The following is a 57494-nucleotide window of genomic DNA, read 5'->3' on the forward strand; positions in this document are numbered from 1 at the left end:
CCCCTCCACGTATCTCTTCCAGGGAATAACTCGGAAGGCCGACATCTTCTCCCGTTAAAGTGAGTGAAGTAATTTGCCCTCCATCCAGCAAAACGAGATGATTTTCTCCTGCTAATGAGGCTTCATCCATGTAATCAGCCCCATTAAGCACAATCGCCCGTTTTCTGCCCAGTGCATGTAAAACATTTGCCATCGTTTCTAATTTATCTCTTCTATATACCCCAAGGAGCTGAGTCTCCAGATGAACCGGATTCGTTAATGGTCCTATGAGATTAAAGATGGTAGGAATCTTTAATTCTTTCCTAACCTTCATTACCTTTTTTAAGCCTGAGTGAATATGTGGTGCAAATAGAAAAGCAATATTGGCTTCATCCAGTAAACTTTCTACCTCATGAGATTGAAAATCGAGTGCCACCCCCAAATGTTCTAACACATCTGCACTACCTGTTTTACTGGAAATACTTCTGTTACCGTGCTTCGCAACCTTCACCCCGGCCCCGGCAAGAACAAATGCACTCGTTGTACTGATATTAAAGCTCTGGGATCCGTCTCCACCTGTTCCACAGTTATCCAAGATTCCTGTTAATGTGCTTCTAATAGGCATCGCTTTCTCCCTTAAAATTTCAACAAGAGCGGTAATTTCATCTACAGTTTCCCCCTTCATTTTTAACAGGGTCAGGAAACAGGCGATTTGACTATCCTTTGTTTCTTCAATGAACAATTTTTCTACTGCCTCTCTCATCTCTTCTCTCTCTAATGAATGACCGTTAGATAACTTCTGTAGATAGGGTTTCACGGTTATTCTCCTTTCTCATCTGAACTAAAAAGTTTTGAATGATTTTCTTTCCTGTTTTCGTACCGATGGATTCTGGATGAAATTGAAGCCCGTACATCGGATACTTCATATGCTTTATCGCCATGATCTCTCTATCATCCATGGACAAAGCGACAGTCTCTAATTGTGTCGGCAGGGTCCCATTCTTAATCACCAGGGAATGGTATCTCATCACCTCTAATGGTTGCGGCAGATATTCGAATACTCCGCTGCCATCGTGTTGAATGAGGGATGTTTTTCCGTGCATGACTTTCTCAGCCACTTCAATGGTTGCCCCGAATGCTGCCCCGATTGCCTGATGCCCTAAACAAACCCCTAAAATCGGCACACTAGCGTGAAGATTCTGTATTATCGAGATACAAATGCCCGCATCTTCCGGTTTCCCTGGACCAGGGGATAAAATGATTCCCGAAGGATTCAATTCCTTGATTTCCTCTAATGAAATAGCATCATTCCGTTTCACGGTTACTTCTTCACCGAGCTCTTCTATATATTGATACAGGTTATACGTAAAAGAATCATAGTTATCAATAAGAAGGATCATCCTGTCACCTCCAATAATGATTTAGCCTTATTCATGGTTTCTTCATATTCACTGGCTGGGTCTGAATCATAAACAATACCGGCACCGGCTTGAACATATGCCGTTTGATCTTTAAGAACCATCGTCCGGATGGCAAGGGCAAAATCCAAATTCCCGTTCACCCCGATATACCCGACGGCACCTGAGTACACTCCGCGCTTTCTGGTTTCAAGTTCATTGATGATTTGCATCGCCCTGATTTTCGGTGCTCCGCTGACCGTACCTGCCGGTAAGCAGGTTGTTAATGCTTCCAGTGGTGTTATTTCTTCTTTTAATTCACCCTTTACTTCCGAAACGATGTGCATGACATATTTATATCTTTCAATCGTTAAGTACTTTGAAAGGTAAATCGAGCCGACCTCACAGACTCTCCCTAAATCATTTCTGCCTAAGTCAACCAGCATTTGATGTTCAGCGATTTCTTTTTCATCTGAGAGTAATTCCTTCTCTAGCTCCCTGTCCAGATCATGTGTTTCTCCCCTTCTTCGCGTTCCTGCAATCGGGTTGGTGGTGATTTCCCTCCCTTGCACTTTCAGCAAGCTTTCTGGTGATGCCCCCATTACGACATAATCCTCGAAATCAATGAAGAACATGTAAGGGGACGGGTTGGATTTCCTCAAGCTTCTATAGAATGAAAATGGATCCCCGGTAAAGGACGCCTTTAGTCTTTGAGAGAGCACGACTTGAAATATCTCACCTTCTCCTATGGATTGCTTTGCCCTCTCCACCTTTTCCATGAATTCGTCTTTTGAGGTTTGAGCATGGAAGGACAGGCGATCCAGTTTCTTTTTATCAGTTTTCAAATACACATTGTTCAACTCAGCCTCGACTTCCTTCACCTTTTTATCCAGATCCCCTTTTTGATCCTCTGTCCATTCATTCATGACGACAATAAACACTTTGTGTTCCAGATGATCAAACACAATGACTTTTTCATAAAACATGAGATGAATATCCGGCATTTCCAATTCATCTTGAGGAGTAATACCGATGTCTTCGTAAAGTCGAATAACGTCATATCCCAGATATCCAATCCCCCCACCTGTAAAAGGAAAAGGCGCAGCTTTTAGTTCGTGGGTAGGAATAAGGCTTTGTATGATTTGGATGGGATTCCCCACAATTTCATTCATTTCATTTGCAGATGATTTTTTTAACTGTACGGTATTTCCGTATGCTTTACATTCTAAAAATGGATCACTCCCCACAAATGAATACCTACCGGATTGTTCATGCTTCAATGAGCTCTCCAATAAAAATTTCTTCTTACCTTTTAACGATTGAAAAAGTGAGATGGGTGTAAATATGTCTCCGTTTAATTCTTTCACCACATAATCCAATGCTTGCTGTTTCATCATTTCATGCCTCCAATTTATGTTCCATCCTGAAAATCCATAAAAAAAGTCCCCTATGAACAGAAAAATCCGTTCATAGAGGACGATGCTGACCGCGGTGCCACCTCTGATTGGGATACAATGTATCCCCTCTTGCTTCAAGTACGGGGTCTATCACCCGATACTCTATCCTGTTAACGGTGGAATTCCGTACGACCCTACTTCCATTCAGATCATCTCTCATAAGTCCATTCCATACAAGCTATCATGCCAAGGTCTCACCATCCTCAGCTCTCTGTCATGCATCACTTGAATGTACTCCTCTTACTCAACGATTTATCATTATTCAGTTATAAAAAAAGGGCATCTCGATCCATTTACATCATGTAAAGGACGAGATACCCGTGGTGCCACCTTTGTTGACTGCCTGAACAGTCCACTCAATCGTATCGAAGCGGTTTGCTTGAATACGCGTCTTTTGTAACGATAAGACATTCGCCAAAGCCTACTCCCTAAGGTTTCGGTTTGGAGGCTCGGAAGTCCATTCCCAAAGATCGTTCACACTGGTTCTCACCAACCACCAGCTCTCTTCAGTGTCGATCAGAGGTACTCCTCTTCGTCAAAGCCATTCGCTCATTTAATTAATTGTTTATTATACTAATCGCTTTCCTTCACAATGTCAACTATTTATATAAAATAATATTCTGATATTGATCAAAAGGTTCACAGAATGGAGATCATCATGGAATCACAAACGGGATTATAGCCGATTTCCATATAAATCTTGTTGGAGGTGGGATTATCCAGGTCCGTATAAAGGGAAAGAAAGGAGTGGTCCTTCAACAATAGATGGCTCAGCTCTGCTACAACAGAAGATGCGTATCCTTTTTTCCTGTATTCTGTAGGGGTGTATACAAAATTTACGGTAATGCCGTTTTCCGTTCTTCTTGCCCCCCGTGCCATGGAAACAGGCTTTCCGTCCACTTCCCAAAAAAACACATATGGTTCATTTTCAATCATATCCGTCGCTCTTTCAAGAGCCTCTTCACCCGACATGGGTATCACTTCTGTATCCTCGATAAACCCAAGTAGCCACCGGGCTAAAAGCCCTTCCTGGCCCTTCCGTACCGGAACCATTTTCCCATCGCTTAACGGAATATCATTCACCTTATTCAATTGGTAAATACGTTGCCTCATACGGACGTTGAAACTCTCTCCTGTAACGTGACACCATGCATGAGTCAATTGAAGTGCGGTTTCCTTTTCAGCAACAAAACCGGGAATTGTGATATTGGTATTCTTGCAAAACGTTATGAGCTGTTCAGCTATTCCTTGAATCTCTCCCCTTCCTACTTTCAGTGTACTGACAAGGTAATGAGGGGGAGTCATGATGAATGATCCCGCTACCATGCCATCCCCATTTTCCACTAAAAGAAGAAGCGGATCTTTATACTTGTCACTCGTTTTCATCGTGTTCAACAAACCCAAAGGCAGGTTATTCGCTGCTTCATCTTCCATTAAAAGCGAATTGACCTTATCATGGAAGGCTGTCGGGTCCTTATACTGTGTCAGCTTATACATATTATCACCCCATTCCCAGAATTCTACATCATCATTTAACTTTCCTCCTTACTTCTGAAGTTTTCTGCCTGTTATGGAGTGAAATACATGGTAAGCACTTACAGATACACCGATGGTCCCTGCACCTGGAAAGACTGAGTCACCACATACCCACACGTTTTCCAATGTGGTCCTGTGGGAAAGACTTTTGAAGAGAGCATGGTCATTAGATTGAGGAAATCCACCTACAATGCCCTCAGGCCTACCCGTATACCGTTCCCACGCTTTAGGTGCTCCAGGGTAAATGTCTACAACGCCATCTCTTATAGTGGGAATGACCGACTCTATGGAATCGAGCATCTTCTCCATAAGATTCTCCTTGTATGAATCATATCTTTCTTTTGTTTGCCATTTTTCCAATTTAGTATGGGTTGATACCGTTAAGGTACGGAATCCTTCCGGTGCACGTTGACGGTCATTTGGATGGGATAGCGATAAGAAGAGATGATCCCCTTCTGTCATATTTCCATTTGGACTTGTACAAATTTGGGAATACAAGGGGTAGGAATCTGGGAGTGATTCATCTTTCAGCAACATATAAAGGGACATGGTTCCCCAAATAGCTTCATTTTCTTTTACACTTAAATACTTATCAAGATTTGTTTTGTAGCGGAGGGGAAAAAGATTTTTTAAAGACTGCACCGGGAAGTTGCATATTACATGATTTGCACGATATTCATTACCCCTATGATCAAGTATGATCCATTCTTGTTCATGATCATCACGCTCGATGCGAACCGCCTTTCTGCCTAACGTGGCTTTAACCCCTATAGACTCTGAAAATCCGACCAGGCTTTGGGCTATTTGGAATAATCCACCTTCCAGATAGAATGCACCTTCATGATAAACATCCATAGCCAGGCATCCCATCAATAATGAACACTGCTCGCTGGTCACCTGCATACTATCAATCAGTTGTCCATCGATAAAATGCTTAAATGAAGAGTGTTCGCTGAGTCCATGTTTCTTTAATAAATCTAGCATTGTTTTCTGAAAGGTAGGGAGTAGTGTCAGAGATCCGGGTTTTAAACTTAACGTGAGCTCCAGCCAGTCTTTCACCGTTTTAGGTGGGAGTATGGGCAACGCGACCATCAGCTTTCGTATTTCTGCAGCTATCCTGTACACTTCTTCATAAAAATCGCTCAGCTTTTCCGGTATTTCTGGATACGCTTTCTTCAACTCATTCACATGTGTTTCCCTATCTCGGTAGAATATCAGGGTCTTATCAGGAAGGTGAATATCCATAACCTGATCAAGCATAAGAGACTTAGGTGGTTCTATCCCTAAATAGTCAAAAATACGCTGATGGATGCCTCCTTTTTCAAACCCCATGGCAAGAGTTGCCCCAACAGGAAATAAGGCTTTTCCTCTCTGGAATTTACCAGCACACCCTCCCCATTCCCTTGAAGCCTCAAGAATCTGTACATTGTAATCAACACTTCCAAGGAGGGCAGCTGCGGTCAGACCACCAATTCCTCCGCCTATTATGACAACAGAATTTTTCAAGTTAATCACCCAATTCATTGATTCTTTCTAAAATGTAACCTTTTCCGTCGGGTAAATACAAAGATGGATGGGTTAAACCCATCCATCTTGTCGATATTGTGCTTGAGTAAACAGGGAAACGAGTACATACATGAAAAAAGAAATGACAATTGGAAAGATGACCGTGTGCATATCCAGATAATTAGGTGCGAAACTGTGGAATAAGATGTACGCTACCAGTCCTGAAATCATTGAAGCAATGGCACCATGGGCATTCCCCTTTTTCCAATATAATCCTAAAACGATCGGCCAAATAAAAACAGCTTCAAGGCCTCCAAATGAAAATAAGTTAAGCCAGATAATTAATTCAGGAGGACTCAACGCCATAAGAAAAACGAGAATTCCCGTTATACTTGTCACCCAAAAGCTAATTCTTTTTACTTGTTTTTCCTTTGCATCCTTATTGATGAAATTCATATACACATCTTTCACAATAGCCGAGGATACAATCAATAATAATGAATCCACTGTCGACATGATCGCTGCCATCGGAGCTGCCAGGACAATCCCTGCAAGCCATGGTGGAAGAACTTCTAAAGCGAGAAGGGGCATGACTTTATCAGCGACTTCTATTCCCGGGACCACGACCCTTGCAAGCACACCGATTAAGTGCATACCGAGCATAATGGAACCGACGACAATGGTTCCGATTATAAGCGCTCTGTGTAAAGAACGGGAATTCTTATAGCTCATGGCCCTGACTGCCACTTGAGGCAACCCGACAACACCCACACCCACCAAAATCCAGAAAGACGAAATGTAGCGGGCACTTAATTCTCCATCATGACCATGAGGACTTAATAAGTCAGGATTTTCCGCTTTCAATCCCGTCATGATGTTCTCCATTCCACCTCCGGCTATGATGGTGGCAATCAATAGAATAATGGTTCCCCCAAGCATGACCACCCCTTGGATCGCATCCGTGATGGCAACCGCACGAAAGCCCCCGATAATGACGTAAACAAGAACCGATACGGCAAACAGGAAAAGAGCACTCTCGTAGGTTAACCCGGTCAATGATTCAATGAGCCGTGCTCCACCTACCCATTGAGCAATCATGGCTGAGAATAAAAAGATGATGATACTTATGGCAGATAGGATGGTAATCTTATTGCTGCCATATCTTCCTTGTAAATAATCGATCAAAGTAACAGCCCTGTACTTGCGGGCCATAATCGCAAACTTTTTCCCGAGTATAAGGAGGACAAAGTAGCCTGTTGCCACTTGTGACATGGCTAAAAGAACCCACGATAAACCATATGTATAGGCTGCGCCGGGTCCCCCGATGAAACTGCTGGCACTTCCATAGGTCGCAATCATGGTCATCGCCAAAATAAATCCACCAAGCTGACGGCTCCCCAAGAAGTATTCCTGGACGAAGGAATCTGCTCTACTTACATTTCGGGCCGCATATATTCCCACAACAAAAATCAAGATTAAAAAAGCAAATAAGGGAACTAATGCCACACTATTCATGATCATCCCCCTCCTCGTCAAAAGGTATATCAGTAAGCAGATACTTTACGACGATAATCACTAAAAATACCATAAGGAAAAAGCCAACGATGCAGCTGTAAAAAAACCACTCAGGCATCCCGAGGATCCAATCGTAATCTGAAACCGGTTGACCACCTAATCCGAACGCAAAACCATACCACCATAAGAAATTTATGAGAACAAGTGCTACTCCTATCAGTGCCTCGTGACGTGCAACCCTGAACCGTTTATCTTCTTTATGATCCACGTACATTCCCCCTCCTTAAATTACACATTCTTTAACAATTTACGACAGGAAGAAATGAAATGCAATATAAAAAGACAGACCCGAAGCAAATGCTTCGGGTCTGTCTTTTTATATCTAATAAAGGGGGTTTTTCATGAACCATTCTCTCTATTGAAAGAGGGGGAAACTCTTTTGTTCAAATGAGAATGATTTTCAATATCATTGTAATCCCTCTTTTATTAAATGTCAACATAATACTCTTATTTACCGAAGGAAATATTTGGTGCCTCCAAATGTGAATTGTGGTAAAATTCTAAATTGAGCTCATATTATAGAGATAGAGAATAGAGGGGGATACGTTTGAAAGAGAAATTCAAATCATTTGGAATACCTTTAGTGTTAATCGTTCTGTTTATAGGAGCATTATTTCTCCACCAGCTGTTACAAGTAAAACAACAACCGGAGCCTGACTGGAGCAGATCCATCCCGTTAAACTACACTTCTGAAGAACGTCCTGTCATCTTTAATGGAGAGGAAGGACTCTTCTTGGCCAGCAAAGGGAAAATAACAGGGCTTGAGGGATCATTGGGTTCTATCAAAGAAACAACTCTAAACACCAGCGTTACCCGTGGCCATCCTTTTTGGACAGACGGTAAAAAGGTCATTCAGATAAAGGATGACAAGTTAACTTCTACAGAGAGTAATGAAGTAACGACGATTACTGAAGAAGCAACAGGGATCAGCACGGCAATGAACTCTGTGTATTTCTGGAATAAAGAAAACCTTTTTTCTCTTAATCCCATTGAGTTATCAATGGAGGAGGTTTTCAGCTTTTCTAATGAAATCCAGGACGTCTATATTGGAAATAATGGCAGTGCCGTAGTACAGGTAAGACAGGATGACGGTCACTCTCACCTGTACTACATGGATGATACGTTACAAGTAGTGAAAGATCCCTTTGCCATCGTAAACACAGCAACGAATCATCATATTAATGGATTGACCTTTACCACAGAAAATAATCAATTAACTCTTCTTTACAATGAAGAGATGCGAGCCCAGGGAACATTGTCATATAAAATTTTCAAGCTGCAAACAACGATAGATGAAATAGGATCTTCTATTTTGAAACCCACAAAAATTGATTTTACGAACGAAATGTCAGGGGGTAAACTTCAAAGTCCAAGAACCGCACAACTTCTTTCTATTAATGGAGAAAAATCCATCCTCTTCACAGCTGAAGGTCATCGGGTCGGGGATGATAATGCGATTAGTCTATATGTAGCACCTTTCAGTGACTCTGATCAATTAACAGCGGCTCCAGTCAGTACAACCAAACATTTTTCTTATTCCCCACTTCAGCTTACCAAGTATAGCATTGCCTGGTTGGATTATGATGGGGATTCTTATGAATTATTTGGTGCTTCACAGGAAGGACAGGTTATCACCAAAAGCACTGAATGGTCGAAACGAAGTGTGAAAGAAGCCGTTAACAATTCAATACTTATGATATTCAGCAGCTTCATCACAATCATGGTTTCATTCTATTGGGTACTACCTTCTCTATTTCTGTTAATTCTGCTTTATGTTTTTAAACCCAATATATTTGAGAAGGAAGAAATCAACTGGGTTGAATATGTCTCCATCATTATGTTTCTAGTAATGCCGCTAACCTTTATCACTAAAGCGATGGGCGATTACTTCCACTTTGTTGCACCCGGATACCTGATGTTTTCAGGAAGTGAGTATGTACTATTACTCGTGATCAGCGTCATTACTACATTTCTATGGAAATTTGGAAGAGACCCTGACTGGGGTACTTTTGGTGGAGTGTTCTATTTCATGGGTATTTACATTCTTCTTTATGCCACTTCCATTGGACCCTATATTTTTAATTTGTTTTAATGTTATTAAACAAAGCGCCCAGAAGAATTTCAGGGCGCTTTGTTTACATTTAATTCTTATTTTCTTTCCAATGTTTTCGTTTATGAAAGTAAGCATAAATGACAATACAAAGCGTCAACCATGCACCTCCCGCAGTAAACCCTCCAAGAATGTCACTAGGATAATGGACTCCTAAATATACCCGGCTGAGCCCAATCAGTAATACAAGAAAGCTGACCGCAATGACACTTGCCCACTTATACCGTTTATAATCCAATGCCCGAAACAATATAAATGCAAGGGTCCCGTAGAAAATAAAGGAACTCATGGAATGACCACTTGGAAAGCTATAACCGCCTTGCTCGATCAGTGCTTCAATATCTGGTCGCTCACGTTTAAAAATCCATTTAAGCAGCCAATTAAATCCTGCCCCTGTAGTGATGGTTATTGCTACAAATAGAGCAAGTGGATACTTCTTGAGATACAAAAGTATGACCACCACACTGATTGTAAAAATCGTGATCCCTTTCACGCCGCCCAAAAATGTAATCGACGTCATAAAGGTTGTTAATTTCGGGGAGATGAACCCTCTTACAATCTCAAAAACACCATTGTCAAACTGTGCGATTTCATTCTCTTTCCACTCCTCGACAATAGTGACGAATCCCCATGTAAATGCAATCAAACAAATGAGTGATACCGCAATGAATACTCCTTGTTTTATATGTTTCTCCTCCAAAACTTGTCCCTCTCTTTATTAACGACTATTGAGCTTTTTTCTTTGACGTCGTTTTCTTTTTGGTTTGTTTCTTCGCCTTTTTCGGCTTGGATGAATCAATAGAGGCCTGAAGTGCGGCCATTAAATCTGTAACATTTTCCCTAGGCTCTTTTTCTTTCGCTGTTACAACCTTTTCCCCTGTCTGCTTCGATTCAATCAATTGACTTAAGCGTTCACGGTATTGATCCTTATAGTTTTCCGGTTGAAATCCAGTGGTTAATTGATCGATCAGCATCGTCGCCGTTTCTAATTCTTTGTTCGTTATTTCATCTTCTTCTGGAACGTTCGGAACATCACCGGTGCCCCTTACTTCATCTGGGTAATGAATGGTTTCCATTACGAGAGTATTTTCATACACCCGAACAATCGAGAGTTGTTCTTTCGACCTCATCGTGATTTTGGCGATACCTACTTTCCCTGATTCCTGAAGGGCTTTTCGTAATAATGAATAAGCTTTTTTCCCTCCATCATTAGGTGAAACGAAATAACTTCGATCAAAGAATATCGGGTCGATTTCCTCCATTTTGATAAAGTCTACTATTTCCACAGCTTTATCCCCGTTCGCTTCCTTTAATTCCTTCAATTCCTCCTCTTCAAGAACGACAAATTTTCCCTTCGTTACTTCATAACCTTTTACAATGTCATCATGGTCAATTTCTTTTTCACAAGCTGGACAAACCTTTTCATATTTAATCGGTGTATGACACTCTTTATGAAGTGAACGCAGCTTTATATCTCGATCTTCTGTAGCAGAATGAAGTTTAATGGGGATGTTCACAAGTCCAAAACTGATAGAGCCTTTCCAAATCGTATGCATATATCAATACCCTCCTTCACATAAACTAATCCCTTATCTTTATCATTTAGTTGTCATACTTTCTTCATCCCTTTAAACATTTGGAAATAAAACAGCATCCATTGGTCACACTAATACTAAAAATCTTAGGTGAATAGATATGAAACCGATGCTTCCTACCTTATATGACGAGTTCCCTGCAGAAGGGGATTGGGTTTATGAAGTGAAATATGATGGATTTCGCGCCATTCTCTCCATCCATTCTCAGGATAAGATAAGCTTACTAAGTCGAAACGGGAAGGAATTGCTTCCACACTTCCCGGAAATTGAAGAACAGATTAACGCATTATTCAATGAAAAAAACGTTCCCACCCCTCTCGTATTGGATGGGGAGGTTGTGCTATTACGCTCCTCCTGCAGCAGTGAATTCTTTGAGCTGCAGGTAAGAGGCAGAATGCGAAACAAGCAAAAGATCCATCTTGCAGCGACCCGGAGGCCTGTTAAATTTGTGGCATTTGACTTACTTCAATATGAGAAAAAATCATTTATCCAACAACCTTATATTTCAAGGAAAGAAAAATTGAAAGAAGCATTTACTCTTTTTCAATTACCGTTAGAACCTACCCCTTCTCACCCATCTACCCTGCAAATGGTTCCCTATTTCAAGGATCGCCGGGAGATATGGGAGGTAGTAGAGAAGGAAGAGGCTGAGGGGGTCATCGCCAAGAGGAAACATAGTAAATGGGAATCGGGCAAACGAAGTACAAGCTGGATAAAAATCAAGAATTGGAAGAACTGTCAGTGTTTCATTACTGCCCTGGATGAAACGAACGATTATTTTCATATTGGGGTATTCGAAAATGAACAGATAATGCCTGTTGGCTTATTTCAGTTTGGTCTCTCTCAAGAAGAGAAAAAAACACTAAAAGCAATGATTAAAAAGAATAGTACGAAGAAAGAGCACACCCTTTATTACATAGACCCGGCTATAACTGTGGGAATTTCATATTTAAACTGGTATGAGGGGCAATTGAGAGAACCACATTTTCATCGATTTCTATTCTCCACTTCTCCAGAATCCTGCACATTGGAGCAATTCAAGCTGGACGAAGCATCCCTTCCAAGTGGGGTTGAAATCACTCATCCAGATAAGGAATTGTTTCAGAAAGTCTCAATGACTAAGCTTGATTACGTTCGGTACCTTCGGAAAATGTCCGTCGCTATTTTGCCTTTCTTGAAAGATAGGCCATTGACATGTATTCGTTTTCCTCACGGGATCTTTGGTGAATCATTTTATCAAAAGAACACGCCTGATTATGCCCCTTCATTTATTGAAACCTACAAGGAAGACAACATCGACTATACGATATGCAATAACCTTGAGACATTGATTTGGCTTGGAAATCAGCTTGCATTAGAATTTCACGTTCCTTTCCAAAGGACAAAGGATACATCTGTCAATGAAGTGGTCTTTGACTTAGATCCACCAGGCAGGGATCAATTCTCCCTGGCGGTTAAAGCGGCTGTCATTATGAAGGAACTATTCGACCGACTCAACCTGCATAGTTTTGTTAAAACGTCGGGGAATAAGGGACTGCAAGTGTATATTCCCTTACCACCGGGATACACATGGAAGGACACCGGTTTGTTTACTGAATTCATCGCTCACTACCTTGTGACCAATTATCCAGATGATTTTACGATCGAGCGTTTAAAAAAGAACCGAAAAGGCAGATTATACGTGGACTACATTCAGCACGGAGAAGGAAAAACCATCATTGCGCCATATTCCTTAAGAGGGAATGAAGATGCTTTGGTCGCTACTCCCCTTTGGTGGAATGAAGTAAATGAGGACCTTCATCCAGAACATTTTACAATAGATGTTGTTTTGCAGAGATTCAAGCAGATGGGTTGTCCCTTTGCAAAATTCGAATGGGTAAAAGAACTCCAGCCCTTTGATAACGTGATTGATTTTTTGAAACAGCAATCCAAAGAAAAAAAGGGTGTCCCAAAAGCTTAGCTTTTGGGACACCCTGGCCTGCGCTTACACAAGCTCAGGCTTTTGCTTATTTAGGCACTCATAAACACTTTACTATCAACAATTGATTTCGCATGATTTTGGAGTAATTCGTATGTTCCTTCTTCAGTGAAGTCCTGTCTGGATAATTCACGAAAGCTTTCCGGATGTGAGATAGACAATTCGATTTGAGATTGATACAGATACGTTGCATTTCCGATCAACTCCATATTGTATTGCCCATCACTTAATCGGTTCACCACCACACGTACTTTTCCGCCATTATTATAGACATCAATTTCCTTACCAAACTCATTCTGGTTGAGTAAGCACGTTACAAGACTGGAGGCAGACATAGCCGTTCCACAAGCATTTGTAAAGCCCACTCCTCTTTCGAAGGTCCTGACATAGATGGCACCTTCCTCCAATGGATGAACAAAGCTCACGTTCACACCATCAGGAAAGAAATTATTGGGGCCATTCACCGTTTCAGCAATCGTCTTCTGCTCATTTGAAAGAATGTGTTCTGTGTTAACGACACTGATCAAATGAGGGTTGGGAACCGCTAAGGCAGTGAACGTTAATCGATCTGAAATTTCAGGAATACTCTCATCCACTAATGTTTCACGATCCATATTCATCGGTAATTTGTCCAATTCAAATAATACAGGCGAGATTTCAACATTATACGTTGGGATATTTTCATAAATAGCCTCTTGAGCTGAAACACGCAGATCCGCTTTCATCGTCTGGATCACAATCGTTGTTTTGTCGAGAAGCTCACATACATATCGTCCCACACACCGAAGGCCATTCCCACACATGGATGCTTCAGAACCATCTGCATTGAATACCCTCATTTGCGCATCGCAACGTTCACTCGAAAGCACAAACAGGATCCCATCCGCTCCAAGACCCGTCTTTCGATCACATAATGAAAGTGCAAGGTTTTGTCTCGCTTCTTCCGTAAATTCGTATCCATTCGTCATTTCATCAATCAGTAAAAAATCATTTCCTGAGCCATGACATTTAATTAGATTCAAGTTCATCGTGAATCCCTCCACGGTAATTTACTAGTAAACTATTCTTAATAGTCTTAGCTTGCCACAAACAAGCTCTTTTCGCAATCATATCACCCTATTTTATTGAAGGTAATCCCCATTGTGTGACTTCAGGCAACTTAAAAGTTGAATTGTTTCGTCCATTTAGAGACAATGAGATGGGTGATGTTCATGAAGGATGAGTATACTTTTCGGTTTCAAGTTCAAAAGGTTGAAGAAGCGTATGACGAATACCAGTCACGGGTCGTGACGGTATTGGGCCTTGTACTGAATGACAAAAAAGACCTTGTACATGAAGGTCTCTTTCGTGTGCGTTTCAATCAGATCGGAATCTATCCATTTCCTGCAGACGTAGCCCGCCAGATATATTCAAAACATCTCCAGCGTTTAATCATCGTTGAATTAAAAAGATATATAAAGCCTCAAAGAAGATATCTGTCTCCAGGGGAATATAAACCTGTGTGGTAACTGACTTTTATTTTTTCTCCTTTTTTATGGTTTAGGGTGACCATTTACAATATCCAATAGAAAAACTCAAGCAGAATTACCATCACATACGATTAAAATCGCGATGATGTACAATTCTACTTGAGTCCTTTTCTGCTTTAATGAATCGAATGAACAAAAAAGTTCATAAGGAACAATGCAGCAATAATATATAGAGGAATGGATACGTCTCTCGCTTTACCCGTAGCCAATTTCAAAACTGGATAAAGAATAAAACCGATGGCAATTCCGTCAGCAATACTGTACGTAAACGGAATCATTGCAATAATGAAGATTGCAGGAAATGCCTCTGTTAAATCACGAAGATCCATATGTCTTATATTTTGAATCATAAGGCCGCCAATGATGATCAGTATTGGCGCGATGGCATGGTCTGGAATCCACTTCAAATAAGGAATAAATAATACGGATCCTAAAAATAATACTCCAGTAGTCAAAGATGTTAATCCTGTTCGACCACCCGCTGTCATGGCTGCAGCACTTTCCACCGTCGAAACTGTCGGACTCGTTCCGAAAAAACCTGATGTAAATGCAGAAAAAGCATTCGCTTGAAACGCCTTAGAGTATTTATGTGGTTGATCGATCATATCCGTATGTCCATGAACGAGACCAATGTTTTCAAATACTAGCACCATCGTGACTGAAAAAACCGCAATCCAAAACGGGATTTCCAAAATGGCACTAAAGGATATTTGACCGAAAACCTGACTGTATTCACTTAATTGGAAAGAGCTCGATTGAATGGATGGCTCGATTCCAAAAATGAATCCCAGCATTGTCCCGAAAGCAATACTCCATAAAAATTGACCTTTCACATTGCGTATGAAAAGAAATATCGTAACCAGGAAAGTCAGCACAGTGGCCAACACCCTTATTTCCCCAAAATCACCAATCATGATAATGGCACTCTCTCCTCTTTGAATGAGACCGCCTTTTTCAAGACCGATAAACATTAAAAACATCCCTAATCCTACAGTAATGGCTTCTTTTAATGTTTTGGGTATGGCTTCTGATAATACTTTTGAAAGCTTTGTAAATGCAATGATCATAAAGAGTATTCCTGAGATCACTACGACAGCAAGAGCTTCCTGCCACGTTAAACCGGATGATTTTACGAGTGTAAACGTAAACATCGCATTAATTCCCATGCCTGGAACCAGAAGGATCGGCGCATTTGCCCAAAAGGCCATCACCAAACACCCTACGAAGGAAGCCAGTATCGTTGCCATGACCGCTCCTTCAAATGGAATTCCAGCTTCAGAAAGAATTAAAGCATTCACAGCGATGATGTACACAATCGTGAAATAACCGATTGCTCCAGCCATCATCTCCTGCTTCATCGTGGTGCCGTGATCCTTTAACTGAAAAATATCTCCACGTGCTTTCATATTATAATCTTCCTATAAAACTGCCCTCTCCCTACCCGCTCCTCCCATATTAAGGGGAGCCACAAAATACTATTTTAGCAAAAGGTCTGACGTTTGCCAATATGTATTTTGATGGGTACAGGCGGCGGAATTTTTGCTAGTTTATCGAGAATACGGCCGAAAAGTTGCATAATCCAGCGGCTTTTGTGAAAAATCCCGCCGTTTTCTGGATTAATCCAGCCGTTTTGGAGAATAATCCAGCCGATTTACAAATTTACCCACACATTCCCCAGGTCCGTCCCTCAAAAAAAGAAGTCTCCCATAATAGGAGACTCGTCAAAATCGTCAAAACGATTTTATTTATCTATCTCACGGATCAAATTGGCCATTTCAATGGCTGAGACCGCTGCTTCCCATCCTTTGTTCCCAGCCTTTGTGCCAGCTCTTTCGATGGCCTGTTCGATTGTATCTGTTGTCAGTACTCCAAAGATGACGGGTACATCTTCCTGCAGGCTTAGATTGGCCACTCCTTTTGCAACTTCTCCGCTTACGTATTCAAAATGAGCGGTTGCTCCGCGGATGACCGTTCCAAGTGTAACAACGGCATCATATTTCCCTGAACGGGCAAGTTTTTTGGCGATCATAGGAATTTCAAACGCACCTGGAACCCAAGTGACAGAAACATTTCCTTCTTCAACACCGTGGCGCTTTAATGCATCTTCCGCCCCACCCAGAAGTTTTGATGTAATGAACTCATTGAAACGGGAAACGACAATTGCAACCCTTAATCCTGATCCGACTAAATTACCTTCATAAATTGTTTTCATTGAATAATCCTCCTAATTAAAATTTAAGTAAATGTCCAAGCTTGGCATGCTTTGTCTTCAAATACTTTTCATTTTCAAATTTGGCCGGCAATTGAATCGGCACACGATCCACAATTTCTAATCCATATCCATTGATGCCGGCAATTTTCCTTGGATTGTTGGTGAGCAGTCTAATTTTTTCTATATTTAGGTCTCTGAGGATTTGTGCACCGATTCCATACTCCCGCAAGTCAGCGCCAAAGCCCAATTTGTGATTGGCCTCAACCGTATCATAGCCCTGTTCCTGAAGCTTATATGCTTTCAATTTGTTGATCAGGCCAATTCCACGGCCTTCCTGCCTCATATAGAGGAGTACACCTTTACCCTCTTCTTCAATCTGTGTCAATGCTGTGGCAAGCTGAGGTCCACAATCACAGCGGTTGGAACCGAATACATCCCCTGTCAGGCATTCGGAATGTACACGCACTAGCACGTCTTCATCCTCATTCCATTGTCCCTTCACAAGTGCGATATGCTCTTTTCCCGTAAGGTCTTCTGTGTAAGCTACCGCTTTGAAATTTCCGTATTCGGTTGGAAGTTCAATTTCAACTTCCCTCGTCACAAGCTTTTCTTTTTTGCGTCTGTATCTGATCAGGTCTTCAATTGAGATGATTTTAAGATTCCATTTATCAGCCAGTTTCATCAATTCAGGGACCCTTGCCATCGTGCCGTCTTCATTCATGATTTCACAAATGACGCCTGATGGCTGTGCCCCTGACAGAACAGCCAAATCGATGGCCGCTTCTGTATGTCCTGCCCGTTTTAGTACTCCTCCTTTTTTAGCGACAAGGGGAAAGACGTGCCCAGGTCTTTTAAAGTCCTCAGGCATGGAGACCGGGTTCAATAATTCCTGTATGGTATTCGATCTCTCAAATGCACTAATTCCAGTAGTAGCTGATTTATGATCGACAGAAATCGTAAAGGCCGTTCCATGAGGATCCGTATTTGACATCGTCATCGGTGCAAGCTTTAGTTTTTGTGCAATCTCCTCTGTTATAGGGGCACAAATTAAGCCTCTTCCTTCTTTAGCCATGAAATTAATGACTTCAGGAGTCGCTTTATCCGCTAGGGCGACAAAGTCCCCCTCATTTTCACGGTTTTCATCATCCACAACGATGACAACTTTACCTGCTTGTAAATCTTCCAGAGCTTCTTCAATCTTATTAAACATGGGGCAACCCCTCCTATTAGTCAGCGAAACCATTTTGAGTTAAAAAATCATAGCTGATGCCGCTTGAAGTACTCTTAGATTGTTCCTTCGCTTCATAGAAGCGATGAAAATATTTCGCCATTACGTCACATTCAATGTTGACGCGGTCCCCTACTTTCTTTTCGCCAAGAACCGTATCACCTCTCGTTTGTGGGATCAACGAAATCGTAATGGTGTTATTTTTCACATCAAACACAGTAAGGGAAGTGCCGTCTATTGCAACAGAGCCCTTCATGATAAATAAATGGCTCTGATTTTCCGGAATGGTAATATCCATATACCAGGCATTTTCAACTTTCTCTACCCTCACAATCGTCCCTACTCCATCGACATGCCCATTAACGAAATGCCCTCCGAAACGACCGTTTGCAGCCATCGCCCTCTCCAGGTTGACTTTAGAACCGTGGGACAGGTTTCTGAGCGTTGTACCTTCAAAGGTTTCAGGCATCACATCCACTTGAAATTGCCTGGAGGTGAATGAAGTAACGGTTAAACAGACACCATTCACACTGATGCTATCTCCAATATGAACGTCTTCCAGAACACGGCCTGCTGTTATCGTCAGTTCCATGGATGAGGAGGATTTTTTCATGCGTTCAATTGACCCGATCTCTTCAATGATTCCAGTAAACATCCATTTCTCCTCCTTTCAAAAAGGTTAACTCTTAGGCAGAGCAACAATTTTAATATCCTCTCCTACTCGTTCAAGGCTCTTAATCTCCATTTCAAGCCCTTCTGCAATGGTCGGGAAACCTTCCCCTCCAAAACTGGTGAAGGCAGAGCTTCCGCCTACAAGCTTGGGAGACATGTAAATAACCAATTCTTGAAAGGCTTTTTCCTTTAAAAAAGAGGAATGAATAGTGGATCCACCTTCTACATAAAGGGATCCGATATTTCGGGCACCCAGTTCTTTTAATACTGTGTGAATGTCTATCCTTTCGTGTGAAAGGGTGATGATTTCACAGCCTGATTCCATATATGGCTTCTTCTGTTCTTCATTGACAGAACTGCCCGTGAAGATGAGCGTCCTGCTTTCTGAGTCTTCCACTACATGGGAGTGGAGAGGTGTACGTAAAAAGGTATCTAATATAATTCGAATGGGGTTTTTTCCACCTTGGGGCAAACGGGTGGTAAGGTGTGGGTTGTCCTGAATAACGGTATTGACTCCTACTAATATCGCGTCATGCCGGTGACGATCATAGTGGACATCTGTGCGTGAAGCTTCTGAGGTGATCCATTTACTATCCCCTGAAGCTGAAGCTGTTTTCCCGTCTAATGTAACAGCTGTCTTTAGTGTTATATAAGGCGTGCCGTATTGAATGAAATGGAAAAAGTGCTTATTTAGTTCGAGGGCTTCTTCTTCAAGCTCTCCAACCCTTACTTCTATGCCAGCATCCCTCAACTCTTGAATTCCTCTTCCCGCGACTAGGGGATTTGGATCTGTACTTGCAATATGGACCCGACTCACTCCGCTAGAAATCAGAAGCTCTGAACAGGGAGGTGTTTTACCGTAATGAGAACATGGTTCCAGCGTGACATAGACGTCACTCCCCCGCGCCTTGTCTCCTGCCATCTTTATAGCATGAACCTCTGCGTGATCTTCTCCTGCTTTGAGGTGTGCACCCATCCCAACGACTTCACCATTTTTCACCACGACCGCTCCAACGGCAGGATTGGGTGATGTTTGACCTTGGGTGGTCTTTGCCATAGAGAGGGCTAGCTTCATATATTGTGAATGGTTCAAGCATTGTACCTCCCCTCTATAATCACTATTATTTTAAAATAAATAACCCCAAGTAAGTTTTTACTTGGGGGAAGTTGGCATGACTAAACAAAGCATCTACATGATTTCTTTTTTCGGAAACACAACTCCCAAAAAAGAGAGACTTCTCGCGTCTGTATCAAGTAAATACTGCCGTTCCTTCTCCCATCCAGACTATCACTGTCGGCTTTGGAATTCCACCAAATCCACCGTCTAATTTTCATTAGGCGGGTCACGGACTGAGAGCATGCGCTCATCACCGCCGGTAGGGAATTTCACCCTGCCCCGAAGGAAACCTATTCGATTATCATTATTCTATCATAGTTTTCTAAATGAAATCATGTAAGGAGCTCTAAAAATTTATTTTTGTACTGATTTTTTGAATATAATAGTAGAAATATCTCTCTATTTCTGACTGCAAGCACCAAGAAAATGCTACAAGGATAAAAAGAATGCCTCTACTTAATAGAAGCATCCTCCATTTATTATGCTAATAGCTTCCTGCATTCTTCCGCACATTCAAAACAGGCTTTTGCGCAGTCCTTACAATGTTGCTGGTCATGAGAATTGCATTCTGTTCCGCATGCATCACAGATTTCTGCACAGACGACCAGAATTTTTTGAACAAATTTACTGCTTCGCTGCATGGCGTTAATAGCATATGAACAAATATCTGCGCATTCCCGGTCCAGCTCTATGCACATCATCATCGCTTTTTCTTCCTTCAGGGATGCATGGTAGCAAATATTACATGCTTCCAGACATCGTTGCAAAGCCGTTAAACATGGTTTGTAATCGGCATTCATCATCTCACCTCCACGAACATTCCTATTTAGCTTTCCCAACTGGGAGAAAAGGATGACTATGCTGTAAGAAAATAATCGCTGTCTACATACCATAGAAAAATAAGAAGCCAATCAAGTTCTTCGCTATATGCTTCATAAAATGAAACATAGCTATGATGATAATCGAAAAGTTGTTGAACACTTTGAGGAAGATATCCTTTTTGTAAGGATAAATAATTTTTTTTGTTATAATTCAATATCCATCTTTTGTTTCCTTTATAAACGATAATCGTGTCACCCTCGTCACTTCTCCATTCGATAGCAGTAGAGCTCTGATATTTCAAGTGAAAAATCTTTCCGGCTCCTCCTTGATCAATTTTCATGGTTCTGCTCCATTTGAAAATTGCCATCGGGTGTTTATTTTTCCGGTGAAGCATGTAATGCTTCGGTTTGTTGATCAAGGACGTTCTTTGAATGAAGTATTCTGACCATCCATTCGTTTTTACGTAATATGAACCTTCTTTCGTCTGAACCCCGATTAATGCATGCTCCGAAACAGGGATTTTCTCATAAAATAGTCGGTTCGCTTTCTTTAGCTCCTTCTTCATACTAAAGCTGAGATAAAGATTTGAAAACGCAGGTATAAAAATCAGCAGGGGAAAATAATATAGTTGTTGAGTCACCATCAGCATTCCTACACCTATAAGAAAATACATGGTACTGCGATAAAGCAACGTATATTGTTCATTTTTGTAGATTTGATAGAGGTTCATGAAATGCTCGTCCTTTCAAGGAATCTCTATCATATGTATGTGAAAATCCCTTAATTAGACCAATCAACAGGAAAAAGCCAACGCATACAGAACCCTCATGAGAAGATTTTCTGACAATCGTTGGCTTATATGTTATAAGTGAACTGGAGCCGCTGAGCGATTCCATTCAATTATCTTTTTCTCTTTTGCCTCTGCATCATGGTACCCCTGCCAGTACAATTCATCCAGCCTTTGTGGATTTTTTTCAATACGGCTTACTTTTAACGGGTTTTGGGGTTGAATGATCAGGACATCCCCTTTCTTTTCTCTCGTTTCTAATTCCTTGATCGTGTGATTGTAACGCAAGTAACGGTTCATCATCGTTTTATGTAATTCAGGATATTGAGGATACTTTCTTTTCAGAAGGAAAGAAAAACGTGAAGGCTTTTTATAATAGCCCCTGTTTCTAGTTAGAATGACTACATTTTTCATAAACCCGTCCCGCTCAGCTTTTTCGATGGGAACTGGGTCACTTATCCCTCCATCGAGAAGATGACGGGATTCAAACTCAACGATCGGAGCGACAAATGGCAGGGAACTCGACGCCCGGATAACCGTAAGAAGCTCGTCCCCATAGTCTCTTCTCGAGAAATACGCCGGTTTACCTGTATGACAATCTGTGGTGCCGACAATAAATTCCGTTGAATTAGAGTGAAAAGCTTCATAATCAAAAGGGACCAGCTTATTTGGTATTTCATCAAACACATAATCCATTCCAAATAGTTCTCCCGTTTTCCAATAGTTCCTCCAGGATAAATATTTTGGATCACGGATAAAATCTACATTCACTTTTTTATTGCGTCCATTTTGCTTAGATAAATAGGATGCTGCATTACATGCCCCGGCAGATACTCCGATCACATAAGGAAATTCAATGCCTCTTTCCAGGAAGTATTCCAATGCTCCTGCCGTGTATATCCCCCTCATTCCTCCTCCTTCAAGAACGAGGCCTGTGTGTTCAATCATCATCTTGTCTACCTCCTTAATGATGCAAGCATTATCGTCACCGGTATCGAATAAACCACTATATTTTCCCACAAAGCAGTAAGAATGTGTACTAACTTGCTCACTGATCAAGCCACTTATTGATTTCATTCCTTATGATTCCCTCTCGGTCTCTCATTCATCGGTCATCAGGGGAATAAGCTTGGCGTTACACATTTTCTCATAGAATTCGATGGGTCCGGCTTCTTTTAATACGGCGTACATATACCCTTTATCATGCATGCCCTGCAATGCATGATAAAGGAGACCTTTTCCCACTCCCTTATGACGAGTGGCCTGGAGGACCCCCATCGGTCCGTAGATCCCTTTTTTATTTTTATAAACATCAAATGCTGCAAATCCAATCAGTTCACCTTTTTCTTTCGCTTTGATAATCGGGATGGAATCCCCTGATGATTGAAAGGCTTGTAACAACGTTTTTGACCATGATTTTCCAAAATGCCCCTCAACCCACATCAATAACTCATTTTCATCTTCAGCCTGGACAGGGCTGATTTGAACAGCAGGGTCCATTTCACATCTCCAATCCTTGTTCAATAAATAAACAGTCAAATCCCGGGCTGTCGTAACAGATTGGATAATCCTATCATGGGGTATATCTTTAAGTTTTTTTTGCAGTTGAGAGTGTTCTGGAAGATGGGTGTAAAACGCTTTAATAATATGACCTTCGTTTAAAAACGTTTGATTGTAGCGTCTCATGACTTCAATCGATTTGTTCCACACCTTTCTTGAGTGTGTTGATAGTGGAATGGAAAAGTGATCAATCCGCTCTGTATCGGATGGCTCGGAAGGAATAATAGTAGATAGGTTTTCTATCTGTTTCATATAGGGTTCCATAAGATGATACATCTCTCTTAGAGTACCTTCTTTTACGTGAGCGGCCCCTAGGTAGAGATCCAAGCTTTGAATGCTTGTATGATGATTCTTTTCTGCAAACATATGAGCGTTTTGAATCAATTTGTTAACTTTATGGGTGTATCGAAGTTCTATCATGCAGCTCCCTCCCTTCTATTACCATTATTCGACATAAAGGAAGGTAATCCTTTTACTTTCAATGAGGTCCGTCCCTCAAAAAAGGGAGCTGAGTTGGTCAGATCAAATCTTTTTTCTTATAGAGTGGTGGTGCTATGAGCAGGATAGCCAGGCAAAGGATGACAGTGAAGATAATGGTTCCTGTCAGGTGATCAGGCCACGTGCTGTAAAGAACGATTTCATTTACATAGTTGGATAGCTGCCCTGGAGACCACTTTAAGGTTTTGGTCATGTATCCTGAGACAAAGGTTAATACTATGGCGATCCCAATCGTAAAGAACCCTGCAAGGCCAGAAGTTTTTACTAAACTGCTCATGAAGACGACCAATGTTAAGATAAAGGTAAGCCACAAGCCATAAACGAGGAATCCCTGTAAGAATGCAGTAAAGCCAATTCCGTTAAATAATACTTGAATATAATACCAGCTGGATATCATCCCCAGTCCATAGGAGATCCACACCAGAACAAATGCAGCCATCCATTTTGAATATATATAAGCTGCGTATGATACGGGCTTTACCAGTACCATAACAGCATTTCCGCTCTTTCTCTCTCCTGCAATCATTCCCATGAAACCTAACACGATGATGAGGACACCAAAGGTACTGAACTGGCTGATAGTCGATAATAACACTTCTTCAGATGATGGAGTTGGAATGCTGATGACCGTTCCTTCCGGCAGATCCCCTACTGAATTAATAATGTCTGGTAAATAAAATGCCGTCAATGGTTCCGTTAAGCCGAATAAGATGAACACGATAGGCATCCAAATCATCTTATAATTCCGTATTAGTTCCAGCATTTCTTTTCTGAATAAAACCCAGAATGTTTTCATTTTTTGATCACCTCCATGAATAGCTCTTCAAGGCTTTGTTCACTTGTTTCAAATCTAGTCACTCCCCAATTGTTTTCTGAGATCAAAGAAAAGATTCTTGCTCTATCCCTCTCCAGTTCACTTACTTCGAAAGAGAGTCGATTTCCGTCTGCTATCAGATGATGGACCCAATCTTTTTGCAGCAGATACGGTTTATACTTTTCGCTATCTTCGCTAAAATACAGGTTCAATCTCGGTGTCTGGTGTCTTTTTTTTACTTCTACTAGAGGCCCTTCTTCAATCAGCACACCACCGTGCAAGAACAATACGTCCTCACAAACCTGTTCTGCATCATTCAAAATATGGGTAGAAAAAAGGATCGTCGTTTCCTTCTTTAACTTTTTTAACAGCTCCAGCACTTCTCTTCTCCCGAAAGGATCTAAGGCAGAGACAGGTTCATCAAGGATTAATAGCTTCGGCTGATGAATAAGAGCTTGAGCTATCCCTAATCGCTGCTTCATTCCACCAGAATAATGGCCAATTATCCGGTCCTTTCCTTCCTGCAAACCGACTAGCTCTAGAAGTTCTTCACTTCGATTTTGAGATGATTTCCTCGTTAATCCAGCTATTTCACCTGAAAAGATGAGAAATTCTTTTCCTTTCATCCATTCAAAAAAGGAAGGATATTGGGGCAGGTAGCCGATCATTTCCCGTATATCCCGAGAGGGTTCCCTTGTTGAAATCAATCCATTAGTAGGTGTTATCAACCCTGCAAGCATTTTTAAAGTAGTGGTTTTCCCCGCTCCATTGGGACCCAGAAGAGCTGTACAACGACCTTGTTTTAATTGAAAAGAAAGATTCTTCACGGCAAGCTTTTCCCTATACTTCTTTTCTAAAGACGTTACTTCCAATACGTTCATCCATCTTGCCTCCTTCCAAAAATGAAATACACAACCGGTCCGATAATATTGATAAACAGGATAATGAGAACCCATAGCCATTTAGGCCCATTCGTTGCTTTAATACGGATCACATCAATCACTGCAACCACCATTAGTATGACTTGAATAAGGATGACAGGAGCAATAAGCCCCCAATTTATAGACTGGAATGTTTCTTGTAATTCGTTCATATCCAATTCCTCCTTTTGTTTTCAAATATAAGACGGAGGAAAATAAAAATCGTTCATTTTTCTTTTAAATATATTCTGAAACAATAAAAAGCACTGAGCCCCATTCAATGAGGTTCAGTGCTTCATTATTGATGATATAAGGAATACAGCTTAGTCACTTCCGTTTTAACGGTGTCCACCAGGGTAGGAGGAGATATGACTCTCGCCCGACTGCCAAAATTTAAGATCCAGTTCACTAGTCCACTACTGACACGGGCTTTTGTTGTTAGAATAAAATGGTTTTCACCATCTCTTTGAATGTTTACATCCTTTCCGAACTTATCGATGACAACATTGATGAGGTGGTTTTGAAATGAAACTTTAATCCATTCTTCATCACCTGCAAACATGTGAAAGGTGGACTGTACATACTTGGATACATCAAAGGGTTCGTACGGAAAGGTTTCTGAAAGGGGTTCTACATTTCTTAATCGATCCACACGGTAGTGTCGAATTTCATCTGCTTCAAAATAATAGGCAATGAGATAGTAGAAATCATTTGCCCATGCAAGGGCATAGGGCTTTACTTTATATAGTTTTCCTTCATGGCTCAAATTAAATTGTTTCGTCACATCGTATCGACCATATTGGAACGTAATCATTCTACGTTCTGCTATTGCTTCATGAATATCATGGATAGCGAGACGAATATAAGGACTTTCACTTTTAATGGAGGAATCGATTTGAATTTCATTATGCAGCTTTTTCCCTTGATGAATACTCGTGAGCCGCTTTATTTTTCCAGTCAGCTGTCTCGTTTCCTTCTTTGATATAAATTTGGCCGAAACGACTGCATCGATGAGCATGCGAAGTTCATATAACTCGAACAAACGATATTGATGACTATAATATTTAGGCAGCCCTTCTTTTTCCTGGTTTATGGTGACATCAAAATTATTTCTAATAAGGTGCTCAAGGTCATCTTTTAATGAATTCTTGTTCAATTTCACGTCTGGGCCAAACATCTGCTTAAAACGCAGAATTATATCATCCAAACTCAACTCATGATCCTCATCCGTTTCTTCACTCAAAATACTCATCAACCTAAGCACTCTCTCTTTATTATCCACCCTCGTCATTTTGACACGCTCCTTCCATGGATAGACCCATCCTAATCGCAGAGACATTTTTATAAAACTATCAATATTCCGATAATTTTGTCAACACTTTATTTCCAGGCTTTTTATTTCAACAGAAAAAGAGAACCCATGAATACTCATGGGTTCCCAATTGATTATTTAAGTAAACGAAAGACCGTCGGGATTCTGTATTGCTCTCCCTCGTAGGCTCTGATCGCTCCCAATATCGTAAAGATCAAGGCCATGACTCCCACTACGGGAGCTAGAATAAATCCAATCAGCACCACCATCAAAATGGTGCTCACCAAACCATAAATGGCATATGAAATAAGAAAGTTGAAGTATTCCTTTCCATGATAGTCCACAAATTCTGAATCATCCTTTTTGATTAGCCAGATGATCAATGGTCCAATGAATGCTGTGAAGAAGCTTAATATATAAATAAGGGCAGCCATCATTCTTTCATCTTTTGTAGGCATATTGAAATTCCTCCTTTTCACTGCTCACCCTAAACTGGAGTAAACAGACTGTTAGATTATATCCTCCTCTATACTTACGTGCATTTTATCAGAAAGTTTCATCCCGTCTTGAATTTTTTTTGAGAACCCTTGAAGAGAAATTCTTCAAACTTCAGGACAGTCTTCATGAAACGTGAAAGGATGGAATATAAGTTAAAAGAGGAGTTTGTCCTTAGTGGACTTGCAGAAAGGTAGTGATGGATTTGAATAAATTTGAAGCCTTTATTCTGGGAATCATACAAGGTTTAACAGAGTTCCTTCCAATTTCAAGCACTGGTCACCTTTATCTAGGAAGGCTTACCTTTGGACTTCAGGAAGCTGGACTATTCTTGGATACGATGCTTCATATCGGAACATTGATTGCTGTTCTCGTTGTGTATCAAAAGGAACTTCTCTACATGCTGAGGCACCCCTTTAGTAAACTATCATGGATTCTCATTATTGGAACGATCCCGGCTGTGGTCGTGGGCTTTTTGTTCGAGGATTTCTTTGACTCAATCTCAAAGACGGGTTCTACGATCGGATGGGAGTTTCTTGCAACGGGATGTATTATGTATTTCGCAGATGGAGTGAAAAATGGCTACAAAAAACTGGATGATCTTACTTACGCAGATGCAGTGGTGATCGGAAGCTTTCAAGCAGCAGCCATATTCCCGGCATTATCAAGGTCAGGCTTAACCATTGCGGCAGGTTTATTCAGGAAGCTTGACAGGGAAACGGCGGCTTATTTTTCTTTTCTTCTCTCTACCCCTGCCATACTTGGTGGAATCGTACTACAAGGAAAAGAAATGATAGGAGGGACTGTTGAAGCGATTTCTTTTTCAAGTTTAGCCATCGGAACAATAAGTGCTGCGGTTTTCGGTTACTTCGCCATCCTTACAATGGTAAATTTCTTGAAAAAGCACTCGCTGAAAATTTTCTCCTACTATGTTTGGGCTTTGGGACTATTGATTCTCTTTCTTCAATACTCAGGGATCATGTAGGAGGAAAATGATGAACCATGAATCGATTGTACACATCCTTACACAATTAACTGATATGGGTTACGCCGGAATCGCACTTGCTCTCATGATAGAAGTGATTCCTAGTGAGCTTGTATTAAGCTACGCCGGCTTTATGGTGAGCGCTGGAAAAATCTCATTTATTGGTGCGTTCCTTAGCGGTGTCATTGGCGGAACACTTGCTCAATTATTTTTATACTGGCTAGGCTATTATGGTGGCAGACCATTCTTCGAAAAATATGGTAAGTACCTCCTTATCCATCAAAAACATTTGAATGCAGCTGAGAAATGGTTTGAGAAGCATGGTACCATTGTGATTTTCACTGCACGATTCATTCCGATTGTTCGTCATGCCATAAGTATCCCGGCCGGCATCACCCGTATGCCCCTTTCTACTTTTAGTCTTTATACCTTTGCAGCCATGCTCCCATGGACATTATTATTTATGGTCATTGGAATGGAACTTGGTACACATTGGGAGCATATAGAAGTAATCGGAGTCCGTTATATCAAACCTTTGAGTTTAATAGCGGTGCTCGGCACATTCCTTTATCTATTTTTTTCAAGTTGGAGGAACAAAAGGAAGGATTAACTTCTTTTTTTTCATGAAAATGTTTAAAATAAGAAGGAAACATGTCCCACGAAAGGATTAATTATGAATTCCATACTATTAAAAAACGCAACCATATACCCCATCACATCCAAGCCCATTCAAAACGGTTCCGTACTCATAAAAGACGGAAAAATCAAACAGATATACTCCCATAACGTAGAATCATCCCGAGATGTTTCAGTATATGATTGCCAGGGCAAATTTCTCTTCCCCGGCTTCATTGACTCCCATACCCACCTAGGGCTGTATGACGAAGGCACCGGTTGGGCAGGAAATGATGCCAATGAAACCATTGAACCAATGACGCCTCATATCAGGGCTTTTGACGGCGTATATCCATTGGATCCCGGTTTTAAGGATGCTCTGAAGTACGGTGTCACAACAGTTAATGTCATGCCTGGGAGCGCAAACGTAATCGGTGGAACGACTTCTGTGATCAAAACCTATGGATCAACGATTCGTTCGATGCTGATTAAGGAAACATCCGGTTTGAAAATCGCCCTTGGGGAGAACCCGAAGCGGATTCATAGCAATGGAAACAACGATTCCATAACGAGAATGGGCATTATGGGAATGCTTAGAGAGGCATTTTTCTCAGCTAAATATTGCGATCAACCCGAAGAGCTCAGGGTCGCACCTTTAGTATCTGCATTAAAACGTGAAATCCCGGTTCGCATCCACGCTCACCGTGCAGATGATATCCTGTCTGCTGTCCGGTTTGCCGATGAGTTCAATTTAGATTTACGCATCGAGCATTGTACAGAAGGCCACCTCATTTCTGAGGAATTTAATGGTAAGAATTTAAAGGTTTCAGTAGGCCCAACCTTTACGAGAAGATCAAAAGTAGAACTAAAAAACAAAAGCTGGATCACGTATCAAAAATTGACGGAGGCTGGTGTCGAAGTATCCATTACGACAGACCACCCGTACACTCCGATTCAGTACTTAAATATGTGCGCGGCTATCGCTGTTCGGGAAGGGTTGGATGAACATAAAGCCCTTGAAGGAATTACCATCCTCCCTGCCAGGAACCTTGGTGTCTCTGACCGCATCGGTAGTATCGAAGTAAACAAGGATGCCGATTTAGTACTATGGAGCCACCATCCATTTCATTTTATGGCCAAGCCGATTGTAACGTTGGTGAATGGAGAAGTCGCTTATCAAAACGTGTAGAAATTTGTTAAAAATTTTCATCAAAATTTAGCATTTTACCTATTTCCTTTTTGAGATATTTCGTATATGATACAGATGGATAATATATTTCCGGTTACAAAGACGCGATTTATTTAAATATTGAGCGACTGTAATGAAGGGAAGGCAAAAGGTGCGCCACCAGTTTCTTGACTGGTCTTAGTGGGTTCGATTCCCACCCCGAAATTTTTTAGTTACCATTTAAAAATTTCGAGGGTGGGATCGTACGCAAGTAGACTGCCCTCAAGGAGGGTCTACTATGATCAAGAAACGTGAATTACATGAGTGTCATGAGCTCTATGACCTGATGGTGCACCCGGATGTCTTCCCTTTTGTGCGTCAAAAAGCTCATTCCTATGAGGAACTTCTATTCTTAACAAAACAAACCATTGAAGCAGAGGAACGTGGAGAGCTCATTTCACGCACAATTTTAGACGAATGGGGCAGCCCTATCGGAACGATAAACTTATTTGATATTCAAGAAAATGCTGGATTCCTGGGAACCTGGATCGGCAAACCTTATCATGGAAAAGGATACAATCAACCAGCCAAAGATGCATTCTTCGCTGAACTTTTCTTCGAATTAGGAATGGAAACCATATTCATGAGAATCCGCAAACTGAATACCCGCTCCCAAAAAGCAGCAGAAAAACTTCCGTATGTACTAAAAGCAAACGAAACAAGAAAATCTCTTTACGAACAATTAAATGCTCAAGAAGAGGTTTATGACCTATATGAAATTCCTAAAGATTTATATACACTTTATCTATATCAGCTTCAACATTCCCAAGAAGAAGAGCAGGCTTTGGAAGCATAGGATAATAACCGATTTCCACTTGAGGAAATCGGTTTTTTGTTTAAAACCAATAATGATTCGCCTTCCTTTTCATACATAAATTCAAGTTGCACCCGGGAAAGCTATAGGAAAGAAAAAGTTTTTAGGAGGGCTGTCACGATGCCTATTCGAATTATTCTGGTCGTACTATCTTGGGGTAGCCTGCTGTTTCTCAAGAAGGAAACGATCATACGCTTTTCTCCTTCTGCGATTTTAGTGAGCTTCATTCTAACAAGCATCACATTATGTAATTCGGTTCTGAAGTTTTGGGAGATACGGGGGAGCAAACAAGAAAAATTGCTTGGTGATTTATCGTTTATTCTGGGTCCGTTCCTTTGTGCCACACTTTGGGTTTTCAAATTGACCTTTCGATCCTTCCCGCTCTATATGCTATTGAACCTCTCCATTAATTATATATTTGCCTATCCCCTTACCTCATTCTTCGAGAAAAAAGGCATTTATAAATTAAAACGGATGAAGAACCACTATATGTACATGCTTACGGTCAGCTATTCCATCATTATTTATTGGTATCAATCCCTTATCGAAAATAAATTCATGAACAAGAATGAAGACTTATCCTCTCACAGATTCAGCGAGAAAACGAACAATATTATCGCTGAAAAATTATTATAGCTCATTAAATATAGGAGCTGCTCATTGTTGTCATCTTATCTTTATTTCACAAAAGATAAGCACAAACTACAGGCAGCTCCCTATTTTATTTCTTTTTCGCTGCTTTCTCGAAATACAAATTTCTTACGACAAAGGTTTTATAGTTTTCCAATTTTCTTTTTTCTAACGGATGATGACTGATTCCCATCTTCTTAAGCTCTTGTAGGTACCAACCTTTTGAAAATTGATAAGCCATAGTCCTTCTCCCCTTCAACCATTTATATACTATATGCTTAAAGGAGGGTACCATGCCTTTTTATCGGGACATTGATGAAAGTTCCTCATACATGTCTTGTATGGTATAGGCTTTTTGACCTTTTTCCATGTTGTGGATATAGGTATCTCTGTGATCCTTCAGCTCATTGACCTTCTTGAGGAAGCTCTCTTGGGTCAGCTCTTCCTCTTCAAGCTTTAATGCATATCCATGCTTTACAAAGCTGTTGGCGTTTAGGATCTGATCTCCACGGCTCGCTTCTCTTGATAAGGGGATCAGTAACATTGGTTTCTTCAACGCAAGAAACTCAAAGATCGAATTAGACCCTGCTCGTGAAATCACATAGTCCGTCATCGCTAAATAGTGAGGAAGATCCCCTTTTATGAATTCATATTGTCGATAGCCTTTTTGGGTATAGGTTTCATCGATATTTCCTTTGCCGCAGATGTGCAGGATTTGGAAAACGGAAAGTAGTTCATCCAGGTTCCCTCTTACCGCTTCATTAATTTTTCTCGCGCCAAGACTGCCTCCCATAATCATCAATACAGGCTTATCTTCATAATACCCGGTAAGCCGCTTTCCTTCACGTGCATTCCCTGTAAATAGCTCCTCACGAATGATGGCTCCTGCACACAATGACTTATCAGTAGGAAGTGACTGAACCGTTTCAGGAAAAGTGGTGAAAATCTTGGTGGCAAAGGGAACCGCTAATTTGTTCGCGAGTCCCGGTGTTACATCCGATTCATGGATCGCTACAGGGACCTTTGCAATCTTAGCAGCCATGACGACGGGAACGGAAACAAATCCCCCTTTTGAAAAGATGATATCTGGTTTCGTCTTACGAATGACGTTTAAAGCATCAAACACACCTTTCATCACTCGAAATGGATCTGAAAAGTTTTTCCACGAAAAATATCTTCTGAGCTTTCCACTTGATATGCTTTCATATGGGATATGGGGAAATTGTTCTGTTATGATTTCCTTTTCAATTCCATCTTCTGATCCTATATACGTTATCTTCCACCCTTCTTTTTCAAAGTGTGGAATCAATGCGGTATTAACCGTAACGTGGCCTGCCGATCCGCCGCCTGTAAATAAAATACGTTTCATATGTATTAACTCCTAACTCGATTTTCTACTTTATCATTTATCATTATACACTTTACCAAAAATGCCTGGGGGATAGAACTACGAAAATTTGACAAAAGAATAGGGTCCGTCTACCGGAACCCCTTTCAATTTCAAAACAATCGAGTTGAACGTTGTAATGAAGAAACTTAATTAGATGCGGCCCTATCTCTTTTCAATATATAATTGGCCACATTTCTGCCGCTGATTGTAACCATTGGAGATCCTCCACCTGGATGAGTCGTCCCTCCCACATAGAAGAGGTGATCAATGTCCTTGCTGACGTTGGAAGGGCGAAGAAACGCTTCTGTCATCCGGTGGGAAGCCAGGCCATAAAGGGAGCCCTTATAGGCGGAGAATTTTTGTTTGATCGCATTTGGTGTATATACCCTCTCTACTTCTAGTGAGTCCCGGATTGGCAGCCCTTTTTCTACTAGCTTCTGATAAATCTTCTCTTTATACACCTCGGCTTGTTCATCAGTCACCTCAACGGCTGGAGCATTCACAAGAATGAATAAATTGCTTCCCTTTGTGATGTCAGGATCTGTAGCAGCTGAATGGCTGATATAGATCGTCGGGTCGCTGGGCAGCTCTTTCTTCATGAAAATCTCTGAGAACTCCTTTTGATAATCCTCTGTAAAATACACTTGGTGATGATGAACGGAATCCTGATAGGACCTTAACCCTGCCAATATGACAAAAGCGGAAATCGAAGGTTCATAGGAGTCCAGCTTCCTATCAGGATGGCTTGGTCGATCTTTCTCTTTAATAAGATTCTTCGTAGCCGTGATAAAATCCCCATTCACAATCACATCGTGGGCCGTAACGGTTTCACCATCTTCTGTTACAACACCCACTGCTCTTTTTTCCTCAACTAGTATCTCTTTAACTCTTTTGCCCAGATGCACCTTGCCTCCCAGTTCTTTAAAGAAACGGTAGAAGCCTTTTGCAATCTTTGGGTTTCCACCTTTCGTATAATACACGCCTTCTTTCATCTCGAGATGGCCGATCAACGCAAAGGTCGCCGGGCACTCAAACGGTGATGATCCAATATACGTTGCATAACGATTAAAAACCTTCAACACATCTTCATCTTGAAAGAACCGTCGGTGAAAATGATCCATCTTCTCAAAGGGACGGACCTTCAAAAAGCTATAGGATAGCTGTGGAGCGAGGTAATCCTTCCATGAACCAAAAACCCGGTAGAAAAACCCCCGCTGAGCTAATATGTATACCTTTTCCACTTCCCTTAAATACTCTTTGTAATGGACTGCCCCGTAAGGATCAAGCTTTTCAAGTTCCGTCATCATTTCCTGTGGGTCCGCTGATTGGTAAAGTATCCTCCCATTGTGAAACACATTTTTAGTATGTCTTACTAACCTTTCGAACTGGAAATATTCGGATGAGTCTCCTCCTGCATCATTGATCACCGATTGAAACACTTCAGGCATTGTAATGGTATTCGGACCAAAATCAAAGGAATACCCCTCTATTTCAACAGGCATCATTTTACCTCCGGGATGAAGGTTCTCTTCTAAGATCGTTACGTTATAACCTTTGCTTTGGAGTGAAATACCGGCAGACAATCCCCCTAATCCGCCACCAATAATGATGATATCTTTCATGAATAGGTCCTTCCTTTCCAAGCGTAACCTTTGTTCTTCATTCCCCTCAGCATCGAAGCCCACATAATGATGATAAAGCTTATAGAAGCAATCGGCATGATGAGAAAATGCCACCTGGATTGATTGGATGCGATATCGATCATGAGGGTTTGTACCCATATCGCAACCAACGGTATACAATAGCTCCATTCACCTGCAATGAATCCATATAGGAAAAAGGGAAGCGGCATTATGTAAAATACGAAATAAAAAAGGGAAAGCAGCAAAACAGAAATGGGATTCCTCCCTAAGCCTATATAAATATTCTTTAAGAAACCTGCCCATACTTCCCTATTGGTGTCATACATATGACATGTCACGTCATTTGTATTGTTGACGATCGTTACCTTCCAACCTTTTTCTTTCACTTTCCTCGCAATATGCACATCCTCTAATAAAGACGATTTCACAGCTTCATGACCACCGCACTCTTCATAAGCTTCCGTCTTAAAAAACATAAAGGCCCCATGAGCAGCCGTGAATGCTTTTTTAGTCGTATGATTGGCTACCGCAATGGGTAAATGAAAATAAACCAGGAAGTGCTGAAACGGTACCAGCATTTTACTGAGTAATGTAGGAATGGGAAATTGGGGAAATCCCGTTACAAGCCCTGCATCGTAGTGGTTCATCTGTAATAATACCTTCTCAATGACGGACGGGGAGACCCTGACATCTGCATCGAGGAATAAATAATACGTTCCGCGGGCATGCAGACTAAGCTCCTTGCAAGCATGGACCTTCCCCACCCATCCTTTCGGGAGAGGCTTTCCGCTGACGATTTTAAACCGGGAATCCCCTTTCGTCAATCGGGAGAGGAGTTCAGGGGTCCGGTCCGTTGATCCATCATCTAATATGATAAATTCAACAGGCGAATGGGTAATCTTCCTCATACTCTCAATTAATCCTTCCACATTTCTTTCTTCATTCCTCATAGGAATGAGTACAGAAACAAGTTCTTTCGAAGATAATTTATTAGAAAGCTTGGGTAAAAAGAGTAGATTGATGAACGTGATTATAGCAAACATAATAGTAATGAGGATATAATAATTCATTATTTTACACCTCTACTTCCTTCTTTTCCAAAAGGTCAACCATTCACTATTCGTTGGAAATCCTTTAAGTAATAAATCAAAGCTTGTAATGTCTTCATTAATAATATCGGCTTTTAGGGATTCGATCTTTTTTTCCATAACGGTTCTTAGAATGTCTGTAAGCTCTTTTCTTGTTTGATGCTGACTATGATCTACACGCTCATCACAAATCCGGATAAATAATTCAGGCCTTTGGTCATGACGAAATGTGTAGTAGAAGGTGACCAGCGAAACATTTATTTCAGGATTACGTTCACTTAAGAAGCTTGGCCCACTCATAAATGAAATTGGCCTCTTCTCAAGATGCTCTTCCTTACCCTGTGGAAAAATCCAGACTGTTTTCTTCTCTTGCAGGCATTTTTCAGCAAACTTTAAGGAAGTGACCAAGTCTTTGGGCGAATCGGGATTAACAGAGAATGCTCCGATTTTACGAAAAAAAGAGAAATCCTCCATCCCTTTCTGGCTCATCATGGCGTAGCTATCTTCTTTTACAACATAATGATTCAAGTAAAAGACCATCAATCCATCCCACCAGCTAGAGTGATTCGCGAGTATCAAGTGTCCGGAAGAAGATTTTCCAGACTCCCTCCGATCATCGATCCATACACGATAAAAATGTTTTTTGAGCTGGTAGGTAAGGTAGTGGGCCAAGATTTGCTGAAATCTTTTGCTTTTTTTAGGTTCGATCATACTGCTTTCTCCAATCGTTTTCTAAGTAAGAAAGAAAAACCGTAAAATGCCAACGTAACCCAGACAGCCAACCACAGGCCTTCCACGATTGCTGTCACGATAAACATTAAGATCACGAGGAGATACAACCGTCTCATCCGAGAGCTCCAATGTGAAGAAACCCCATCGTGTTTGATCAAATAATACAGGAAAAATTGAATGAAGAACGAAACAAAAAACCAGCCCAGGAAATTTTGGGTTGGAATATCATAATACATCCCACCCTCATCCCATATCCAGTACTCCCGTCCCTTGAATGCGACGGGATCAATGATTAAATCCATCGTAACAGCCATAAGGGACGAAGCCGTGCTATAAATGATCCCACCTATTACAGTCTTTCTTCGATGCAATAAAAATTCATAGTGTGCCATACTCGTATAGATGACCATGACCCAAGCAAAGCCGATTGTGATGGGCACCCCGACTAATTGGAAGCCAAAATCTTTTTCATAATGATAAGAACCAAAAATCAGACCGTAATGAACGCCTAAAGACTCTGCAAAAATCGTTAGCAGCATAATCCCTAAAGCGATGATGATCCCATATTGTCCTCTAAATTTCTTCATTGCATAAAGAATAGCCAAAAAGCCGGCTAGATATAAGAAAACGGCATTCGCCCATTGAAGAGCAGGAGGTAGCCAGTCAAGAGAAACAAGGATAATCCCCACTCCGTACCAAATAAGAAATACAATCCAAATCCAGTCCTGCCATTCTTTAGTCATTCTCTTCCTCCCCACCATGCTCATTCTTTTCAACACCCATTATATAAGAGTGATATGTATAAAAGCATTTTTAACTCTCTGTCTCTCAAAAATGTGATACAGTATGATAGTGAATTTATCATACGCTCAAGGAAGTTATTTAAAGGAGTTCATATTATGAGAGAAACCCGTACTATCAAAGATAAAATCAAACAATTATCCGTTATTCTCATTCCCATTCTGGTCACCCAGCTTGGAATGTTTGCAATGAATTTTTTTGACACCATCATGTCAGGGAAGTATTCTCCGATAGACCTGGCCGGTGTTGCCATAGGGTCCTCCCTTTGGGTCCCGGTGTTTACGGGTTTAAGCGGCATCCTCCTCGCGGTTACGCCGATCGTCGCTCAACTAATTGGAGGAGGTAATAAGAAAGATGTTCCTCACACTGTGCTTCAAGGAGTATATGCCGCCATTGCATTATCTACTTTCGTCATGATCGTGGGCGCAACTGTCCTACATCCTATTCTAAATGGAATGAATATAGAAGCAGAGGTCCGTACAGTTGCGAAAGATTATCTCATTGCCCTTTCATTCGGGATGATTCCATTATTCATCTATAATGTGCTGAGATCATTTATTGATGCCCTGGGAATGACAAGGGTCACCATGTTTATTACATTGCTTTCTCTTCCGATAAATGTGGTATTCAATTATTTATTGATATTTGGAAAACTCGGTTTCCCTGCATTAGGAGGAGTCGGTGCTGGTTATGCATCAGCTATCACATATTGGGTCATTACAATCATTGCATTTTGGGTTGTGCATACGAAAAGGCCATTTGATCAATACTTTATCTTCAAAGCCATCCATAAGCCTGACATCTCCAAATGGAAAGAGCTCTTTCAAATCGGGATTCCGATAGGTCTATCCATTTTCTTTGAAGTAAGCATCTTTTCTGCTGTCACTTTGTTAATGAGCAATTATGACACAGTCGTGATCGCAGCTCATCAGGCAGCGATCAATTTTGCATCCTTTCTCTATATGATCCCGCTCAGTATTTCCATGGCATTAACCATCGTTGTAGGGTTTGAGGTGGGAGCGAAAAGGCTACGTGACGCAAAGATTTATAGTTGGATGGGAGTAAGCTTTGCATTACTATTGGCAGTCATATATGGTGTGATTTTGCTTGTGTTCCGATCAGAAATCTCACACCTCTATTCTGATGATCCATATGTATTGGAATTAACGGCTCATTTTTTATTGTATGCAGTATTCTTTCAGCTATCAGATGCCATTCAAGCTCCAGTACAAGGAGCACTAAGAGGGTACAAGGATGTTAATATCACCTTTATGATGGCACTCATATCCTACTGGGTGATTGGATTACCGCTTGGTTATGTTCTAGCCAACTACACTGAATTTGGTCCATACGGATATTGGCTCGGCCTGACATCCGGCTTAACGGCAGGAGCCCTTACGTTATCAGGCAGGCTCCTATTCATTCAGAAAAAATATAGAAAGCAATATAGTCTTATTAAACAATAAACACATAATGTAAAATCCATTAGACACGGCAGATTCTTTTTCTGCTGTGTCTATTTACACCTTCACTGACGGAATACCTTTCCAAGTACATCCTTGCCCCCAGTAACAGGAATAATGGAACCGGTAATAAAATCAGATTCTTCCTGACATAGAAAAGAGATGATTCTTGAAAGATCTTCACCCGTTCCAGGACGCCCCACCGGTGTGTCCGGATCATGATGTTCTTTCGCTTTATGGATCTCTTCTTCTTTCCATTCCCCAACGATGTCCCCGGGGCAGACCATATTCGCCGTTATTCCATTTCGTGCTTCTTCCACTGAGATGGTTTTCGTAAAGGAAGCGAGTCCTGCTTTAGCTGCCGCAAACGCGGAACGATAGATCCAGCCTGGTGATGTTTCAACTCGATCATATCCAAATGTGATAATTCTCCCCCATTTCTTTTCCCTCATTTTAGGAATAATCAACCTTGATAAGTAGAAAACACTATTTAAATTTCCATTTACTATGTAGTTCCATTCTTCTGGGGAATAATCAGCAAATGACTTCCGCTCTTTAACGTAGGGACCTGCATTATGAATTAAGATATCGACACTTTCCACTTCATTCAGAATTTCTGTTACCATTCGCTCACATTCTTCAGGTACGGAGATATCACCCTCGACGGCTATTAATTTATTGTTATATTTCCCCTTCAAATGGGAAATCAGATTCTCAACAATTTGACTGTTTTGTCTGTAGTTAATGATAATGGTATGTCCTTGTTTCGAGAATTCCTCTACCGTTCGCCGACCGATTCCCTTCGATCCTCCCGTTATAAACACAACTTTTTCTTTCATCAAGCTCACTCCACGTACTCGTTATAACTCAATACTAAGAATGATTATGATGAAATGCAAATGTAAGCTCTTAAATAATCCGTTCATGCTCGTCAAGACCACTATTTTACGTATAACTTCCTTAGGTTCGAGAAAACTAACCTCAGACATGCTTCAACCTTTTTTCTAAACGCTCTTTTCGCAAAGATTGTTGCTTTTTAACATATGTACTGTTAAGGCTCTGTCAATTAGTATGTGCTCGATGGTGAGGGGAACTGCTCCGCTTTCCGCGGACGTTCGGCCGAGCCTCCTCAGCTTCGCTTCCGGGGTCTCGGCACGCCCGTACTTCCGCAGGAGTCTGCGCAGTTCCCCTCACCATCTTTAACAGATTTTTTGTGACAGAGCTTCAAAATGTGCTATAAAACCATGTAACTAGAAAAAATAATTCTTCTTCCTTAAAAGGACAAAAAATTCTCCTTACCTTAAATGAGATTGTTTGCTAAAATACTTGTTTTAATAGTTTTCCATTAAGGATACATGCTCAGAAAGTTGAGTGGAGCGGAAGGATGCTCGACTCCTGCGGGAATAGCTGGACAGTACGAAAAGCGGAGGGGCTTTGCCCAGGGGCGACAAGCATAAGACGAGTCTGCCGGAAAGGCGCTCTTTGCCTTTTTGGCAGACTTGGCTTATGACCTCGAGCCCCTAAGCCCCGTAGCTGGACAGGTGAGACCCCGGAGGCGCAGCCGAGGAGGCTCACCGCCAGCCCCGCGGAAAGCGAGCATCCTGGAGCGGAAATCAACTACTACTTTCTTCTCTACAATAGCCACAAACTTTTGGAAAAAAGCTTTTCAAAAAAAAACAACCTCTCCAAGAAAGAGAGGCTGCTTTTATGATTGTATTCTATTATTTACCAATGAACTGTTGAGTCCAGTAGTTACCGTTTTCTACATGTCCCACACCGATGTGAGTGTAGTTTGAGCTTAAGATATTTTTACGGTGACCGTCACTATCCATCCATGCTTGCACTACTTCTTCAGGAGTAGGTTGACCCATAGCGATATTTTCACCGGCAGAACTGTATTGAATACCGAACTGCTTCATCATGTCGAATGGTGAGCCATACGTCGGGCTATCATGGGAGAAGTAGTTATTCGCTTGCATATCACGAGACTTTTCACGTGCAACTTTGCTTAGCTCAGTATCTACTTTAAGCGCTGGAAGACCTTGCTTCGCACGCTCTTGGTTCGTTAATTCCACTACTTTTTGCTCATATTGACTCAATTGACCTGTTTCTTCACTGGCCTTTTGTTCTGGTTGTTGTTGCTGTTCTTTTGGTGCAGGAGCCGGAGCTTGAGCTTCTGCTTTTGGCGCTTCTTGTTTTTCAGGAGCTGGAGCTGGTGCTGGCGCTTCTGCTTTTGGAGCTTCAGCTTTTGGAGCTTCCTTAGCAGGAGCTGGTGCTGCCTGAGCTTCAGGAGCCTGTCCTTTTAACAAATCTTGTACGTTAATGTTCTTACCATCAATTTGGTATTTTGATAGAGTATCTTGTACAAATTTATTTAAATCTTCTTGATTACCATTATATTTAAAAGTATTCACCTGCTGTGAAACCTTATCTGGAGTTGGACATGGTGCGGCAGCGTCAGCTTTCCCTGCTGCAAATGGTGCTGCTAATAGTGTAAATGCTGTTGCTGTTGAAACCATCATTTTCTTGTTCATAAAAATGAATTCCTCCTTAGTGAATGTGTTTTCCTTGCTGCACATTCATCATACCACCCTGTTTTTGTTATATTTACGGGAGATCTTGGTAACTAGAAATCAATTGTTCAATTATGAAAGACAATTTTCCTATAGTACTATAGTAATCATTGATTCTAGTAGGGAGAAAGTATTTTTGAAATGATTAACTTACATTTCCAGTGGTTGTATTATTTAGCTTGGGAAACTAATTATTACCTGTTTATCAGTATTGACAGCTTTTTAACGCACCCAATTTTGTAACGGATGTTACAATAGCATTTCATCGAAAAAGCGATTTTACCCTAAAGACAGGTATTCTTTACATTTTTTATCAGATTCAAGGATAATATATCCTTTTACTTTAAATCCAAGACGTTTTAGTTGTCTTACACCTACATTGCATTCTATAAGATTGCTGCCCATTACTACGACAGGACCATTGGGAATATCGTGTGAGTGCCTTCTTATATATCCACAGGGGATAGCTATAATGTTATGGCAATCTTCTTTTGCAGAATCCTGATAATCACGGACATCCACCACTACATGTCGGGAAGTTACCTCAGGAGAAGACAATCGTTTTGTCCAAACAGGGAAATACCGATAGTACATCATATAAGTAAGTACACTAAGTAGAAGTAAGCTAATCACTAGCATGCTGGCATCATCCTTTTTAATAATCTAATCATCATTATATACCTATATAGGTATTAATAAAAGCAAAATGCTCAGAATGAATAGATTTGCTTATTTCAGTTAATCCATCATGAGTGAAAAGGTATGTCTGTCCTCGGTTCCTAAACAATTAAATGTCTTTATGTATCTCCATTCAGTTCTGACATCATTTCAATATGTACTTTTATTAATGCAACTTTCTCTTCACCCGTCAGTTCCGATTCAATAATTCTCTTTGTAGCTGAGAGATATTTTTCTTCTTTAGATTTACGCACTCTTGGATGACTATTGCCGTCCAATAATTCACGTTTGATGGTTTCCTTCAGGATCTTTTCTGAAGAATTATCCTCACTTATTAATAATCGGTTTTTCCATATCTGTCTGTATGCCTCTAATAATGCATCGAATGATTCTAATCTCATGTTCAATCAACCCTTACATAAAAAGTTTATTTATAAAGCATACTAGAAAAAAACAAAGAAAGGTGATGTACATGACTACACCCTATCGCTGTCCCAGCTGTAAAACAAATCGCACCCGGTTTAATATTATACAACAAGTATCTCAGAGTGTGAAACTCGATCCCGCCTCTGGAGAAGTTGTTCAGAGTTATGAAGAAGGGCAGCTCGAGCCGTTTCATCTTGCTTATAATGGGCCGGATTTAAAAGTTCAATGTGCCGCTTGCGGTTTAGTAGAGGATGAGATGACGTTTAAGAAATTTGGAGAAAGTACGATGTAATTCAAATTAAAAAGGGTAACTGGTTGGCACTGTATTTGTATACAGATCCACCCGGTTACCCCTTTTCTTATTTAAAACTGGAGCCAATCAATGATTGGAAGCTTCTTTATATTTTGTTTCTTTTTCTTCTTCCGTTACATCTTTATTCGACATACGTAATGGGATTTCTTTCATAAAGAACGTTAATACAAAACCAACAAGAAGTATGATAGCACCAATAAAGAAGACATTCGTTAAAGCGAAACTTAACGACTCTCTCACCCCTTCGAGAATGGTTGCGTAAATCCCTTGGAATTCTTCAGGTAATATTGATTGTAATTCTTTTAATTTCTCACCATTCATTATGTTTTGAGGATCCTGAAGCTGCTTCAACACTCCTGATGTTTCAGGATTTGTAAGAAGAGGTGAGTCTTTCACTTCTGACATTTTCTCAGTCATCTTTGAAGACATGGAAGTATTCATCACGGTACCCATGATGGCTACCCCAATCGTACCGCCGATTTGTCTGAATAATTGGGTGGCAGCGGTAGCCACACCTAAGAACTTATGCTGAACAGCGTTCTGAACCGTTAAAGTGAAAACAGGGAAGCTCAGCCCAAGGCCTGTTCCTACTATAATAATATTGATAAGGGCCGTTGTATTGGTAGTGTTCGTATCCATAAAGGATAAAAGAATCATTCCTGCACTCATTACGAACAAACCGATCAGGGCTAGAAATTTATATCTTCCTGTCTTCGTGATGATCTGCCCACCAACTGTACTTGCAATCACCATACTCACTGTCATCGGCATCATCACCAAGCCCGACTTAGTGGCAGATGTCCCCATGACACCTTGAATAAAGAACGGCATATACATGATGGCTCCAAACATCCCGGCACCCAGGATAAATCCAATGATATTGGATAAGGTGAAAATTTTATTCTTGAACAATTGAAGTGGAAGAACGGGATTACTTGCTTTCTTTTCCGTAATGATAAATAAGACAAAGAATATCACCGTTGCTGACAGTAACCCAATAATCGGAAGGGAAACCCATTCATAGTCATTACCACCCCATGTAAAGGCCAATAATAATGGAATAATCGTCAGAGTAAGCATAACAGAGCCCAAATAATCCACTTTCAGTCCTCTATTTGGTTTCTGTGAAGGGAACATTTTATAAATCATCCCAAAGGCGACGAAACCTACTGGCAGGAAGACCCAGAATACCCAATGCCAATCTGCATTATCAACGATCCAGCCTCCTAATGTAGGTCCGAACACACTTGCGAGACCAAATACACTACTCATTAAACCTTGCCATTTCCCTCTTTCCCGAGGCGAAAATAAGTCTCCTACAGCCGTAAACGCAGTAGACATGATCATCCCGGCTCCAAAGCCTTGTATCCCCCGGAAGATGATTAATTGAATGATTGAGGAAGAAAGTCCATTCAAGAATGACCCGATCATAAAGACTCCTATACCTAGGAGGATGAATGGTTTCCTTCCATACATATCCGATAATTTCCCTACTAATATGGCAGTTACCGAACTGGTTAGCATAAAGATTGTAAATACCCAGCTATAGTAGTCAATCCCACCAATCTCGGAAATGATCCTTGGTAAAGCGGTTCCTACTATTGTTTGATTCAATGCTGCGAATAACATGGCTGACATGATGGCTATCATGATCATTACTTTTTTACGATGTTCTAAGTGCTCCATTTTTAAGTCTCCCTTAATATTTATAATAAGAATAATTCACTTACTTAAGTAATTAAGCATAATAGAAGGGATGACCCATCCGGGTCAACCCTTGCTTTGTAAGCTCACGCTTGTTACTTGCGATTTGATGCTAATAGTTTTTCAAACAGTTCAATCAGGTGATTTATCTCTTCTTTATCAAATTTCACAAATAATTCCTGAAAGTATTGAGTCTTTTTTTCTTCACATTGAGAAAGCATTTCTTCGCCCTGGGGTGTCAGGGCTAACTCTACTACTCTACGATCTTCGTTAGAACGCATTCTTGTGATGTACCCTTTTTCTACTAATGTATCTGTAATCGAAGTAATGTGACTTGCCGATACTTCCATACGTTTGGATATTTCAGAAGATTTCAACGCCCCATTCTCACTAATGAGCTGAAGTACCCGAAATTCTCCATTGGAAATGAACTCACCAAAGATGGTTCGAATATCTGATTTCATCATTCTAAAAACGGATCTGAATAATCCCTCTAACTCGTACATTTCTTTTCCCACTAAAAATCGACCTTTCTCACTTCTTGCACTAAATAAATAGTTCACTAAGTTAACTATTATAGTTTAATCATTTTCTTATGATCTGTCAATGGTTATGAACCGGTCAATACCATGAGGGCTCTGACTACCACTTTGGAAATTAGAATGATACTGATCGCTAACCCAATCCCGCATAGGAGTCCGGTCAGTAACCGTAACAAATTCGTACTGGTTCTCCACTTCCACTTCTGCGTGTATCCGTCTGCCAGTAGAGGGAAGATGAGAATCCCCGCATAAACCAAATGAACGAATGTTACCGAGGGGAAGTACAGCCAAACAAACGGGATCCCGATTAGCATTCCCACGAGAATACCCATACAGCGGAAACATAAGGGAAATTGTTTCCCCCTGACGACGAGTGAACGTTCGGGTATTCTATGACAGGGCATAAAGGATAATGTAAGGATGTCTTTCACTCTATCCCCCTCCTATGGACTGCAGTCCGGAGTACAGTCACAGTCCGGTGAATCACAGTCAAATTTCTTTCCTAAACGTGGAAAAGGCATACAGTCAGGTGAATAGATTGCACAATCCCAGCAGTCATATGCTTGATCCCTCTTTTGTTTTTTCCGCTGATAATACACGATCGTTGTGATAAACATGATTACACTGATTCCTATTAATCCAATAAAGATAATGAATTGAAGGTTCGTTTCATACATACTTAAACCGTAGATGCCACTGATAAATAAGATTAGTTCTATACTAAACAAAAGAAACACCATATAAAGTTTCTCCCCACTTTAGGTTATTCCGTTATGTCTATCTTTTCCAATGAACGTATTATCTCTGGTTTATGTAAATTTTCTCCAATTATGACAAAATTGGTTGGATACTTCATTTCTCCGGGCATAAACAGGGGCATGCCATATGAATATTGAAACAAGGTCGGGTTTTTCCGTCCTTGTAACGGAACATAACCCTTCATTCTATAAATGCTATCAGGTTGTTGTTTCACCCATTCCTCAAATGCTTCTCCCCTTACTGTTCCTTTAAAGGAATATATGATCGCTTGTAATGATAAATGTTCACCGAGGGACGCTTTCTCATAAGAATCGCTTCTGTCATCAGCTCTCATAGAAAATAAATCTTTCATTGACACCTTTGAATAGTTCGTTAAATATACCTTTGCTCTCGGGTTAATTTGCCGAAGTTCATATGAGAATGTCCCTTGCTCCATTTCTGAAAGCAAATCCATTTTATTTGCCACAATATATTGAGCATGACGAATCTGTTCTCTCATCAAATGTAAAACAGCAGGGCTGAATTCATCCCTTCTTCTCCACTGTAGACCATCCACCACAGTAACGATCCCCCTAAATTCGAACTGATCGGCAAACAGTGGGGATAAGATTGAATCGACCACTTCAACAGGATGTGCAGCTCCTGTCGTTTCTATCACTAATACATCGAAATCCTCGTTCATTAACAGTTCCTGAAGTTGGGACTCCAGCTTTTCTGAAATGGTGCAGCATATACATCCATCAAGCAACTCTCTTAAAGCCGTATCTTTATCAACTTCATCACTATCGATGGATACACTTCCTAGTTCATTCATTAAGACAGCCGGTTTTTTATTCTGATCCTTTAAGGACTCCAGCAAATTCTTTAATAAGGTCGTTTTTCCACTTCCAAGAAATCCGGAAAGTATATAAACATCTTTCTTCATTTAATCTTCCTCTCTATAGATCCTATACATATTCTATTAGAAAGTGCTTATGAACACAACGGACCAAATCATTCGCCTCAACTATTTGAGTATATAGGGGAAATAGGGATGAAGATTCTTGCCTAAAAAAGCGTTTTCTTATTTTCACACGCATAGAATGAATAGACAGGAACCGTGTCACTCAAGATTGGCTCTGGATCTATGAGTAACTTTTAATAATAACTGCATCATTGCAGCCGAAGTTATAAACCATTTAATTCTTAAAAGGTGGGGTTGTCATTGTACTACGAGAAGATTGTTCCCCTTAAACTTAGAGACTTTTTAAAGAATCCTTCTCATGAAACATTGAAGGATCTGTTACTTCATAATACGGGCGAAACAGATTATGTGGATTTTAAATCAGATTGGATTGAATTCACAAAAATGGCGAAGCATATTCTGGCCATCTCCAATACGGGAGGCGGATGCATCATTGTAGGTGTGATGCAATATGATGATGGATCGTTAGATTTAAAGGGATTGTCGGATGAGGAATTTTTAGATAAAGCAGATGTTGATAATAAACTACAACATCTGCTTCCAAAATATTTACGGTATAGGACTGAGGACTTCATTTTCCCTAAAGGTATCCATCCATTGTTGGACTTAAAGCGATTCCAGGTTCTCATCATTGATTATGACCCACGTTACGTTCCCTATACCTCTATTGTGACAAGAGGTGAATTAAGGTATGGGGCCATATATGCTAGACAAGGAACGAAGACAATCGAAGCTACACACGAAAAGTTGGTGGACGTGATTCTTCGCAAAGTCCAGTCAGGTGGATCTGATAGTGATGAGCGTACATTAAAAGAGCATCTTGAACATCTTAAAATCCTTCATTTGGAACATAACCAAGCTGAGGATCTGAAGTACAAAAAATATCTTCAAGATTTAATTGTAAGAAAAATGAAGAAGATAGAAAATTTTCTTGACCTGGATTCTTCTGAGTTTCACTCTTGGTGAATCATTCAACCGTTTTCAGAAAATCCCTGATGGCTTCTTGATTCTTCTGTTCGTCCATATCTAAAACCAGTCCTGCATTCACAGTCGAAAGGTCCGTAAAGCTTCCTTCTATCGGTACACGCAGGGTGTCCACCCTGTTCACGGGGTCGAGCATTAATGACATACCATACTTAATCACTTCACTAATTGGCGTAGAGGTTTCTACGTTTTTCAAACCTTCTCTCATTAGGGAAACGACGGTTGTAATTCCTTCTCCGGACTGCAATTGCTCCATAAGACTTTTTTCCGCTAATGCCATGATCTCCTGCTGCCGCTCCACTCGTCCAAAATCGCTTTTTATGTCTCCCCTAAACCTCACATATTGTAAGATTTCTTCACCTCTTAACACTTGCTTCCCGGGATCCTTCGACCATTTCCAATACTTTATCATAGGTTCAGACACTGTAACCCCGACACCTTCCGGAAAAACGAGGTCCATCACATTAATGAAATCATTAAAGTCTACTTTGACGGTATGGTGAACATCTATGTTGAAATTTTTCTTAATCGTTTCAGCGAGGAGCTCCTCTCCCCCCCACGAATACGCATGATTAATTTTACTCTTTTCATATCCAGGGATGTTTACGTATGTATCCCTCATGATTGAAACCATCTTAATGGAAGATGATTGTGGTGTATACTGAGCAACCATTAAGACATCTGCTCGGGCGGGTTCGTTTTTACGTTGATCTGAACCGATCAGAAGAACATTGACAGGAGATTTTTTATCCTGTGGGACTAAAGGGAAAATCGATTCATCCTTTTCATTTAAGAAACGCTTTTGCGATTGAACTTCTTCTTTTGGTACCGGTTGCTCTCTTTCACCCCAGAAAGGCGAACAACTTACAACAATGAATACAGAAAATAATAGAGCCAATAGTAACCCTGTTTTTTTCATAAAAATCACCTCATATATACCCTCATTGTTGGTAAAGCTCCAGCATTCTATACGAGTAAGTAGAAACCAATCATCAAAAAAGATCTCAGGTAATTTCACCTGAGATCTTACATTTAGTTATTTTTGTTTAATTCTTCGATCGCTTTTTTCACTTGAGGATCGTTTTCTTTTAGTTTTTCTCTAAGATTAGACATAAGCTTAACCGTCGTTTCAGCATTTAACGTTCCTGTCACCTTCAGTTCATTCTTTTCCTGGAACTGCTTAACCGCTTTTGTTGTGTCTTCATCATAATATCCATCAACGTTTCCTGGATTCAAGTCCAGAGCATTGAGCATTTGCTCTGCTGTTTTCACCTGATCCGATAAATCTGATTCCTTCAGTTCTTTTTCAGGATTGATATATGGAAGCTGTGCATAATCCGGCATCTTCGCTTCAATATCAGGTGTGATTCCTTTTTCATGAATCCAATTGCCATCAGGCGTTAACCATTTTGCCGTTGTGAATTTCATGTTAGAACCATCTTTGAAGGTTTCAGCTGTTTGAACCGTTCCCTTACCAAAGGTTTTTGTCCCAACAAGAGGAATATCGTTTGACTCACTTACAGCTGCTGCCAAGATTTCTGCAGCACTTGCGCTTCCCCCATCAACGAGAACGGCTGTAGGCACGTCTATTTTCTGCCCGGATTCGGATACATACTTTTCCACTTTCCCGTTGCTGTCTTCCACTTGGAATAGAACTTCGCCTTCAGGTACAAACAAGTTAGAAATTTTCACGGCTTGATCCAGTAAGCCACCTGGATTTTGTCTTAAATCAAGAACAAGCTTTTTCATACCCTTATCGTTCATTTCATTTAATGCTTCGGTCAATTCTTTATACGTATTCTCTGAAAAGCTCGTAATTTGAATTTCAGCTACGCCATTTTCTTTCATTTCCGCATAAACCGTTTCAATCGGGATCTCATCTCTGGTGATGGTAACTTGCATTGGTTTATCCTGACCCGGCCTCTGAATGGTCAGTGTAACCTTTGTCCCTTTTTCACCACGTATGAGGAGAACCGCATCGGTCACAGACATTCCTTGAATACTTTTGTCATCCACTTTAGTGATTGTATCATTCGGTTGTAAACCAGCTTTCTCTGCAGGTGAGCCTTTAATAGGGGAAACGATGGATATATACCCTTCTTTCTCCTGTATTTCTGCACCAATTCCCTCAAATGAAGAGGAGATGCTTTCCTGGAACTTTTCCGCTTCCTCTACATTCATATAATCAGAGTATGGATCACCGACACTATCAAGCATTCCATTGATAGCACCATTTACTAAAGTGTCCTGATCAAGGTCTTTATAATAGTTTTCATTTAACTTATCATAGGCTTCGTAAAGTTTTTGAAATTCTGAACGTTCTGTAACCCCTACATTGACCGCTTTTTCATCTCCGAATGCCAGTGCAAATGTTGTAATCCCTGCAGTTGCAAATACAAGGAAGAACAGGAGCATAACAAATTTAAACTTCTTAATTTTTATAAAATTTGAATGGGTTTCTTGTTGTGACTGATCCGTCTTATCTTGTTCCAAAGCTTCCACCACTTTCGTTGCTATGTATCTTGTGTGAATTTATCGTTTACAATATCATGAATCATCTATATGAGCAATCTTGAGCTCATAACTTCTTTATTCTATCAGCTTTTCAATATTAACGAAAGGAAAATCCATTGTCATGATTATGATGTGTCAAAATGGTTGTAAAAAACCCTACTGTACTGACAGCAAATAAAGAATATAAGAAAGACTCCATACCGATGATCGGCCAGCCAACCACCAGCACTATGCTATCAAAGAGAAAGATTAATTTCCCCACATTAAAGTGAAAGCTTTTTCCAATCAATTGAGCCAGTAAATCGGATCCGCCAGTTGCAGAGTTGCCTTTCAGCATAAGGCCGATCCCAATTCCAACGAAGGTCCCGCCTAAAAAGGCGCTCATAAGAGGAGGAAAAGTAAAAATATTTTTCCATTGATAAAAAAAATCTATCATTAATGAGGATAACCAGAGGCCATGGATACTATTATAGAAAAGCTTTCTGTCCACGAAAAAAGCCAGCATATATAATGGGACACTCAATAGGATGATCGTAAGTCCCGGCTTAAAACCAAACCAATAATGGGCAATTAGCCCAATCCCAATCATGCCCCCATCCAGGAAATGATGAGGTACGAAAAAAAGATCAATCCCGATCCCTACAAACACACTTCCTATAATAATAATGCTAAAAGTCCTTAACATCCGTTTCACCCGCTCACCTCAAATTGGACAGCCCTTATTATTGTTGTATGTGAGAAAGTGAGAAAACAGAACAAAAGCGGCGAGCGATTGGGCAGGTGCGAGTTTCCTTAAAGGCAATATTACAAATGATAAACACCAAAAGGGCCAGAAACCCAAAGCTTCTGACCCCTTTAAATTATTAAATCTTTTTCACATTATTAAAAAATTCTTCTAAAGACCAATCGTTTTCATAAATGACTTTAGCCGCATCCTTACCTACATATCTGAAATGCCAAGGCTCATATTGATACTGAGTAATTGAAACCTTGTCTTCAGGATAACGGAGGATGAATCCATATTTATAGGCGTTCTCTGCAAGCCACTTGCCTTCCTTTGTATCGGCAAATTCAATGTTTACCTGGAAGTTATTACTTTGACTTGAGATGTCCATAGCTAAACCGGATTGATGCTCACTTTGTCCCGGCGGTGCCACGGCCATAACGGCTTTTTCTTCTCCGAACTGAGCAATTTCTCTTTCCAGCAGCATTTTTTGATATTCATACGAACGATAGCCTGAAATAGCTGTCAGCATAACACCTTGTGCTTTAGCGGCAGTGAACATTTCCTCCAGCTGCTCTGCCGCTTCTTTACGAAGATATGCCTTTTCTAGTTCTTGATTACCAAATACGAATGGAACATCGGGGCGAACCAAATCAGTCGGTTTGTATTCATCTAATGCATAATCCTTATTCACAAGGGCTAAAAGGTTGGATGGATTTTGGATGATTTGTTTTCCGTCCACCACTTTTACTTCATTAAAGTATTGGGACTCTAATTGTAGTTCTGGAGGAACCGATTCTTCCTCTGACGGAGCGGATTGTTCTTCATCAATTTGTTCATCCGGCTGACCCTCTGGAGTTTGTTCCTTCGGTTTCTCTTCTTTCGTTTCTTGCTGTTTTTGGCCAAATAAATTCTCTGACCAATCTTGTACTTGCGAACATCCCGATAATATAGTCAAGGAAGCAGCAGTTACGAAGATGATCTTTTTCATACTTTCACCTAGTTTCTCTATAATGGTTCCATCCTTCATCTTACCATGTATCAGGAATTATGTAAGCAGGACATTCTTCATAAAATGAAAAACTGCTTATAAACCCGGGGAAGGGAATGTAAGCAGTTTCTTTTGATAATAGATGGATCTACTCCCCAATGGCAGCTTCCAATGCAACTTCTATCATTTCATTAAAAGTTGTTTGACGCTCTTCTGCAGTCGTTTCTTCACCTGTCAAAATATGATCGCTAACTGTCAGAACGGATAGTGCATTTCGTCCATATTTAGCTGCTAGCGTGTATAGAGCCGAAGTTTCCATTTCAATTGCCAGAATTCCATATTGTGCCCATTTTTCATGCTCGGCATTGTCATTATAGAACATGTCGGCAGTAAACACATTTCCGACCTTTAAGTTAAGTCCTTTCTCCACTCCGGCATCATATGCCCGTTTAAGTAAGTCGAAGTTAGCTGTCGGTGCATAGTCAATACCGTTAAATGTTAATCGGTTCATTTGAGAATCAGTGGATGAGGTCATAGCGAGGATGACATCACGTACTTTAACATCCCTTTGGATAGCCCCACAAGTACCGACACGGATTAGGTTTTGGACGTTATAGCTTTGCATTAGTTCGTTAATATAGATGGAAATAGACGGAACACCCATTCCTGTTCCTTGAACGGAAATTCTCTTCCCTTTATATGTTCCTGTGTATCCAAACATATTACGGACTTCGTTATAACAGGTTGGATTTTCAAGAAAAGTTTCTGCAATGTACTTTGCTCTAAGGGGATCTCCTGGTAATAAAACCGTTTCAGCTATTTCATTTTCTTTTGCATTAATATGTATACTCAATTACTTTCCCTCCTAACAAGACTGTTGAAACACCATTGTAATCCTTTTTTATTTCTTATGCAACGCTGGAAAATGGAAGGATAGAAAGCGGTTCATGGGGTCAAACTAACTTCAGAAGGAGGGATCCAGATGACTAAAGAAAAAATGAGTAAAAAACTGAAGCAAGCAGTACAACATGCAAATGAAACAAACCCTTCTACCCGCTCCGGGACACAACCTAACTCTTCAAGAACCGAAAGACTTAAATCATAACGGGGAGGAAAATTGGTATGGGTAAAAAACACCGAAACAGAATTAATGCTCCGAAGAAAAATAACCATATATCCAAAGAAGCACTAGATGCTGAGCACAATGCGCATGCTAAAGAAAATTCAGCCCAGAATCGAAAAAACGGTCCGGGAAATCACATATAAAAGGCAATAAAAAAAGGAAAGGATCTAACCACCATGGAAGATTCTTTCCTTTTTTGTTACGTTGCTTATTTAATGAATTACGATCCGATTAACTCTTTTCCACCCATTTGACTGAAGGCGATAATAATAATGACCTCTCCGTCCCTCGTCAATAAAGATGATATCACGTGTAGCAATGTATCTGCCCTGATAATCTTTAGGAACTAGATCTGGCACGTTAAATGTCCTGAACGTTTCATACAGGGCCTCTTCATGATTATTTGCTTGAACAGAGATTCGATATACCTTTTCATAGCCCTTATCCTCCCCATACCTAGGAGTTTGGAAAATGGTCATATCGTAGGTCGATCTCAAAAGCTTAGGACGAATGATTTTTTCAAGTAAAGGCATGAGCACCCCTCCGTCATTATGTTGTACTCATACTATTACACATAGACCTTGTCGAATCCTTCATCTAAACATAGGAATGTTTGTCGAATCAATCCATTAAGCGAATTTATTAATCACTTCTCGCAGTTTAGATGAGAGAAGGGGAATATCCGACTTACTTATCGTCATTTTCACCATGGATTCGTCCATTTCAAGAGCTTCCGCTAAAAATCCACCTAACCCTCTAGCACGTCGATCCACTTCTAAGAGAAGATCCACTTGTTCTTCCGATTGATTCATGAACATCACTTCAAGTTCATCTAATTTTCGTTGGTACGGACCATTTACCGGTACGAATTCAAATTCCTGTATGAAGGGGTAGCGACCTCTGTAGCGACGTGGTGCTTGCTCACATTCAACCTTACGAATCCTGAAGCCAAGCTCCTGAACAGATGTGAGCACCGCATTCGTCAATTCATTCGGGACGATTTCAATATAATCTTTGTCTTGTGGATCCACTGCATTTTTAATGTCTAAGCCCGTGGCCACCCACACCCTTGTGTTCCCATAGGTGATCGGGGTTTCAAATGGCAATGTAAAGGTAAAAGGGAACTCTTTCGTTTCATTTTCGCCAATGGTAAAAGGCTCGGAAATCTGTACTTTTTGTATAGGAGCATAATCAGTGTATTTCTTGTCGTCTGATTCTCGAATATATGTAGTAAAGAGAGTTAAATAAATTGCATCGATGTTTTGATCTGCGCTCCCTCCGGTAATTTCTACTATACCCTTTGCTGCTTCCCCTGCATGATAGCTTGATTTCTCTAATTTTGTATCTACTGTCGCTGATCCGATTCCAATTGAAGCAAATACTTTGTTAAAAAAAGACATGTGAAATTCCTCCTTGATTATCGTTCTTCTAGTGTGTTAATCACTCTGGATAATTCCTCCAGGATCTCTGCAGCGTCCCTAAAGCCTAAATCAATTTGTAGAAGTCTTCGAAGCATCAACCTGGTATTTTGATGAATGGCCAGTTCTTCTTCCCAGCTTCTTTCCTTTCTCATCGTCGGTTCATAAGAAGAATACAGTAAAAATAACAGAAAATGTCCGATTGCGTAGAAATCACTCTTCACAGACTTATCCCTCATGTAACCCTTATGTTTATCAGGAATCGTCTCTGATGTTGTATTCATTTCACAAGCAAGGCCAAAGTCTATAATTTGAAGAGTCCCATGATCCAAAAGAATATTAGGGATCCTTAGATCTCTATGAACGTATCCTTGTTCATGAATCCATTGAACCAAGGTAACTAATTGTACTCCTAACTTTAGTGATTCTTCCTCGGAGTAAGTTTTTCCTTCTATGAATATTAACTCCTCAAATGTTTGACCGTTCATTTTTTCCATAACGAAATAAGGGGTCTTTCTATACTCACCTGCTGTAAATACGGATGGAAACTGAGGGTGGGATAAAGTTTGTAGTGCATTCATTTCATTTTGAACATATTGGACGTGATTAGAAAATACCTTCTTGTAAGGGCGTATTCTTTTTAAAATGGCCTCTTTACCATTTGATGGGTTGATAACCAAGTAAGTGGTTCCATAGCTCCCTTTTCCAACTATTCGGATGATGTGGAAGCCATCGATGTTTTCTCCCGGTTTCCAAGTCTGTTCAAAACCATCGATCAGTCTGCGAAAAAGAGTCTGTATCATAACACATTCCTCTCACTTCCATCAGCTGCTAAAAAAGCTGGAAAAAAAGCTTTTACTTTTATGCTTCTTATAATGTTGATGTCCAAAATGTTTATGCTTAGGTGATTTATACTTTCCCCACGCATCACTCGAGCTATATCTATGATGTTTCGAGCTTAACAAACCTTTTAGTATTTTTCTTAACATAAACAAACCTCCCTATAATGATTCATCTTCTCTTGTATTACTATATACGTTTCATTTTGAAATTAGTTTCAACCCCCAAAAAAATATTTTAGTGGAGCGTGATCACTTGACCTCATCACCGATTCAAAAGATTTTTAATCTGATCAAGACCGGGAGCAACGACCTTACGAGACCGCTTCTCGGCGAGGAGTATATATCCAAGCTCTACTATGCAATTGATGACCCCACTCCCACGGTCTATTTCCCACAGGATCAAAAACTGTATGAACTGATTATGAACAAAGTAAAGAATGCAAACCTCAATAACGTAACAAGAACCGCATGTTACCTTGACTTTTTCAAGAAACACCCTGAAATCCACTGGTCTTTTCTTGCTCATATGGTATCAAGAAATGCTGGTTATTATATGACAGACATACGAAATAATCTGCTTTCATACGTCTTGGACAGAAATGATCAAATAGCGCTATTCTCATTTCTCGAGCTATGTAATGCAGCCATCTTTCACGATGCCTACCCTCAATTATTACTCTATGAACAATGGAAAAGAACGGGACATTCTTCCTTACACGTCCTAAAAAAATTCAACGTTTCCATTTTCATGATGAATATCTGGGATGAATTTCTTACTACCGGTAATGAACAAGTTTTAACCATTGGGCTCATCATGAATGAACAGCATATGATCCAAAAGAGAATATTAACAGATCTGAAAAAACCTATTGGACTAGATGAATGGCTTTTTCTATTGCAGGATCGTTTGGAATTCACATCCATTCTTTTTCCATATGGAAAACAATCTCCCTACTCTCTTGCCGGGCTTTCGGTATCTCACTTTGAGCAGGTAAAGCGCAGGATTCTGTTAGGCAAGAAGTTATATAGTATATTATTTCATCCTGCAGTCTTTCCAACAGCCTACTCATTTGCGATTAACCATTCACATAGCGGATCCAGAGCAGATTACTGGCCACATATATATTCGAAAAAAAATAAAAAAAACCGCCTATATAGTCCAACACTGCGTTCTGTATGGAGTAACATCCCTCCCTTGACGCTCTCTTCTGCTGACTGGTTTACGGACCAGCCAATTGAAGTGATGGCCCCTCTGTTGACGAAGATGGTACCCGGCCGTTTTTCCATGACTAAAAAGTGGAAAGCGTTGACCGCTTTACTGGTTAAATTAAAGCGGGATTAACTCAAAATAAAGTGCCTCCATGTTCGAAAAACATGACAGACACTTAAGAGTTAATCCCCAATATGTTAAAGGACATTCCTTACGACATGATTTCCATTTGGATGGTTGAAAAGATCCTAGACATCTTCTTCCCATTCTTCATCAATAATACATTTGGCAATCAGATACTCGAATGTTATATCCGCTATTTCTTCCAGTTCATCTTCTGATGGTGCATACCCTCTTTGAATGAGTTCTTTCATGAAGAACTCTGCAATTTCCTCAGTGTCGATAAAGACTTCTATCTCCCGCATGTGATCGCCCCCTTTGATTCTCAATTTATGACAACACTATCCGAGTTATGCTATGAGAAAAAAGTTTTCATAAGACTTTAAAGACAAGCATAGACTTTATCATCAAAGGTTGAGGAGCGATATTATGTTACATACATTCACCCAAAAAACGAAAACGATGTTAAAAGACCTGGAAAATGGAGAAGGGTTGATCGTTTCAGGAATGCAATGGATCCTTCGTGTCATACTGCTATCATTCCTAGTCATAAGCGTTCCCGTTTTTCTGTATATAATGTGGCTTATTCCTTCTCTTTAACAATGGATGGTGAGTTTGTATGATTTTTCAACTGTTCTAACACATAGTCCATCTTATTCTTATATTTAATATCTTGAAAGAGAAGATATAGTGTTTTGTAATCATTATAATGATCCAGTAGCTGATCAATCCAACTTGGCTTCGGGTAAGCAGGCGAATGAAGCGATTTTGTTTTGCCTTCTTTTTTGTTCGGAAATACAAATCCATATTTTTTTATAAATGCCTCTGCCTGCTCTTCATCTGCAACCAGTGTGATTTCATCTTCGTCTGCTTCTAACCACTCGCCATCTGTAATTCTCATTAACTCATAAATAACGTCTTCCCAGGCATCGTCCTTATAGCGCCAAATTTCCGTCCTGAATCCTACCACTTTAAAGAGATCCTCTTCATAACCCTTGACAATAACAAGATCTCCAAATAAGAATTTATATTCAATATCAATCTGTTCCTGTTCAAAAATGTATCCATCATAAGAATCCAGCAATTCTAATGCTTTCTCCTTGAATAGCCCTTCACTTTCA

The 57494-nt window shown here is 40.5% G+C and carries 64 protein-coding genes, 1 riboswitch and 2 other annotated features (2 of these 67 only partly in view); of the genes, 15 read left to right on the forward strand and 49 right to left on the reverse strand.

Annotation, left to right across the window (positions count from 1 at the left end):
- The 7 genes from trpD to ACCB35_RS12790 form a co-directional block, all read right to left on the reverse strand.
- Positions 1-796, reverse strand: the 5' portion of a protein-coding gene (gene trpD, locus ACCB35_RS12760; RefSeq protein WP_374054043.1) for an anthranilate phosphoribosyltransferase. It extends 230 nt beyond the left edge of the window; the window shows 796 of its 1026 coding nt (coding positions 1-796); the start codon lies at positions 794-796; its stop codon lies off the left edge, out of view.
- A complete protein-coding gene (locus ACCB35_RS12765; protein WP_374054044.1) occupies positions 768-1379 on the reverse strand; it encodes an aminodeoxychorismate/anthranilate synthase component II in 612 nt (203 codons plus the stop codon). The genes trpD and ACCB35_RS12765 overlap by 29 nt, the downstream gene beginning before the upstream one ends.
- Positions 1376-2773: an anthranilate synthase component I gene (trpE, locus tag ACCB35_RS12770; protein WP_374054045.1), complete on the reverse strand. Its 1398-nt coding sequence runs from the start codon at positions 2771-2773 to the stop codon at positions 1376-1378. Before trpE ends, ACCB35_RS12765 begins: the two co-directional genes overlap by 4 nt.
- A 72-nt stretch (positions 2774-2845) precedes the next feature.
- Positions 2846-3090: a binding site (T-box leader), on the reverse strand.
- A gap of 45 nt (positions 3091-3135) precedes the next feature.
- Positions 3136-3381: a binding site (T-box leader), on the reverse strand.
- Between the two features lie 91 nt (positions 3382-3472).
- Positions 3473-4330, reverse strand: coding sequence for a GNAT family N-acetyltransferase (locus tag ACCB35_RS12775; protein ID WP_374054046.1), 858 nt, complete (start codon positions 4328-4330; stop codon positions 3473-3475).
- A gap of 48 nt (positions 4331-4378) precedes the next feature.
- A complete protein-coding gene (locus tag ACCB35_RS12780) occupies positions 4379-5893 on the reverse strand; it encodes an NAD(P)-binding protein (protein WP_374054047.1) in 1515 nt (504 codons plus the stop codon).
- A 54-nt stretch (positions 5894-5947) separates the two neighbouring features.
- Positions 5948-7390 carry a sodium/pantothenate symporter gene (gene panF / locus ACCB35_RS12785; protein ID WP_374054048.1) on the reverse strand — a complete coding sequence of 481 codons (1443 nt, stop codon included), beginning with the start codon at positions 7388-7390 and terminating at the stop codon, positions 5948-5950.
- Complete coding sequence (locus ACCB35_RS12790) at positions 7383-7664, reverse strand: YhdT family protein (protein ID WP_374054049.1); 282 nt, start codon at positions 7662-7664, stop codon at positions 7383-7385. The genes panF and ACCB35_RS12790 overlap by 8 nt, the downstream gene beginning before the upstream one ends.
- A gap of 333 nt (positions 7665-7997) precedes the next feature.
- Between ACCB35_RS12790 and ACCB35_RS12795 the strand changes: the two genes are divergently transcribed.
- Positions 7998-9542 (forward strand): hypothetical protein, encoded by a 1545-nt coding sequence (locus ACCB35_RS12795; RefSeq protein WP_374054050.1) that lies wholly within the window; start codon positions 7998-8000, stop codon positions 9540-9542.
- A gap of 49 nt (positions 9543-9591) precedes the next feature.
- Here ACCB35_RS12795 and ACCB35_RS12800 read toward each other — a convergent pair whose 3' ends face one another.
- Positions 9592-10260 carry a phosphatase PAP2 family protein gene (locus tag ACCB35_RS12800; RefSeq protein ID WP_044336612.1) on the reverse strand — a complete coding sequence of 223 codons (669 nt, stop codon included), beginning with the start codon at positions 10258-10260 and terminating at the stop codon, positions 9592-9594.
- 25 nt (positions 10261-10285) lie between these two features.
- The gene (locus ACCB35_RS12805) at positions 10286-11116 is read right to left on the reverse strand and encodes a Ku protein (protein WP_374054051.1); all 831 of its coding nucleotides are present in this window, start codon (positions 11114-11116) and stop codon (positions 10286-10288) included.
- 139 nt (positions 11117-11255) lie between these two features.
- On the opposite strand from ACCB35_RS12805, the gene ACCB35_RS12810 reads away from it, so the two are divergent.
- Complete coding sequence (locus ACCB35_RS12810; protein WP_374054052.1) at positions 11256-13115, forward strand: DNA ligase D; 1860 nt, start codon at positions 11256-11258, stop codon at positions 13113-13115.
- A gap of 50 nt (positions 13116-13165) precedes the next feature.
- Here the strand turns inward: ACCB35_RS12810 and dapF are convergent, their stop codons facing one another.
- Complete coding sequence (gene dapF / locus ACCB35_RS12815; RefSeq protein ID WP_044336606.1) at positions 13166-14161, reverse strand: diaminopimelate epimerase; 996 nt, start codon at positions 14159-14161, stop codon at positions 13166-13168.
- Positions 14162-14326: 165 nt separating this feature from the next.
- On the opposite strand from dapF, the gene ACCB35_RS12820 reads away from it, so the two are divergent.
- Positions 14327-14641: a hypothetical protein gene (locus tag ACCB35_RS12820; protein ID WP_374054053.1), complete on the forward strand. Its 315-nt coding sequence runs from the start codon at positions 14327-14329 to the stop codon at positions 14639-14641.
- Positions 14642-14778: 137 nt separating this feature from the next.
- Here the strand turns inward: ACCB35_RS12820 and ACCB35_RS12825 are convergent, their stop codons facing one another.
- From ACCB35_RS12825 to ACCB35_RS12890, 14 genes are all read right to left on the reverse strand, one after another.
- Positions 14779-16068, reverse strand: coding sequence for an NCS2 family permease (locus ACCB35_RS12825; RefSeq protein WP_374054054.1), 1290 nt, complete (start codon positions 16066-16068; stop codon positions 14779-14781).
- 335 nt (positions 16069-16403) lie between these two features.
- Complete coding sequence (ribE, locus tag ACCB35_RS12830) at positions 16404-16874, reverse strand: 6,7-dimethyl-8-ribityllumazine synthase (protein ID WP_044336602.1); 471 nt, start codon at positions 16872-16874, stop codon at positions 16404-16406.
- 16 nt (positions 16875-16890) lie between these two features.
- Entirely contained in the window at positions 16891-18084 is a 1194-nt protein-coding gene (locus ACCB35_RS12835; protein ID WP_374054055.1) for a bifunctional 3,4-dihydroxy-2-butanone-4-phosphate synthase/GTP cyclohydrolase II, read from the reverse strand.
- Between the two features lie 16 nt (positions 18085-18100).
- Positions 18101-18757, reverse strand: a complete 657-nt coding sequence (gene ribE / locus ACCB35_RS12840) for a riboflavin synthase (RefSeq protein ID WP_341356491.1) — start codon at positions 18755-18757, stop codon at positions 18101-18103.
- A gap of 24 nt (positions 18758-18781) precedes the next feature.
- A complete protein-coding gene (ribD, locus tag ACCB35_RS12845; protein ID WP_374054056.1) occupies positions 18782-19867 on the reverse strand; it encodes a bifunctional diaminohydroxyphosphoribosylaminopyrimidine deaminase/5-amino-6-(5-phosphoribosylamino)uracil reductase RibD in 1086 nt (361 codons plus the stop codon).
- Between the two features lie 171 nt (positions 19868-20038).
- A riboswitch (FMN riboswitch) is annotated at positions 20039-20182 on the reverse strand.
- A 188-nt stretch (positions 20183-20370) separates the two neighbouring features.
- Positions 20371-20694 carry a four-helix bundle copper-binding protein gene (locus tag ACCB35_RS12850; protein ID WP_374054057.1) on the reverse strand — a complete coding sequence of 108 codons (324 nt, stop codon included), beginning with the start codon at positions 20692-20694 and terminating at the stop codon, positions 20371-20373.
- Positions 20695-20747: 53 nt separating this feature from the next.
- Entirely contained in the window at positions 20748-21443 is a 696-nt protein-coding gene (locus tag ACCB35_RS12855; protein WP_374054058.1) for a hypothetical protein, read from the reverse strand.
- A gap of 132 nt (positions 21444-21575) precedes the next feature.
- Positions 21576-22448: a patatin family protein gene (locus ACCB35_RS12860; RefSeq protein WP_374057016.1), complete on the reverse strand. Its 873-nt coding sequence runs from the start codon at positions 22446-22448 to the stop codon at positions 21576-21578.
- Between the two features lie 153 nt (positions 22449-22601).
- Positions 22602-23480, reverse strand: a complete 879-nt coding sequence (locus ACCB35_RS12865; RefSeq protein WP_374054059.1) for a GNAT family N-acetyltransferase — start codon at positions 23478-23480, stop codon at positions 22602-22604.
- A gap of 97 nt (positions 23481-23577) precedes the next feature.
- Positions 23578-24354 (reverse strand): ABC transporter permease, encoded by a 777-nt coding sequence (locus tag ACCB35_RS12870; protein ID WP_374054060.1) that lies wholly within the window; start codon positions 24352-24354, stop codon positions 23578-23580.
- The gene (locus ACCB35_RS12875) at positions 24351-25253 is read right to left on the reverse strand and encodes an ATP-binding cassette domain-containing protein (protein WP_374054061.1); all 903 of its coding nucleotides are present in this window, start codon (positions 25251-25253) and stop codon (positions 24351-24353) included. Before ACCB35_RS12875 ends, ACCB35_RS12870 begins: the two co-directional genes overlap by 4 nt.
- Entirely contained in the window at positions 25250-25465 is a 216-nt protein-coding gene (locus ACCB35_RS12880) for a PLD nuclease N-terminal domain-containing protein (RefSeq protein WP_044336586.1), read from the reverse strand. Before ACCB35_RS12880 ends, ACCB35_RS12875 begins: the two co-directional genes overlap by 4 nt.
- A 125-nt stretch (positions 25466-25590) precedes the next feature.
- A complete protein-coding gene (locus tag ACCB35_RS12885; RefSeq protein ID WP_374054062.1) occupies positions 25591-26583 on the reverse strand; it encodes a helix-turn-helix transcriptional regulator in 993 nt (330 codons plus the stop codon).
- Between the two features lie 155 nt (positions 26584-26738).
- Positions 26739-27062 carry a DUF4870 domain-containing protein gene (locus tag ACCB35_RS12890; RefSeq protein ID WP_044336582.1) on the reverse strand — a complete coding sequence of 108 codons (324 nt, stop codon included), beginning with the start codon at positions 27060-27062 and terminating at the stop codon, positions 26739-26741.
- A gap of 242 nt (positions 27063-27304) precedes the next feature.
- Here ACCB35_RS12890 and ACCB35_RS12895 point away from each other — a divergent pair, with 242 nt between their 5' ends.
- The 5 genes from ACCB35_RS12895 to ACCB35_RS12915 all read left to right on the forward strand — a co-directional run bounded on the left by ACCB35_RS12895 (position 27305) and on the right by ACCB35_RS12915 (position 31377).
- Entirely contained in the window at positions 27305-28084 is a 780-nt protein-coding gene (locus ACCB35_RS12895) for an undecaprenyl-diphosphate phosphatase (protein ID WP_374057017.1), read from the forward strand.
- A 10-nt stretch (positions 28085-28094) separates the two neighbouring features.
- Positions 28095-28694, forward strand: a complete 600-nt coding sequence (locus tag ACCB35_RS12900; RefSeq protein ID WP_374057018.1) for a DedA family protein — start codon at positions 28095-28097, stop codon at positions 28692-28694.
- A gap of 63 nt (positions 28695-28757) precedes the next feature.
- A complete protein-coding gene (locus tag ACCB35_RS12905) occupies positions 28758-29888 on the forward strand; it encodes an amidohydrolase (RefSeq protein WP_374054063.1) in 1131 nt (376 codons plus the stop codon).
- 277 nt (positions 29889-30165) lie between these two features.
- Complete coding sequence (locus ACCB35_RS12910) at positions 30166-30723, forward strand: GNAT family N-acetyltransferase (protein WP_374054064.1); 558 nt, start codon at positions 30166-30168, stop codon at positions 30721-30723.
- Between the two features lie 138 nt (positions 30724-30861).
- A complete protein-coding gene (locus ACCB35_RS12915) occupies positions 30862-31377 on the forward strand; it encodes a hypothetical protein (protein ID WP_374054065.1) in 516 nt (171 codons plus the stop codon).
- Between the two features lie 85 nt (positions 31378-31462).
- Here ACCB35_RS12915 and ACCB35_RS12920 read toward each other — a convergent pair whose 3' ends face one another.
- From ACCB35_RS12920 to ACCB35_RS12945, 6 genes are all read right to left on the reverse strand, one after another.
- Positions 31463-31612: a DUF2639 domain-containing protein gene (locus ACCB35_RS12920; RefSeq protein ID WP_082051093.1), complete on the reverse strand. Its 150-nt coding sequence runs from the start codon at positions 31610-31612 to the stop codon at positions 31463-31465.
- Positions 31613-31672: 60 nt separating this feature from the next.
- A complete protein-coding gene (locus tag ACCB35_RS12925; RefSeq protein WP_374054066.1) occupies positions 31673-32740 on the reverse strand; it encodes an undecaprenyldiphospho-muramoylpentapeptide beta-N-acetylglucosaminyltransferase in 1068 nt (355 codons plus the stop codon).
- Between the two features lie 167 nt (positions 32741-32907).
- Positions 32908-34383 carry a phytoene desaturase family protein gene (locus ACCB35_RS12930; RefSeq protein WP_374054067.1) on the reverse strand — a complete coding sequence of 492 codons (1476 nt, stop codon included), beginning with the start codon at positions 34381-34383 and terminating at the stop codon, positions 32908-32910.
- A complete protein-coding gene (locus ACCB35_RS12935; RefSeq protein ID WP_374054068.1) occupies positions 34380-35474 on the reverse strand; it encodes a glycosyltransferase family 2 protein in 1095 nt (364 codons plus the stop codon). The genes ACCB35_RS12930 and ACCB35_RS12935 overlap by 4 nt, the downstream gene beginning before the upstream one ends.
- Before the next feature lie 12 nt (positions 35475-35486).
- Positions 35487-36203, reverse strand: coding sequence for a lysophospholipid acyltransferase family protein (locus ACCB35_RS12940; protein WP_374054069.1), 717 nt, complete (start codon positions 36201-36203; stop codon positions 35487-35489).
- Positions 36200-36967 (reverse strand): carotenoid biosynthesis protein, encoded by a 768-nt coding sequence (locus ACCB35_RS12945; RefSeq protein ID WP_374054070.1) that lies wholly within the window; start codon positions 36965-36967, stop codon positions 36200-36202. The genes ACCB35_RS12940 and ACCB35_RS12945 overlap by 4 nt, the downstream gene beginning before the upstream one ends.
- A gap of 156 nt (positions 36968-37123) precedes the next feature.
- Here ACCB35_RS12945 and ACCB35_RS12950 point away from each other — a divergent pair, with 156 nt between their 5' ends.
- On the forward strand, positions 37124-38491 hold the full coding sequence (locus ACCB35_RS12950; RefSeq protein WP_374054071.1) for an MATE family efflux transporter: 1368 nt from the start codon (positions 37124-37126) through the stop codon (positions 38489-38491).
- Positions 38492-38553: 62 nt separating this feature from the next.
- Here the strand turns inward: ACCB35_RS12950 and ACCB35_RS12955 are convergent, their stop codons facing one another.
- From ACCB35_RS12955 to ACCB35_RS12970, 4 genes are all read right to left on the reverse strand, one after another.
- Positions 38554-39327: an SDR family oxidoreductase gene (locus ACCB35_RS12955; protein WP_374054072.1), complete on the reverse strand. Its 774-nt coding sequence runs from the start codon at positions 39325-39327 to the stop codon at positions 38554-38556.
- A gap of 882 nt (positions 39328-40209) precedes the next feature.
- On the reverse strand, positions 40210-41022 hold the full coding sequence (locus ACCB35_RS12960) for a CAP domain-containing protein (protein ID WP_374054073.1): 813 nt from the start codon (positions 41020-41022) through the stop codon (positions 40210-40212).
- A gap of 318 nt (positions 41023-41340) precedes the next feature.
- Positions 41341-41700: a hypothetical protein gene (locus ACCB35_RS12965; protein WP_374054074.1), complete on the reverse strand. Its 360-nt coding sequence runs from the start codon at positions 41698-41700 to the stop codon at positions 41341-41343.
- Between the two features lie 158 nt (positions 41701-41858).
- Complete coding sequence (locus ACCB35_RS12970) at positions 41859-42140, reverse strand: hypothetical protein (protein WP_374054075.1); 282 nt, start codon at positions 42138-42140, stop codon at positions 41859-41861.
- Positions 42141-42211: 71 nt separating this feature from the next.
- Between ACCB35_RS12970 and ACCB35_RS12975 the strand changes: the two genes are divergently transcribed.
- Positions 42212-42457, forward strand: a complete 246-nt coding sequence (locus tag ACCB35_RS12975) for a DNA alkylation repair protein (protein ID WP_044336558.1) — start codon at positions 42212-42214, stop codon at positions 42455-42457.
- An 87-nt stretch (positions 42458-42544) separates the two neighbouring features.
- Here the strand turns inward: ACCB35_RS12975 and ACCB35_RS12980 are convergent, their stop codons facing one another.
- The 5 genes from ACCB35_RS12980 to ACCB35_RS13000 all read right to left on the reverse strand — a co-directional run bounded on the left by ACCB35_RS12980 (position 42545) and on the right by ACCB35_RS13000 (position 46408).
- Positions 42545-44164, reverse strand: coding sequence for an MDR family MFS transporter (locus ACCB35_RS12980; RefSeq protein ID WP_374054076.1), 1620 nt, complete (start codon positions 44162-44164; stop codon positions 42545-42547).
- A gap of 113 nt (positions 44165-44277) precedes the next feature.
- The gene (locus tag ACCB35_RS12985; protein WP_374054077.1) at positions 44278-44745 is read right to left on the reverse strand and encodes a MarR family winged helix-turn-helix transcriptional regulator; all 468 of its coding nucleotides are present in this window, start codon (positions 44743-44745) and stop codon (positions 44278-44280) included.
- A gap of 47 nt (positions 44746-44792) precedes the next feature.
- A complete protein-coding gene (locus tag ACCB35_RS12990; RefSeq protein WP_374054078.1) occupies positions 44793-45155 on the reverse strand; it encodes a DUF2085 domain-containing protein in 363 nt (120 codons plus the stop codon).
- A 12-nt stretch (positions 45156-45167) separates the two neighbouring features.
- The gene (locus ACCB35_RS12995) at positions 45168-45464 is read right to left on the reverse strand and encodes a hypothetical protein (RefSeq protein WP_044336554.1); all 297 of its coding nucleotides are present in this window, start codon (positions 45462-45464) and stop codon (positions 45168-45170) included.
- 23 nt (positions 45465-45487) lie between these two features.
- On the reverse strand, positions 45488-46408 hold the full coding sequence (locus tag ACCB35_RS13000) for a GTP-binding protein (RefSeq protein WP_374054079.1): 921 nt from the start codon (positions 46406-46408) through the stop codon (positions 45488-45490).
- Between the two features lie 279 nt (positions 46409-46687).
- Between ACCB35_RS13000 and ACCB35_RS13005 the strand changes: the two genes are divergently transcribed.
- Entirely contained in the window at positions 46688-47413 is a 726-nt protein-coding gene (locus ACCB35_RS13005; RefSeq protein WP_374054080.1) for a helix-turn-helix domain-containing protein, read from the forward strand.
- Between the two features lies 1 nt (position 47414).
- Here ACCB35_RS13005 and ACCB35_RS13010 read toward each other — a convergent pair whose 3' ends face one another.
- The 5 genes from ACCB35_RS13010 to deoD form a co-directional block, all read right to left on the reverse strand.
- Entirely contained in the window at positions 47415-48350 is a 936-nt protein-coding gene (locus ACCB35_RS13010) for an LCP family protein (protein WP_374054081.1), read from the reverse strand.
- A 113-nt stretch (positions 48351-48463) separates the two neighbouring features.
- Complete coding sequence (locus tag ACCB35_RS13015) at positions 48464-49924, reverse strand: S41 family peptidase (protein ID WP_374054082.1); 1461 nt, start codon at positions 49922-49924, stop codon at positions 48464-48466.
- A 118-nt stretch (positions 49925-50042) separates the two neighbouring features.
- Positions 50043-50630, reverse strand: coding sequence for a YitT family protein (locus tag ACCB35_RS13020; protein WP_374054083.1), 588 nt, complete (start codon positions 50628-50630; stop codon positions 50043-50045).
- Positions 50631-50808: 178 nt separating this feature from the next.
- The gene (locus ACCB35_RS13025) at positions 50809-51660 is read right to left on the reverse strand and encodes a D-alanyl-D-alanine carboxypeptidase family protein (RefSeq protein ID WP_374054084.1); all 852 of its coding nucleotides are present in this window, start codon (positions 51658-51660) and stop codon (positions 50809-50811) included.
- A gap of 148 nt (positions 51661-51808) precedes the next feature.
- Positions 51809-52513, reverse strand: coding sequence for a purine-nucleoside phosphorylase (gene deoD / locus ACCB35_RS13030; RefSeq protein ID WP_374054085.1), 705 nt, complete (start codon positions 52511-52513; stop codon positions 51809-51811).
- Positions 52514-52642: 129 nt separating this feature from the next.
- Here deoD and ACCB35_RS13035 point away from each other — a divergent pair, with 129 nt between their 5' ends.
- A complete protein-coding gene (locus ACCB35_RS13035) occupies positions 52643-52765 on the forward strand; it encodes a hypothetical protein (RefSeq protein WP_268876310.1) in 123 nt (40 codons plus the stop codon).
- Between the two features lie 17 nt (positions 52766-52782).
- A complete protein-coding gene (locus ACCB35_RS13040) occupies positions 52783-52926 on the forward strand; it encodes a hypothetical protein (protein ID WP_172655602.1) in 144 nt (47 codons plus the stop codon).
- A 69-nt stretch (positions 52927-52995) separates the two neighbouring features.
- On the opposite strand, the gene ACCB35_RS13045 is transcribed toward ACCB35_RS13040, so the two are convergent.
- From ACCB35_RS13045 to ACCB35_RS13055, 3 genes are all read right to left on the reverse strand, one after another.
- Positions 52996-53316, reverse strand: coding sequence for a YodL domain-containing protein (locus ACCB35_RS13045; protein ID WP_374054086.1), 321 nt, complete (start codon positions 53314-53316; stop codon positions 52996-52998).
- Positions 53317-53412: 96 nt separating this feature from the next.
- Positions 53413-54183: a sporulation protein gene (locus tag ACCB35_RS13050; RefSeq protein WP_374054087.1), complete on the reverse strand. Its 771-nt coding sequence runs from the start codon at positions 54181-54183 to the stop codon at positions 53413-53415.
- Positions 54184-54200: 17 nt separating this feature from the next.
- Positions 54201-55004, reverse strand: coding sequence for a serine/threonine protein kinase (locus tag ACCB35_RS13055; RefSeq protein WP_374054088.1), 804 nt, complete (start codon positions 55002-55004; stop codon positions 54201-54203).
- Positions 55005-55281: 277 nt separating this feature from the next.
- On the opposite strand from ACCB35_RS13055, the gene ACCB35_RS13060 reads away from it, so the two are divergent.
- Complete coding sequence (locus tag ACCB35_RS13060; RefSeq protein WP_374054089.1) at positions 55282-56385, forward strand: DUF2515 family protein; 1104 nt, start codon at positions 55282-55284, stop codon at positions 56383-56385.
- 116 nt (positions 56386-56501) lie between these two features.
- Here the strand turns inward: ACCB35_RS13060 and ACCB35_RS13065 are convergent, their stop codons facing one another.
- On the reverse strand, positions 56502-56678 hold the full coding sequence (locus tag ACCB35_RS13065; protein WP_374054090.1) for a YozD family protein: 177 nt from the start codon (positions 56676-56678) through the stop codon (positions 56502-56504).
- Between the two features lie 124 nt (positions 56679-56802).
- Between ACCB35_RS13065 and ACCB35_RS13070 the strand changes: the two genes are divergently transcribed.
- Entirely contained in the window at positions 56803-56973 is a 171-nt protein-coding gene (locus ACCB35_RS13070) for a hypothetical protein (RefSeq protein ID WP_156142292.1), read from the forward strand.
- Here the strand turns inward: ACCB35_RS13070 and ACCB35_RS13075 are convergent.
- On the reverse strand, positions 56957-57494 hold the 3' portion of the coding sequence (locus tag ACCB35_RS13075) for a hypothetical protein (protein ID WP_374054091.1). The gene runs 122 nt beyond the window's last position; 538 of the gene's 660 nt are visible here — the last part of the coding sequence; the start codon falls outside the window, past its right edge — the gene reads right to left on this strand; its stop codon occupies positions 56957-56959. The genes ACCB35_RS13070 and ACCB35_RS13075 overlap by 17 nt on opposite strands.

Source organism: Rossellomorea sp. FM04394 (assembly GCF_041889765.1).
Taxonomy (GTDB): domain Bacteria; phylum Bacillota; class Bacilli; order Bacillales; family Bacillaceae_B; genus Rossellomorea; species Rossellomorea aquimaris_B.

Coding starts and splice junctions, on each gene's coding strand:
- ACCB35_RS12950 (WP_374054071.1), top strand. CDS start 37,124: ATGAGAGAAACCCGTACTATCAAAGATAAAATCAAACAATTATCCGTT.
- ACCB35_RS12820 (WP_374054053.1), top strand. CDS start 14,327: ATGAGATGGGTGATGTTCATGAAGGATGAGTATACTTTTCGGTTTCAA.
- ACCB35_RS12890 (WP_044336582.1), bottom strand. CDS start 27,062: ATGCCTACAAAAGATGAAAGAATGATGGCTGCCCTTATTTATATATTA.
- ACCB35_RS12900 (WP_374057018.1), top strand. CDS start 28,095: ATGAACCATGAATCGATTGTACACATCCTTACACAATTAACTGATATG.
- ACCB35_RS12955 (WP_374054072.1), bottom strand. CDS start 39,327: ATGAAAGAAAAAGTTGTGTTTATAACGGGAGGATCGAAGGGAATCGGT.
- ACCB35_RS12825 (WP_374054054.1), bottom strand. CDS start 16,068: ATGAAAGCACGTGGAGATATTTTTCAGTTAAAGGATCACGGCACCACG.
- ACCB35_RS12940 (WP_374054069.1), bottom strand. CDS start 36,203: ATGATCGAACCTAAAAAAAGCAAAAGATTTCAGCAAATCTTGGCCCAC.
- ACCB35_RS12875 (WP_374054061.1), bottom strand. CDS start 25,253: ATGAACGTATTGGAAGTAACGTCTTTAGAAAAGAAGTATAGGGAAAAG.
- ACCB35_RS12850 (WP_374054057.1), bottom strand. CDS start 20,694: ATGATGAATGCCGATTACAAACCATGTTTAACGGCTTTGCAACGATGT.
- ACCB35_RS12885 (WP_374054062.1), bottom strand. CDS start 26,583: ATGACGAGGGTGGATAATAAAGAGAGAGTGCTTAGGTTGATGAGTATT.
- ACCB35_RS12920 (WP_082051093.1), bottom strand. CDS start 31,612: ATGGCTTATCAATTTTCAAAAGGTTGGTACCTACAAGAGCTTAAGAAG.
- ribE (WP_044336602.1), bottom strand. CDS start 16,874: ATGAAAACAATTTATGAAGGTAATTTAGTCGGATCAGGATTAAGGGTT.
- ACCB35_RS12960 (WP_374054073.1), bottom strand. CDS start 41,022: ATGAACAAGAAAATGATGGTTTCAACAGCAACAGCATTTACACTATTA.
- ACCB35_RS13055 (WP_374054088.1), bottom strand. CDS start 55,004: ATGATACAGACTCTTTTTCGCAGACTGATCGATGGTTTTGAACAGACT.
- ACCB35_RS12870 (WP_374054060.1), bottom strand. CDS start 24,354: ATGAAAACATTCTGGGTTTTATTCAGAAAAGAAATGCTGGAACTAATA.
- ACCB35_RS12765 (WP_374054044.1), bottom strand. CDS start 1,379: ATGATCCTTCTTATTGATAACTATGATTCTTTTACGTATAACCTGTAT.
- ACCB35_RS13020 (WP_374054083.1), bottom strand. CDS start 50,630: ATGTTAAGGACTTTTAGCATTATTATTATAGGAAGTGTGTTTGTAGGG.
- ACCB35_RS12855 (WP_374054058.1), bottom strand. CDS start 21,443: ATGAACCTCTATCAAATCTACAAAAATGAACAATATACGTTGCTTTAT.
- ACCB35_RS12810 (WP_374054052.1), top strand. CDS start 11,256: ATGAAACCGATGCTTCCTACCTTATATGACGAGTTCCCTGCAGAAGGG.
- ACCB35_RS12805 (WP_374054051.1), bottom strand. CDS start 11,116: ATGCATACGATTTGGAAAGGCTCTATCAGTTTTGGACTTGTGAACATC.
- ACCB35_RS12905 (WP_374054063.1), top strand. CDS start 28,758: ATGAATTCCATACTATTAAAAAACGCAACCATATACCCCATCACATCC.
- ACCB35_RS13035 (WP_268876310.1), top strand. CDS start 52,643: ATGACTAAAGAAAAAATGAGTAAAAAACTGAAGCAAGCAGTACAACAT.
- ACCB35_RS12970 (WP_374054075.1), bottom strand. CDS start 42,140: ATGAGATTAGAATCATTCGATGCATTATTAGAGGCATACAGACAGATA.
- ACCB35_RS12995 (WP_044336554.1), bottom strand. CDS start 45,464: ATGGTGTTTCTTTTGTTTAGTATAGAACTAATCTTATTTATCAGTGGC.
- ACCB35_RS13000 (WP_374054079.1), bottom strand. CDS start 46,408: ATGAAGAAAGATGTTTATATACTTTCCGGATTTCTTGGAAGTGGAAAA.
- ACCB35_RS12945 (WP_374054070.1), bottom strand. CDS start 36,967: ATGACTAAAGAATGGCAGGACTGGATTTGGATTGTATTTCTTATTTGG.
- ACCB35_RS12925 (WP_374054066.1), bottom strand. CDS start 32,740: ATGAAACGTATTTTATTTACAGGCGGCGGATCGGCAGGCCACGTTACG.
- ACCB35_RS12975 (WP_044336558.1), top strand. CDS start 42,212: ATGACTACACCCTATCGCTGTCCCAGCTGTAAAACAAATCGCACCCGG.
- ACCB35_RS13010 (WP_374054081.1), bottom strand. CDS start 48,350: ATGAAAAAAACAGGGTTACTATTGGCTCTATTATTTTCTGTATTCATT.
- dapF (WP_044336606.1), bottom strand. CDS start 14,161: ATGAACTTGAATCTAATTAAATGTCATGGCTCAGGAAATGATTTTTTA.
- ACCB35_RS12780 (WP_374054047.1), bottom strand. CDS start 5,893: ATGAATTGGGTGATTAACTTGAAAAATTCTGTTGTCATAATAGGCGGA.
- ACCB35_RS13040 (WP_172655602.1), top strand. CDS start 52,783: ATGGGTAAAAAACACCGAAACAGAATTAATGCTCCGAAGAAAAATAAC.
- ACCB35_RS13050 (WP_374054087.1), bottom strand. CDS start 54,183: ATGTCTTTTTTTAACAAAGTATTTGCTTCAATTGGAATCGGATCAGCG.
- ACCB35_RS12790 (WP_374054049.1), bottom strand. CDS start 7,664: ATGTACGTGGATCATAAAGAAGATAAACGGTTCAGGGTTGCACGTCAC.
- ACCB35_RS13045 (WP_374054086.1), bottom strand. CDS start 53,316: ATGCCTTTACTTGAAAAAATCATTCGTCCTAAGCTTTTGAGATCGACC.
- ribE (WP_341356491.1), bottom strand. CDS start 18,757: ATGTTTACTGGAATCATTGAAGAGATCGGGTCAATTGAACGCATGAAA.
- ACCB35_RS12835 (WP_374054055.1), bottom strand. CDS start 18,084: ATGTTTAATAAGATTGAAGAAGCTCTGGAAGATTTACAAGCAGGTAAA.
- ACCB35_RS13025 (WP_374054084.1), bottom strand. CDS start 51,660: ATGAAAAAGATCATCTTCGTAACTGCTGCTTCCTTGACTATATTATCG.
- ACCB35_RS12930 (WP_374054067.1), bottom strand. CDS start 34,383: ATGAAAGATATCATCATTATTGGTGGCGGATTAGGGGGATTGTCTGCC.
- ACCB35_RS12860 (WP_374057016.1), bottom strand. CDS start 22,448: ATGATTGAACACACAGGCCTCGTTCTTGAAGGAGGAGGAATGAGGGGG.
- ACCB35_RS12935 (WP_374054068.1), bottom strand. CDS start 35,474: ATGAATTATTATATCCTCATTACTATTATGTTTGCTATAATCACGTTC.
- ACCB35_RS12965 (WP_374054074.1), bottom strand. CDS start 41,700: ATGCTAGTGATTAGCTTACTTCTACTTAGTGTACTTACTTATATGATG.
- ACCB35_RS12880 (WP_044336586.1), bottom strand. CDS start 25,465: ATGAACGAATTACAAGAAACATTCCAGTCTATAAATTGGGGGCTTATT.
- trpE (WP_374054045.1), bottom strand. CDS start 2,773: ATGATGAAACAGCAAGCATTGGATTATGTGGTGAAAGAATTAAACGGA.
- ACCB35_RS12915 (WP_374054065.1), top strand. CDS start 30,862: ATGCCTATTCGAATTATTCTGGTCGTACTATCTTGGGGTAGCCTGCTG.
- ACCB35_RS13065 (WP_374054090.1), bottom strand. CDS start 56,678: ATGCGGGAGATAGAAGTCTTTATCGACACTGAGGAAATTGCAGAGTTC.
- ACCB35_RS12775 (WP_374054046.1), bottom strand. CDS start 4,330: ATGTATAAGCTGACACAGTATAAGGACCCGACAGCCTTCCATGATAAG.
- ACCB35_RS12865 (WP_374054059.1), bottom strand. CDS start 23,480: ATGATAGAACTTCGATACACCCATAAAGTTAACAAATTGATTCAAAAC.
- panF (WP_374054048.1), bottom strand. CDS start 7,390: ATGAATAGTGTGGCATTAGTTCCCTTATTTGCTTTTTTAATCTTGATT.
- ACCB35_RS12980 (WP_374054076.1), bottom strand. CDS start 44,164: ATGGAGCACTTAGAACATCGTAAAAAAGTAATGATCATGATAGCCATC.
- ACCB35_RS12910 (WP_374054064.1), top strand. CDS start 30,166: ATGATCAAGAAACGTGAATTACATGAGTGTCATGAGCTCTATGACCTG.
- ACCB35_RS13070 (WP_156142292.1), top strand. CDS start 56,803: ATGTTACATACATTCACCCAAAAAACGAAAACGATGTTAAAAGACCTG.